The following is a 54656-nucleotide window of genomic DNA, read 5'->3' on the forward strand; positions in this document are numbered from 1 at the left end:
ATTAGATTCTACTTCTATAATTTTTTCAAATCCTAAAGATTCACGCACAGAAGGCTATATTACTGGAAGATTCGGATGATGAGGTGACGAATATGAGTACAAGAGCAAATTTTGATAATAATTTGAAACAGTTAAAAGAATTACTTTTAAAAATGGCTGATAAATCGGAGCATGCAATTAAAGAAGCAATGATTGCTCTAATTAATCAGGACATCGAGAAGGCAAAGCTTGTAATTAATGGTGATAATGAAATCGATGATTTGGAACACGAAATAAATGATAAAGCATTATTACTAATTGCTAGAGAGTCTCCTGTCGCATCAGACCTAAGGAAAATTAATGTTGCATTGAAAGTATCGTCTGAAGTAGAGCGAATGGCAGATATGGCTGTAAATATTGCCAAATCTGCTGTGCATATTGGCGAAGAAAAGCATATTAAAGAACTTGTTGATATTCCTAATATGATGGAAATGGCTTTAGATATGGTTTCTGAGTCGATAACTGCTTATTATTCGGAAGATATTTCGATTGCTAAAAAATGTGCAGAAAAAGATGATGAAGTGGATAAAATGTTTGGAAGGTTAATCCAAGAGCTTTTGGGTTATATTCCACAAAATCCTAACTCAACGAACCAAATTATCCAATTAGCGTTTGTATGTAGATTTTTAGAAAGAATTGCCGATCACTCTACAAATATTGCTGAGAACGTCATTTATCTTGTAACAGGTGAACGTGTTGATTTGAATGCCTAAGGTGAAGCATATTGCTTCACCTTTTTTGTCGAAGTACAAGCAAAATGCGACAATTTGCGTTTATTGTCTCCTTGCCAATGAGGTGTTACGATTAAATTACTAATTAATGAATAATTTGTTTTTTTTCGCATATAATGTGTGTTTGCAGAATGGAGGAAATCATGATTAATGAAATAATAAAAAATAAACGAACCACAAAGGATGAAAACTCCTCAAATAATCATATACCACAGACTTATATTCCTCAAACAGGTGAATTAAAAGCAAAGCTTGTCACACCTCGAAAACTATTTCTATTCTGGGATGTTTCTACTGTAGCCAAAAGAGCCATTGAATTATTTTTTAACAGCAGGTTTGAGGAACATGTCACGGTTATTAGAATTTATGATGTTACAGATTTAAACTTTAATGGAAAAAACGCTCACCACTATTTTGAGATTACAGTTCCCTATCAAAATGGTCATTGGTTTGTTAAAGGTTTGGCTGCCAAGCGCCGCTATGTTGCTGAATTAGGTATTCAAATGTCGGATACAGGCTTTTTCCCACTATTCAGGTCAAACTGTCTGCAAACCCCCGTCTTTGAAATGTCAGGCGATAATGGGCTTAATTACGACCTATTACAGTTTCACCGATATGAAGAAAGTCCCCCGAAATGGATGGATTATGTAAGCACCTATAGTTATTATATGGATGCAAAAAACTTGGTGGACAATAATGACTAGACCATTATCTGGACAAGCCGACATAAACCAACAGTCATCTAAAAGCAGGCAGTTAAAGATACTTTTGCTTAGCTGGGAATTTCCGCCAAATGTTGTTGGGGGTCTATCAAGGCATGTATTCGGATTATCTACTCATTTAGCAGAATTAGGTCAAGAAGTTCATGTTTTAACGGCAGGTAATGGGGAGCTTCATATATATGAAAAGGTACAATGCGTTCATGTTCATCGTGTTAATCCTGTTAATCAGCAGGATGACAATTTCCTATCCTGGATAGGAGGACTGAATCTCGCCATGGCGTTCAAAGCCGAAAAATTATTAGAAGAAGTCAAGTTTGATTTGGTTCATGCTCATGATTGGCTGGTTGGAACTGCCGCCATTACCTTAAAGGAAGCTCTGCGAATCCCTCTTCTTGCAACCATTCATGCAACAGAGCATGGCAGAAATAATGGAATTCATACGAAAATGCAGCAGTTTATACATGATAAAGAGCAGCAATTAATTAATAATTCCGATCAACTTATCGTTTGTAGTGAATACATGAAAGATACAATGTTGTCCATTTTTCAAGCTAAATCTGGGAAGCTGGCAGTGATTCCGAATGGTGTTGAACCTCCGTCAGCCAAAAGGAAGGCGGGCGAGATCTTTCCAGATCTAACTAAAAGGAAGTACATTTTTTCAATCGGAAGAATTGTTAAAGAAAAAGGGTTTCAAACCATTCTTGATGCAGCTGCGATTGCAAAAGAGAAAGGGCAGGATTACTTTTTTATTATTGCTGGCAAGGGACCGATGCTCGAAACGTATAGGAGGCAGGTTACTGACAGAAATTTAGAAAAGCATGTTGCTTTTATTGGCTTTATTTCGGATGAAGAAAGAAATTTCCTAATCTCTGGTTGTGAATTAGCGGTTTTTCCAAGCTTGTATGAACCTTTTGGAATTGTTGCACTAGAAACAATGATTCTCGGAAAACCAACAATTGTTTCTAAAACAGGAGGAATTAAGGGCATTGTTAAACATCTGCAAACAGGAATGCTGATGGTTCCTGGAAATGCAGAGAGCTTACTCGAGCAAATTGATTTTCTTATTAGTAACCCTCAAAAAGCTGATGAAATTGGACGGAAAGGAAGGCAGGTTGTTAATAGCTTGTATGGGTGGAAAAGAATCGCTTCCGAAACAAGCAGAGTCATGGAAGATATGTTATTAAACAAACGGGTTCATGAACAAAATTAATTAGTACCACCAAATAATTTATAAAAGGTGTATGCGATATGAACTTAACTGATTCACAAAAAAATAAACCGTTTCTTGAACGTCAAGCTTCCATTGAATTTCTTCAGTTTATTCCCGGGATTTGGGTAAATGGAAAATATTATTGGCTTCATAATTGTGCAGAAAAGGTAATTTTTGATGAAGAATTGATTGTAAAAGTAAAAAATGAACCGATTCATTCAAAAATTCGTTTTTCAAGTGTATATGTAAGTAATCACAGTAATCATAAAAAAGAGATCAAAGTCTTAGCAATGCACCATTATGCAAATATCAAACAGGACAATTTAACTTTTGTGTCGCCGACGGATAATAGAATTTTTCATGTTGCAGATAATGGTGTTTTTCTGGTTAACTCTAAATTCGAGGGATATGGTATGAAAGAATATACTACCATCCCACAATGGTCAGCGTATACGGATCAAATTTGGAGTTCATTGCATAAAGGCAGCCTAAAATATCAGCCGATGGCTGGTGGACCTGCTGCTAGTATTTTCACCATTAACATGTCATTGGATCAGCATGAGACGAAAAAAATGAATACTTGGACAATTGCCGGAACGAGCAAAAATGAATTGATTTCAATGGAGCAAGGACTTTTAAAAAACACACTAGCATTTCCTTTTGAAAAATGATATTATAGAAAAGTCGTATGAACGAACTAGCTTAATCGTTTGGAGGGAAATAACATGCGTGTTAATATTACGTTAGCTTGCACTGAGTGTGGAGACCGTAACTATATTTCAACAAAAAATAAACGTAACAACCCAGATCGTCTTGAGCTTAAGAAATATTGCCCAAGAGAAAAGCGCACAACAGCACACCGTGAAACAAAATAAGCAGTAGGGCTTCCTGCTGCTTTTTTTGTTGTCTAAAAATGGAGGTCACTATTAATGAATGATAAAAACTACCTTCGTAATCAAATGAAAGAAACACTTTCAAAGCTTTCAAAACCCATTTACGAGGAATATTCTTATAAAATTGCCAGCAGGTTATTTAATGAGGACGATTGGAAGCAAGCAAACGTGATTGGAATCACTGTTTCAAAACGGCCAGAGGTCGATACATATCAAATTATTCGAAAAGCTTGGGAAGAAGGAAAAACGGTTGTAGTTCCTAAGTGTTACCCGAAGGAAAAAAGGTTATCATTTCGAACCTTAACTCAATTTTCGCAGTTAGAATCCGTGTTTTATGGCTTATACGAACCCATTGTCGAATTAACAGCCGAGGTGAATCCTGCCGATATTGACCTTTTAATTGTTCCTGGATTGGCTTTCACAATAGAAGGGTTCCGCTTGGGCTTTGGCGGCGGCTATTATGATCGCTTTTTAACAAAGTTTCATGGTAAAACTTTATCACTTGCCTTTAATGAGCAAACGATTCACCAATTTCATGTCGAGGAGCATGATATTCCTGTTTCGAAAATTGTTACTGTCGAAGGAGTCATTCAAATAACATAATGGCGGCAATATTGATAATGGGGGTGATCCTTATTTCCGGTTCATCGGGATATTTACTTAATTCCTTAACCAAGTCAGGAGCGATTGGGGCAATTTTGACTGGACTTGCAGTTTATATTGGTTTTGGTATAAAGGGGCTGTTCCTGTTAGGGACTTTTTTTGCCACTTCAAGCCTTTGGTCAAAATATAAAAGTGCAGCTAAAGTTTCCATTGAGGAAAAATTAGCAAAAGGTGCGACGAGGGATTGGCGTCAGGTTGCAGCAAATGGAGGGGCCGCCGCCATTTTTAGTATCATTTATTTTTTCCTAAATGATAGTCTTTGGTTAATTGGTTTTTGTGTCGCTCTTGCAAGTGCTAATTCGGATACATGGGCTTCTGAGATAGGAAGTTTAAGCCGAAATAATCCAATATACATACGAACCTTTAAGCGAATTGAAAAAGGGACCTCTGGGGCAATCAGTTTATTAGGAAGTGCAGCAGCAATAAGCGGGTCACTTTTGATTGCTCTCTTTACTATGATGTTATTTCATATGCCTGTCTACGAGAGTTTGATTATATTTTTGTTTGGATATTTAGGGAATGTCATTGATACTTTAATTGGTGCCTATTATCAACAAGAATATAGATGTGTTAACTGTGGAATTCATACTGAAAAAATGGTTCACTGTGGTAAGCCATCTACCCGCATTAAAGGGGTATCCTTTGTGGATAATGATATGGTTAATTTTCTTTCCGGTTTAATAGCCGCAATCTTAGCGATTTGGGTCATCCATCTTTCTTTATAATTGTTAACAAAATTGTTAAAGAGATAACGGTTTCATTTGATTTTTACAGTAAAAAAAGATTGTAAATTGATATACAATCTAAGTGTAAACAAAATATCCGAACCGATTTGTAAGGAGGAATTTTTATGTTAAATCGTGTAAATAGAGTGGCTCTTATTGGGACAGGGTTTGTGGGCTCAAGTTACGCATTTGCTTTATTAAATCAAGGCATTACTGAAGAGCTTGTTTTAATCGACTTAAATAAAAATAAGGCAGAAGGTGATGCAATGGATTTAAATCATGGCTTACCCTTTGCACCTTCTCGAACAAAAATCTGGTACGGCGGCTATGAAGATTGCGGGCAGGCAGATCTTGTAGTCATTACTGCGGGTGCTAATCAAAAGCCAGGGGAAACCCGCCTTGACCTGGTTGAGAAAAATACAAGAATTTTTAAGGGGATTGTTGAAGAAATTATGTCTTCGGGTTTTGATGGTATTTTTCTAGTGGCAACCAATCCGGTGGATATTTTAACTTATGCTGTTTGGAAGTATTCCGGGCTTCCAAAAGAACGGGTGATTGGCTCAGGTACGATCTTAGATACAGCTCGTTTTCGCTTTTTACTTGGAGATTATTTTGACGTTGATACTAGAAATGTCCACGCTTATATTATTGGCGAGCACGGTGATACAGAACTGCCAGTTTGGAGTCACGCCGATATTGCAGGTACTTCGATCTCTGAATGGACAAAAAATAAAGAAGGATTCAATCAAGAAGAACTTGATAAAATCTTTTTAAATGTACGGGATGCAGCCTATCATATCATTGAGCGAAAAGGGGCTACCTATTATGGCATTGCCATGGGCTTAGTAAGATTGACGAAGGCAGTATTACAAAATGAAAATTCTGTTCTAACTGTTTCCGCATATTTAGATGGTGAATATGGTCAAAAGGATATATACATTGGAGTACCTGCTGTGGTAAACCGTAACGGCATTAGGCAGATTGTTCAGCTTGATTTAAATGATGATGAAAAAGAGAAATTTACACATTCTGTAAATGTATTAAAGAAAACAATGGAACCTGTTTTTAAAAATATTTAATGGTTTAGAATTGGATAAAAAAGTTATCATCTTCACAGAATAATAGCAGGAGGGATGATAATGTCTCGAATGTTAACATCAATTTTAATGATAGGGTCAATTGGTTATTTTGTATTTCGTTACCGTTATCGTTTGATTAATGTCTTGCTAGGTTCTAGCTGGATGCGGAGAATTGCGGTGGGTTCCATAATGAGTTTGCCAGGTGTGAAACGAAAAATGATGCAATCTGTATTAGGAGGAGGACCATCTGAATGGTGAAAACCACAGATGGTTTTTTTTATATTAATGTACCGTGTTCAATTCGTTTATAATGAAGAAAAAGAGGTTAATAGAAAGTTGATGAGAAATGAATTATAAAGAGGGTTACATATTCTGGGAGTTGGCCTATGCGTTAATAGCAGACCATGGCTACAGAATTATTCAATTATTTGAGAATCAAAAAGAGCTCTGGCTTGAAAAATTAGAAAATAAACATGCCCCAATTATTAGAATGCTCCTTCATGATTTAGATTGGAGCAATGCGATGCAAAGAGATATCGAGTTTACCGCAGCGAATGGGGAAAGAGTCCGGAAGCAAATTGGTCGTCATGAATTACTTGTAGTAAACATTTATGTCAGTCAATATCCACCTGTAGATGATTATCAATACCGTCTTTCAACTCCATATGTGAATTCAGAGGCCAAAAAAACGACAGTTCGTTCGATATTATTAGCAAAGGATGCATATGACTCAGGGTTCCAGCAAATTTCCGCTTTGCTGCAAAAAGACGTTCAATTTCCAATTAAAAATGAAATAACAGAAATAGAAATTGAAGCGCTTAAGAAAACAGCTTTTGGGCTTGCCGTTCAAAAGGTGAATTCAGAAAAGGCACTTTTCATGCAAGGGAAGCCATTTATTACTTATATTTTACTTATTATGCAAATTGCGGTTTTTCTCTGGCTTCAACTGCATGGTGGAAGTACAAATACTGCAACACTTATTAAATATGGAGCAAAAATGAACCAACTAATATACGAAGGGGAATGGTGGAGGTTTATTACTCCCGTATTTCTTCATATTGGATTTGTTCATTTGGCCATGAATTCTCTTGCATTGTATTTTCTTGGAACGACAGTGGAACGGATATTTGGCAATGTTCGTTTTTTATTAATTTATTTGTTTGCTGGAGTTACTGGTGTTATTGCCAGTTTTATATTCAGTTATAATTTATCAGCAGGGGCAAGTGGTGCTATTTTTGGCTGTTTTGGGGCATTGCTCTATTTCGGGGTAAACTATCCTAAATTATTCTTCCGGACCATGGGATTTAATATAATTTTTGTACTGGCAATCAATCTCATGTTTGGGTTCTCTTCCTCAGGAATTGATAATGCCGGGCATTTAGGAGGGCTGTTTGGAGGATTCCTTGCTGCAGGGATTGTACATTTACCTAAAAAATGGAAGCCGAGATTGCAAATATTCATTTTCATTATTTCAGCTATTGTTTTATGGGTGTCGTTATATTATGGATTTAGCAATTCTTCAAAGGCCATTGGTGAAAAATCAGCTATTTCGATGGCACAAGAGTATATTCATCAAGAAAAGTATAATCAGGCATATGATACATTGAAGAATTTCGAAGAGACGGCAGCCAATCCTTCTGAAAAATTATATTTAATCTTATCCTTCGTTGAATATAAGGAAAAGTTGTTTCCGTTTGCAAAAAATCATTTGCAAACGGTGTTAAAACTACAACCAAATACAGCTGCAGCCTATTATTATCTGGCATTGGTAAACTTAAATGAAGATGATATTAAGGAAGCCGAAACCAATGCAGAAAAGGCACTTAAATTAGAACCAGATAATCAAGATTTTGCAAAACTCGTCCAGTTTATCCAAGCAAATGGAGGAAAGTAAGCCTTATATTTAGGCTGTGATAAAGCCAATTATTGATTTTTAAAGATTGTTGATTGGAGCGGAAGGCGCGAAGACTCCTGCGGGAGTACGGGGCAGGGGAGACCCAGCAGGCGCCAAAGCGCCGAGGAGGCTCCCCGGCACGCCCGAACCGCACGCGCCTGGAGCGCAAATCAACACCTTAGTTTAACACAGCCTTTAAAATAACCATTGTTCAAAATATATTTCCTTGAGGAGAAATGTAGCATACGGTATACTTTTTCTATAATATTATTTCCTCCATTTAATAAACTAAGGGGATCCTAGATGAAAACCGTTTATGAAATTCAACAATTTTTAAAGAGCTTTGGTACGATTATTTATATCGGGGATAGAGTCGCTGACCTAGAACTCATGGAAGCGGAATTAACTGAGTTGTTTCAAGCCCAATTAATCGAGCAAAGGGAATATCAAACAGCCCTATTAATTTTAAGACAAGAAATACAATTTCAAAAAGAAAAAAGTCAATCATAAAGATAGGTGAGATAAATGTCAGGTCAGTGGATCGCAGGTGTTGATTTGGGTGGAACAACGACTAAAATTGCTTTTATATCAATGGATGGAGTTATCGTACATAAATGGGAAATTCCAACAGATAATTCGAACGAAGGTCAAAACATTACTTCCAATATTGCAAAATCAATCATTGAAAAACTAAATGAGCTTGATACCAACCTAGAACAATTAGTTGGAATTGGAATGGGAGCACCAGGTCCAGTAGATTATGAAGCTGGAATCATTTTAAATGTTGTCAACCTGGGCTGGAAGGATAACTACCCACTTAAAGAAAGCTTAGAGGCAGCAACTTCCTTGCCAGCAGTAATTGAAAATGATGCAAACTGTGCGGCATTAGGAGAAATGTGGCAGGGTGCAGGTAATGGAGCGAATGACCTGGTTTGTGTCACCTTAGGAACAGGTGTTGGCGGTGGTGTCATTGCAAACGGAAATATTGTTCAAGGGGTTAACGGTGCTGCGGGAGAAATTGGCCATATCACCGCTATTCCATTTGGCGGGGCTCCTTGTAATTGTGGAAAAACAGGCTGTTTGGAGACTGTTGCCTCAGCAACTGGCATCGTTCGCATGGCCAATGAAGCACTTTTAAAAGGCGGATCAAATGGGGAGTTAGCTGAAAAGCATGCAGCAAATGGAAATATTACGGCAAAAGATGTTTTTGATTCTGCCCGAAATGGAGATTTATTGGCTAAAAAGGTATTAGAAGATGTTTCATTCCATTTAGGATTTGTTTTGGCCAATATAGCAAACACCCTTAATCCTGAAAAAATTGTTCTCGGCGGCGGTGTATCAAAAGCCGGTGATATTTTATTAAAGTCTGTCAGAGAAAACTTTGAAAAATATGCTTTCTCATCTGTAAAAGATTCTACTAAGCTAGCGGTTGCTACATTGGGAAATGATGCTGGAGTTCTTGGAGCGGCATGGCTTATAAAAAATAAATTAAACCTATAAGATAATTTGGATAATGCCTGCATATTTTGCAGGTTTTTTCTTTTGAAATCATTTTTTCTAATCTCTTTCATATGTTCATATAAAATGGAGGGAGATATTATGGAGATAATTGTACGCTCCGGAGATACCTTGTCATATTTGAGTAATTTGTTTATGGTACCGCTCGATCTCATAATCGATTCTAACCCGGATGTCGACCCAGTTCATTTAAAAGTCTCTGAAAAAATACTTTTGCCGGGATTTATTTCTGTACCATATTCCATTAAAAAAGAGGATACCTTTTGGAAAATAGCGCAATCTAAAAATTTAGCCGTTGATGCCGTTCATTTATTAAATCAAAACCTGAATTCAAAACAGTTAATATTGGGTGAAACGATTTACTTGCCTGAAAGGATTACTAAACCCAATATAACAGCAAAAGCTGGCTGCGATTATAAGAGTTTAGTTAAGATTATTAATCATTTTCAAAAGGTATACCCATTTATAAAAGTTTCTGCAATAGGAAGCAGTGTACTTGGAAATTCGATTCAGGAAATTCGGATTGGAAAAGGTACTAAAATAGTACATATGAATGCCTCTTTCCATGCGAATGAATGGATTACAACTATAGTGCTGATGCATCTGTTAAATCAGTTTCTCCTCTCATTAACAAATGGAAGCTTAATGGGAGGGAGGAATGCTCTTGAACTATACCAAAATGTAGAATTATCTATCGTTCCAATGGTTAATCCTGATGGCGTGGATTTGGTTTTAAACGGACCTCCTATTAGTTTAAGGGATGAAGTCATCAGCATTAATGAAGGTAGTGATGATTTTATTCATTGGAAAGCCAATATTCGAGGAATTGATTTAAATAATCAATTTCCGGCTAACTGGGATATTTGTAAACAAAACAAGCGGCCCAAATCACCAGCGCCAAGGGACTATCCAGGCAATTTGCCGTTAACGGAACCAGAGGCCATTGCCATGGCTGATTTGGCAAAAAATAACCTATTTAATCGTGTATTAGCGTTCCATACCCAAGGGGAGGAATTTTATTGGGGCTATGAGGGCTTTGAACCTGCTGAATCAGAGACGATTGCTAAAGAATTTGAAAAAGTCAGTGGATACGAGGCGATTCGCTATGTAAATAGCCATGCAGGATATAAGGACTGGTTTATTCAGGAGTTTAAACAGCCAGGTTTTACGTTGGAGTTAGGAAAGGGAATAAACCCCCTGCCGCTATCGCAATTTCCAGAAATATTGAAACGGGCCGAAGCAATATTTTTAGCTGCCCTTTATTTATAAATTTAATAAGCTCAATACTTGTATTGTCCGTTTATTCTCATTAAAATTAATAACATTAATAAATAAGCCGAAGAGAGATACAAGGAGGGGAAGATGATTCAGTTAAATCGAATCAAGTCCTATCAAAACCATACTTTGTTCATTATATTGATTGTTATGACCCTCCTTGTTAGTGCCTGCACGAATAAGGGCCCGCAGAAATCAAAAACTTCAGCAAAACCTAATAAGAGCCAAACTCCTACTACTGAACAAAGAACAGAATGGAAGTTACCAGTATCACCACCAGAAGGTGAATTTTACAAGTTTGCCGGATGGTTCTCAGATACCGAAGTCCTCTATATAACAAACGTCGAGCAGACTTCCAATGTGTACCGATATCATTTATTAACAGGAAAAAGTGATTTAATTTATAAAAGTGAGCATCCAATTGTTACAGTTGAAATAAGTCCATCAAAAAATTATATATTGATTCATTCCGCTCCATCTTCGTATGAGGGCTTAGTAACAATCATCGATGCTAAGGGTACACAAAAACTAAATGAATCATTTTCATCCCATGAGTTAGAGTTTGATTGGAATCCATATAACGAATCACAAATACTCGTTACCAAATTTGCTGAAGATTGGACTTTCTCAGTTTCATTACTAGACTTTGAAAATTCAAAAACAAAAGAGCTGTCCATACCACAGCCATTTATAAAATGGATGAATGAGAAGGAGATTGTTTTCTTAAATTGGGATGAAAATAATCCTGCTTTATTTGCTCCACTAATCAGGATGAACCTGGATAATGAAAGTGAGAAACCTATATTTCCATCAGCCATTCATTTTTCAACATTTCGCAATTTACTTATGACCATCACGGTGAATAAGCAGGATCAATCGAGGGCTGTCTATTCCTTCTATGACCAAAGGAATAAAGAAATATATTCATTCTCAATTCCGCAATTGACTAAGTTTTCTGATTGGCTAGTTCCTTTTTATGATTACAATGAGAGGAAGGGACAATTTATTACTCTCCAACCGCTGAGCAGTGGTGAAATTGATTCTTATAGAAGTGGTTTTCAATTAGCATTATATGATGTTAAAAAGGGGAGCAAAAAAGTAAAGATGAAGGGTTTAGAAAACGAGCCCATCACTATTTCCCCATCCGGCGACGCCTTGTTATTTGGAAACAGTTTTGAAAATATTATCGATTTAAAAGCAAAGAAAATATATAAGATGATAAAAGAATGACAAAAAAAAGACTGTCGAATGACAGTCTTTTTTAATGTGTTCCAGTTGGGAAACCGTGTTCAACAATAGTCATAACGGTAAACCAGCCGAAAACAAGAAAGGATGCAACACCCCAAAATGCAGCTAGCATGTTTTTATCCTTTAGTGACCTTAATCCTCCAAATGCAGCGATCACGGTAACAAGAGCAAAAATGATAACCAAACCCATGAGAAATCCCCCTTTATAAGTAATAAGCAGGCATGAAGCCTAAGTTTGAAAGAAAATTATGTAACAATATTATATACATTCGATTCCTATTTTATATTTTTTTCTTTCATTTGTCGAGGGCAAAAGTGACAACAATCTGATATGCCCTGGCAATTTTCTGAATCAGTTCAATATTGTGCTTCTCAATAAAGAATAAGGCTGAACCATTTTCCGTTGTTTCAAACACCAAATGCTCCTCAAATTGATACATCGCCATTTGAATGTCATTTTGATTTCCCTCGGTGATAAAGAAGGGAATGATGTCAGACGCAAATAGACCGCAATGGTCTTTGTCTAATTCAAGTGCATAATCCTCAAAAGTTGTGCTCTTCTTACCATTTGCCACAACGAGTATCGGGTGGATATGTTCAAAAAGACCAGCCACGTCTAGTAATTCTTTAGCAAGGTCCGCCTCCTCATCTTTAAGGTAAATAAAAAAGTTTCGAACATACCAATCAATGTTGGTCTCTTGAAATAACAAATCACGAAATTCTGGGAAATCGGCAATTTCAGAGTTAGCTTCGACTGCCAAAGCTCTTATCATTTAAGTATCCCCCTTTTTAAGGCAATTCTTCCGCCTTCCTAATTAATAGTGTAAAATAATTGTATCTCAATTCCAATTTGGAGGAACAATGAAAATGAAATGGCAGCAAATACCCTTAGGCAGTATTCAGACCAATTGTTATATTGTTGAAAATTCGGATCGTACTTGTTTAATTTTCGACCCAGGCGGTGAAGAGAAAAAACTGATCAATGTATTAACAAAGAGAGGCTTAAAGCCTGCTGCAATTCTGCTTACCCATGCGCACTTTGACCATATTGGCGCAGTAAATGAATTAAGAGATTTTTATAACATTCCCGTCTATGTCCACAAACAAGAAGAAAAATGGCTCGGAGACCCTGGGCTAAATGGATCAGCTTTCTTTAGGCTAATTGAAGAAATTCGGGTAAATCCCGCCGATCATCTTATAAAAAATGAAGGTGTAATGAAAATCGATAATTTTGAGTTTACTGTTTTTCATACACCAGGTCATTCACCAGGAAGTGTTTCTTATTATTTTGAAAAAGACGGATTTGTCATCTCAGGCGATGCTTTGTTTCAAGGCAGTATCGGTCGCACAGATCTTCCAGGGGGAAATCAGGACCAACTGCTAAAAAGTATTCATGACAAGCTTTTATCATTACCCGAAGAAACCTATGTATTATCCGGACATGGGCCAGCAACAACGATTGTTGATGAAATGGACGGTAATCCGTTTTTGAATGGCTTCTAAATAGAAAGACCCTTCTCCTTAGGAGAAGGGTCTTTCTGGGGGATGTTCTATTCATATTAATGGGAGGGGATATTGTTAAGCTACTAACTTTACAATATAATAAAGTTTTCACTATGTCAATAGTGTTAATTAAAGGAGCAATGATGGATACATATTTAAAGCATCTAATTTCTAATTCACCAAGTCGTCTTATATCCTATGCTGACTATATAGGTGCAGTCCTTTACCATCCGCAATTCGGATATTATATGAAAGATAAACAAAAAATTGGGCGACAAGGCGACTTTATTACCACGAGTAATATCTCAGATGTATATGGCAGACTAATCGCTAAATGGTTTTCTAGACTATGCAATACAGCGAACATCGAACCTATATTTTGCGAAATTGGGGCAGGTAATGGTCGATTTGCTCATTCTTTCCTGCAGGAATGGCATGACACAATCAATACACCCTTACAATACATAATTGTGGAAACAAGTCCCTTCCACCGAAACTTGCAAAAGGAATTATTAAAAAATTATCCCTCTGTGATCCAAATAGAGACCTTGATGGAGCTCCAAGCCTTTGATGGGGTGATTTTTTCCAATGAACTCTTTGATGCACTACCGGTTCACGTCATTGAAAAAAGGCAAGGCCAGTTATTCGAAGTTATGGTCGGATATCAAAGTGAGGGTCTTGTAGAGCAAAAGATACCTTTAGAAAATGAAGATATTCTCCGCTTTTTACAAGAAAGCGATTTGGTGCTCAGAGACAATCAACGGATGGAGATTCCCATAGCGATGGAAAAAATGTTGCAGAATATCTCTAATGTAATTACCAAAGGATTTGTTGTGACGGCGGATTATGGTTATACAAATGAAGAATGGATGAATCCCCGAAGGGCTGAGGGAAGCTTGAGAGGATATCATCAACATAGGCTGATAGATAATGTCCTAGAAAATCCAGGTGAAATGGATATTACCACGCATATCCATTTTGATTATCTTATCCAAAAAGGGGAACAAGTAAGTTTACAATTGTTAACAAAACTTAGGCAGGATGAATTTTTACTTAAAACTGGTATTCTTAAGGAACTAGAAGACCATTATGACCCCAATCCTTTTTCAGAGGTTAGCAAAAGGAATAGAGCTATACGCAGTTTGATCATGCCATCGGGGATAAGTTCTTACTTTCATGTTATTATTCAACAAAAAGGTCTTCATATAAGTGAAAGTGATCTATTCTCCTTATAAAAAATAAAAACGCCGGTTTTAACGGCGTTTTTATTTTTTCTTATTCTCCTCCACCTAGTGGCATCATGAACGTTGTCCAATATGTAAAGCCAGCGAAGAAAATAGTTAAATATGCTCCGAAAACATACAAATACATACGCTCGGAAAGTTTAAGATAACTTAACAGAACGAAGAATCCTGTTTGGGCTAAGAAAAGCAAAGCTGTCTTATCCAAATCACCAAGATATAACATAACGGTGAAAATGCCCGTCCAGAAACCACAAACTCTGAACATGCGATCCATATGTATCCCTCCTTTTACCCTACGATACCATCATTACAATATTATAAAGAAAAGGAGGTGCAATGTAAATAATGGTTTCGAATTAGTTTGTGACAAATGCCTGATAAGAACAGGTTTCACAACCGGAAATCATATTTTCCCTTTCAATTAACTCTACCGATTCAAAAAGAGCTCCAAACATTCCTTTTAAAAATTCATGGTGCATACTGCAAACTGTTTCCGTATGCTCTTCAGCCACTTCTTTAAAAGGACAATTGAAAATTTGGAAGTATATTTTTGTTTTTTCGCCATTTGCTTCAAATTCCGGATAGAAACCTGCAAGTGTTGCTGCACTCTTTAATATATTTAGCTTTTGCTCGAATTCTAATTCTTCACCAAGTGATCTTTTTGTCATTTCCTGCTCAATAATTTCTGCACCAAAGCGTTTTCCTGTTAAGAAAAGGGCTTCTCTGCCAGCTTCCCCAAGGGAAATCATCGTTTGAATCGCCACCTTCGAAAGGAGCATATAGTCCCGGTATGGAAAATGCAGCTGAATGACATCATCAGATAAGCGATATAATCTGCTTGGTCTGCCGCCTTTGCCCGTTTTTTTGGTTTCAGATGCCAACATGTTAACATCTTCAAGCTTTGATAAATGCAGCCTTGCCACATTTGGATGAATATTAAAATTATCCGCTACTTCTTGAACAGTTACTTCTTGATGGCGTTTCGTAATGTATTGATAAATGTAGTACCGCGTTGGATCTGACAAAACGTTTGTAATCTTTAAAGTTTGTTCCATCTCTTGTTCACCTCGGACCCCCATAATTTATTCCATTATAATACAGCAATAATAAAGAAGGAATGAGGTTAACAAGGTAAACACTATATGTTTAGAAAATGTTCACAATTATAGACTTTATATTGTAACAAAATAGAAATTTGGGTTGGAATTGAAGGCGAGGGTGTAAAGTCAATGTGATTTTATTGGAATGTTTGGTAAAAAAGAGAAGCTGTCATTAACGACCGCTTCTTACATTTTCCTTCTTTTCTTAACTTCGGAGTATAGGATATAAGGGAGTATTCCAAACCATCGATACCAAAAGGAAGCTCTTCCGTCCTTACGCTCTTGACGTATACGTTTCCTTTCCTCTTTTGGCTGGTCTGCATATTTAACAATGGTTTGTGTCATATATTTTACATAATCATTCGTTTTCATGGACACACCTGCCTTTTTGTACACATATAAGTATGTCCAAGATTTATTGTTTCAAACAAATTAATTCATTTCTACCCATTTTATTAACTTTTTTGTTCTTGTATCAAAATAACCTATCCCATATGCCGTTTCTCCAGAGTACTGGGTAAGCGTAAAATTGACCTTTTGAACATACCCTGAAGGCGCTTCCGCCTGATATCCCATATTGCCCTTTTGATAAACGAGCGTTCCTTTTAAAGGAATCATTCCGACAGATTGAAACAAATTCTCAATTTTTTTCACAGCTGAAAGGAAATAATATTCTTCCTGCAGGATTGTGGCCGTTTCATGAACCATTTTTCTTTCGGTTAGTAATTGTTCAACATGGATTGAGAAAAACATAAGAAAAAGGATGAGCAGGCAAAGTGTTAAAGGATATGTAAATCCACTTTGACTATTTTTCATGGAGCGGCATTCCAATTTACTAAGGAATAAGCAATTACCGAGTAATCTTTTCCTGAAAGATCCTTAACCGTTACTTTTACTGAATTGTTTTGGATGGTAAAGGAATACTGAGATACATTTTGCAAAAGAATTTCATGTCCGGTGGAATTGACCCTCCTGCGCAGATTGGAGCCATATTTCTCATACTGAATCGTATCCGCGTCCTTTGTCAGGATTAATCGGCCAGAAATTACTTGGGCCTTAGTGGACAATCGGATTTCTTTTTTTATTTGACTGCAAAAAACTTCCCACTCCATTGTTTGTAATTCTGCTTTCAAATCGTTACTGTTAAGCAAAATTTGAAAAATAGGCATCATAAAAAAAGCAAGGACAGAAAAAATGGAAAGGGCAATGAGCACTTCGATGAGCGTAAAAGCTTTATCATTCAAGTTGGCTGCATATTTCTGTTTGTTTATGGAGTGAACTGTCATCAACTCTTACGCACACCTCCTTGGACTTGCTGTTTTCAGTCCAACTGATTTGGTACTCAATGCTATTGTGATTAATTGAATAATTTACAAAATCGGGATTATTAACTAATTTTGCTTGTAGTTCCTCAAACATGATCTGCCTGGCCTTTTTTTCAATTTCCAGTGCTCTAGATTGAGCTCTTATATCAATGAATAACGGTATAAAATACAGACAAATCATTAAAAGGGCTGAAAGCGATAATAATAGTTCCAGCAAAAAAAATCCATTATTGTTCCGTAACATAAAACCGTCCCTTTCCAATCAAAACGGTCATGACATAATCATTTTTTTGAGTGTGAATCACGAAGGAACCAAATTTATTCACATTTCCGTCTGGAAGGAATTTGAAATAAAAAGGGAGAGTGCCTTTCGTAAGGTAAATGTTGGTTGAATATGTTCTCTCAACTATGGACGGGATCTCGGTCCGCAAAAACATATAATACTTATACTCACTTGGGATAAAAACTACCGAAACTTCATGTTGATGGGAGATGGCATAGTTCTGAGCATAATATAAGTCTGCCTTCAATTGGGTAAAAAACGCCGCCTCTTCTAATACAGCCTGCTGTGGTTTTAAAGAAATGGTTGTAACTAAGGAAAGGATCATAAAAATGGAGAGAACTACCAAGGACTCAGCTAATGTAAATCCTCTTTGGTTGTTCATCATGATGAGGCAACTGAAACATTTCCTTCTGCATCGATGACAACATTCTTGCCGTTAGGACAGCCTTGAACTTCTTTTAAATATCCTGCTGTTTCCAGTTTAGTAAGGGTAGGAACCTCGTTATGTTCTATTTCGTATGCCTGAACCTGGGCTTGGACCATTTTTACATAAGCTTCACAGCCTTTGTTATTGATATTCGAATTATGTTTTGTGACATTCGGAATCGTAATCATTAATATTACTGATATGACGAGCATAACAATCATCATTTCGATTAAGGTGAATCCTTTTTCGTTTTTCATTTTTTTAATGATCATTTTTATAACCTCCATTTGTTAAATTCCATCCATTAGATGAAACATTGGTAATAAAATTGACAGATACATCGACACAACAAGTAGTCCAATAAATAAGTAAAGAATTGGTTGAATGGTTTTTAAGCTTTTTTCAATTATTTCCTCCATATTTGACACGCAATGCTTGCTGAAAAAAAGCAATTCCTGCTCTAATTTTCCATTTTCTTGGCCATGTTTCACAATCATTGGAAATTCTTTTTCAAAAAACGAAAAAGAGGCAATAATCGTCTCTAATTTTTCTCCGGTAACAAGCTTTGATTTAATCGTCTTACCGAGCTCGCTATAAAAGGGCTGTTTTTCATTTTGTTCAAAAAGTACAAGAGCTTCTGAAACTGAGATTCCGCCGGATAAAAGGAAACTTAATTGAATGGAAAAGTAGTGGGTAAACAGCAATTTGAGGATTCTGCCAGCAATAGGTATCCGAACAAGAAGTTTCCGTTGTTTAAGAATAGAGTATTTTCGGAAGATGAAGAAGAAGTAGATTGCTGTTAGGAATAATAGGGCGAGCAATGTCTCAATAAAGACAGGAAAATTATGGTCAAAGGCGTAGATGACCTTTGTAAAGAAATTCTCTTCAAGGCCAAGTGATGTAAACAGGGTTGTAAATCTTGGAAGCAGGGTATTCTCTACAAACACAAAGAGAAACCCAGTGATCAAGATTAAGATAAAAGGATATTGAAGTAGTTTTAACAACTTATGTAAATCCTTGTTCTTTAATTGTGCAAGACTGCTTCCTTCAAGCAGAGCTTCCGCAAAGCTGCCGTGCTGTTCAGCAAAATAAACATAACCAATTAATTCTTTGTGAAACCCGAGTATGTCCAGTGCCTCATGAAAAGGTAAGCCTTTTTTTAACTCTACTAAACAATCATTTAATTCCTCCTTTCTAGATTTTGATAAATGCAATGATATGGACTCAATTGCAGCTGCAATTGGATACCCCCTGGCTAAAAGTTCACCAATTCTCTTTAAAAAGGCAGCTTGTTCGTTAACAGACCATTTACGTTTTTTCATGATCGTATACCAGCCGGTCGTATTCAGATTCTTGAATATATCCAAGGGCAATGCCCTTTTTTATCACGTCTTTTATTGTCCGATAATGCGTTTCTATGTTCTCACCTTTCGCCGCTTTCATAGTATTGCTTAAATTTCTTCCTGATAACAGCTCAAAGACACTGGCTCTTTTCCATCTTCCATCTGAATAACATAATGGCGAACAATCTCCCTCACAATAGGGGCAAGTAAGCTCAACTAACCTTTGCCCGGTTATGGCAATTAATGTTTGCTCTACCTCTAACCAATTGACACCGAATTCACGGAGGCGGTAAACTGCACCTTTTGCATCCCTCGTATGCATCGTCGAAAGCACTAAATGCCCTGTGAGAGCTGCCCTAACGGCAATTTTAGCTGTTTCAGCATCCCTGATTTCCCCAACCATTATAATATCAGGGTCATGACGAAGAATGGCCTTTAAACCGGCTGCATAAGTGACGCCTGCTTTTTCATTGACCTGTACCTGCAGAACAGAGTCGTAGTTTTTTTCTATTGGGTCTTCAAGGGTTATGACATTGCGATGGAATAAATGGGCAGTTTCATTCAAAAGGGAGTAAAGTGTGGTCGTCTTGCCGCTGCCAGTTGGACCTGTGAAAATAATTAATCCATGAGCGTGTTTGAGAAGTGCTAGCAATTTTCTAGTCATAGAAGGGAATAGTGAGAGCTGATGAAAAGGAATTTGTTCCTGCTGAGGTAATAGCCTGATCACAAGACTTTCTCTGTTGTTAGATGGAAGAGTGGAAAGTCTAAGGCCCATTAATTGTCCGTTGACCTCGCAAAAAATAGCTCCGCTTTGCGGGCGTCTTCTTTCTCCGATATCCATATTGGCTGTAAATTTAAAGTGTGAAATTAGTCTGTCGCATTCTTCTTTTGGAAGTGATAGTCGGGGAATGAGCTTGTTAGTTAAACGAATCTGGACAAGAGTGTCTTTCTTCCGTGGAATAATATGTATATCTGTCGCCTGGTTTCGGGCTGCATCTGTGATGATCCTGTTTGCTAAAATTTCAATTGAGCTAACAATGGGTAACACCACCTTATTATTTTGTCTTTGCATATATTTCGACATGGTTCTCTCTTTTCCTTCTAAAATTTTAAAAAAAATAAACTTTTTTGTAAAAATATTTGAAGAGGGTGTCAGGCACCATGTGAAATTTTCACATGGTGCCTGACACCCTAGGATTAAATTGCTTTTTCAGTTAAGTAGAAAAGCCCCCCGTTGATGAAGGAAATGTTTATTTTTGGTTCGTATTGCTCCTTTAATGCCTGTTTTTCTGTTTCGTAGCTTTCATTTTCTTCTTCGGCATCTTCATAGAAATGTTCTAAAAGACGTAAATCCTGTTCCCAGCGCTTTCTCGCGTCATCCGCCCAGGAATGGTCATCATCCTCAATCATCGCTTTAAGGTAATTTTCGATTCTTGACATCCCGCTTTTCGGCTTTACTAATGGTGATAGGGTAAAGGAGTAATCCGGTATTTTAGGGGTCAGCGGTATTTTCTGCAGCCTGTCATGGAAATCCTCCACCATCTGCCCGTTGATCAGCTGCAAACCAATAGACTTAAAAATATCTCGTTTCCGATCACATTGATAAGAAATTTTAACATTCATACAGAGCCAAGGCATCAAAGGTGTTTGGCTGCTGCCGTGTTGATGGTTTTCATAAAGCCGAATATAGCTGGCCAAATTTTTCGTCGATTCAAATATTTGATGGAGCCGAGGGGAGCCGAAATGAATAATCTCCCCTCTCATATTCTCAGGGGCCGCTTTTTGATTAGTAATAAACGTCAGCTTCATCGGATTTGGAATTCCGCCTGTTTTTTCTAAATAATGCCAGTAAAAAGGGCGGTTCATTAAAGCTTTATCAAGTTCGATTGTAAGCTGAACAGTTATATACCCTGGCTTATTCTCTACAATCGGACAATCATTTGCTTTAAAATAGTTCAAAAGAAAGCTATGAATTTCCTGCTGCTGCATGTGAATCTCCTTTCTTCATACTTTCTGCAAATTCAATCATCGATGATAAATTTTCCATTTTGATGCGCATTTCACCTTCTGATGCGGACTGTCCAAAAATATCAATTAAATGATCCTCAATATTGCCGAATTCCAGTTTTGTGAGAATATCATCGAGCTCGCCGATGACCTTCTCAAACAAATGAATTTTTTCATACAAAAGCTTGAGAATATGCTCTTCAACCGTGTTCTTTATCGCAAAATTATAGATCATAACATCCTTTTCCTGCCCAAGGCGATGAATCCGTCCAATCCGCTGCTCTAGTCTCATCGGGTTCCAAGGCAAATCAAAGTTAATGATATGATTGCAGAATTGCAGATTAATTCCTTCGCCGCCTGCTTCTGTTGCAATTAACACCTGGGCGTGCTTTTGAAACAATTCGCGCATCCAGTCTTTTTTACCGCGTTTAAACCCGCCGCGAAAAGGGACTGAGGAGATTCCATGCTGCTTTAAATACCATTGCAAATACAACTGGGTTGCACGGTATTCCGTAAAAATAATGACTTTGTCATTCGCTTTTTGAATTAACTCAAGTGCTTTTTCTGCCTTCGAATTTTGCTGAACAGCTTCCACCTTTTTAATTAAATACTGGATTTGTTCTTCAAAAGCCTGAGAAGGATTTTCCTTTTTCTGCAGCATGTTTTTAAGCGTATAAAAAACAGCTTCTCTGCTGCTGCAAGCTTCCCGCTGCAGGGTCATGACCGAGAAAGCACTTGTCTGGACCCAGTCACCATCGCTTTTTAGGTCTGTAATCGACATATACAGCTCTTTTTCCGGTTGTGTAAATTCGATGGGAATGGTTTCAACATGCCGCTTCGTCCATTCAATTCCCGTATCGGCACGGCGGTTCCGAATCATAACTTTATTGACCAGTTCTTTTAAATGCTCATCATCATTTAAGGAACGGGAATCGCGTTTGTATTTTTCGTAGAATGCAGTTTCGCTGCCTAAATGACCTGGCTTAAGGAGTGAAACAAGGTTAAAAATTTCCTCGATTCTATTCTGAATCGGAGTGGCGGTCAACAATAAACAAAATTTCTTTTTTAGATTCTGAACAAATTCATAGTTTTTTGTTTTATTATTTTTCAATTTATGGGCTTCATCGATAATGATAAGGTCATAATCCTGCTGGTAAATAATGTCCCGATGCGGATTTCGCTTCGCTGTATCAATCGAGGAAACCACCACATCGCACTGTTCCCATACATAGCTTTTCCTTTGGGTGATGGCAGGAATAAAAAACTTGCTATTCAGTTCAATAGCCCATTGGGTAACTAATGAGGCGGGAACAAGGATCAATACTTTTTTTACCAGTCCTCGAATCATGTATTCTTTTAAAATCAACCCTGCCTCAATCGTTTTCCCAAGTCCGACTTCATCGGCAAGTATTGCTTTTCCATTCATGTTTTCAATAACTTGCTTAGCGGTTTCAAGCTGGTGTGGCAATGGTGTTAAATTAGCCAGATGATTCGGTGCCTGAAGGCCCTCGAATTCAGGAATGACAAGGTGTTTTTCAACCCCTATCGCCAGTTTAAAAAGCTCCCAATTTCCCCAAGGACCATCGTTGTCAATTCTTTGCAAAAAATCATCCTGCCATGAGGAATCAAATTCAATTTCGACAGACATCGTTTCAGCTCCTGTTCCTGCAAAAGTTCCTTACAAAAGTTATTGCTCAATGTAATGTTTTAATGGTAGGATGATAATAGCTTTGAAAGTTTTAAATATTTTAATAAGGTAATTTATTTTAGAAGTATAATTAGTATGACCAAATTGGAAAATATTATAAATGCGGATGATAACAAGGGGAGAGACTACCTATGTAGCGCCGAAGGAGCAAGCAGTCCATGTGAATCTCTCAGGCAAAAGAACTCTTGTTTGACGCGGCTCTGGAGAGTGCTGTATAAATTGGGCAGCCACCAAAGGGGAAAGCCATTCCAGGTTAAACTTTCAGGTGCAAGGACAGAGACCTTCTTTCGTTTTAAGGGAGGTTTCTGTCCTTTTTTATGTTTTCCTTTGTCAAAATACTTTTTTAAATGCGAAATCAGAATAATATTTTTCCTGATTTTGTTAATGGGTTAATCTCTGTTAAAGAGTCAATTTTTACGAATAATGAACATGTAAAAGATTGAAGGGGGATTTAAGATGACTGAATTGAAACGTACTCCACTGTTTGACGTTTATAAGGAATACGGCGGGAAAACGATTGATTTCGGAGGCTGGGAGCTGCCTGTCCAGTTTTCAAGCATTAAGGATGAGCATGAAGCTGTAAGAACAAGGGCTGGATTATTCGATGTTTCCCATATGGGGGAAGTAGAAGTAAAAGGTGCTGACAGCTTAAATTATTTACAAAAGATGATGACAAATGATATTTCAAAAATAAAAAACGGCGGCGCCCAGTACACAGCAATGTGCTATGAAAACGGCGGTACTGTTGATGATCTGCTCGTTTATAAGATTGAAGATAATCACTATTTATTGGTTGTGAATGCATCCAATATTGAAAAGGATTATAAATGGCTTGTAGATCATTTAGACGGCGATGTCAGCCTTGAAAACCTTTCTGAAAGAACGGCACAGCTCGCCGTTCAGGGACCTCTAGCTGAAAAGGTACTTCAAAAGCTTACGGATACTGATTTAAGTGGAATTGGCTTTTTCAAATTTCAGCAGGAAGTGCTCATAAATGGAAAAAAGGCACTAGTATCTAGAACCGGATATACCGGGGAGGATGGCTTTGAAGTATATTGTGATTCTGCAGAAGCCGCACTGCTTTGGAAAGAAATTTTAAAAGCAGGAGAAGAAGAAAGGATTCTCCCATGCGGATTAGGCGCACGCGATACTCTTCGTTTCGAAGCGGTATTAGCACTCTATGGCCAAGAGTTATCAGCGGAAATTTCTCCACTGGAAGCCGGTATTGGGTTTGCGGTGAAATTAAATAAAGAAGCAGATTTCATTGGGAAAGAAGCTTTAAAGCAGCAAAAAGAAAACGGCCTCCCACGAAAATTGGTTGGTATCGAAATGATAGACCGAGGAATTCCTCGTCACGGCTATCCTGTCTATAAAGGTGAAGAATTAATCGGAGAGGTTACGACTGGAACTCAGTCTCCAACCTTAAAGAAGAATATCGGACTTGCGCTAATTAAGACAGAATTTTCTGGTCTTGATTCAGAGGTAGAAGTGGAAATTCGCGGTAAACGCCTGAAAGCAACAGTAGTTCCAACACCTTTTTATAAAAAAGAAAAGAAATAACAGAAGGGAGCTAGTTTTATGAAACATCGTTATTTACCAATGACTGAACAAGATAAGAAGGCTATGCTTGAAACGATTGGTGTTTCCTCTATTGATGAGCTATTTAGTGATATCCCTGAAAAAGTGAGATTTCAAGGTGAATATAATATTAAAGAAGCAAAATCAGAAACAGCATTAATGAAAGAACTTTTTAACATGGCAAGCCGTAATGCAGACCTAAAAAGAAATGTTTCTTTCTTAGGTGCCGGCGTTTATGACCATTACATGCCAGTAATTGTAGACCATGTCATTTCTAGGTCAGAATTCTATACAGCCTATACACCATATCAGCCAGAGATTTCACAGGGTGAACTTCAAGCCATTTTTGAATTCCAAACGATGATTTGTGAATTAACTGGAATGGATGTTGCTAACTCTTCGATGTATGATGGTGGAACTGCTCTTGCAGAAGCAGCGATGCTAAGTGCGGGTCATACAAAGCGCAAGACGATTGTTGTATCAAGTGCGGTACATCCAGAGTCCCGCGAAGTATTAAAGACTTACGCAAAGGGTCAATATCTTGACGTTGTAGAAGTTCCTTTAAAAGACGGTGTCACGGATGTTGAGGCTTTAAAAGGATTAGTGAATTCCGATGTTGCTGCTGTTATCGTTCAATATCCGAACTTTTTCGGAAGAATCGAGCCTTTGAAAGAACTGGAAGAAATCATTCATGAACATAAAGCGTTGTTTGTTGTTTCAAGCAATCCATTATCACTTGGGGTATTAACACCTCCTGGGAAATTCGGTGCGGATATCGTGATTGGTGATGCACAGCCGTTCGGAATTCCAACTGCCTTTGGTGGACCACACTGCGGATTTTTTGCTGTAACCACTAAATTAATGCGTAAAGTACCTGGACGTCTTGTTGGACAGACAACCGATGACCAAGGCCGCCGCGGTTTTGTATTAACCCTTCAGGCACGTGAACAGCATATCCGTCGTGATAAAGCGACTTCCAACATTTGTTCGAACCAAGCGCTAAATGCACTTGCTGCGTCAGTTGCCATGACGGCTCTTGGTAAAAAAGGCGTTGGAGAAATGGCTGCAGCCAATTTACAGAAGGCACATTATGCGAAAAATGCCTTTAAAGAAGCAGGGCTTGAAGTTATTTATGATGGCCATTCATTTAACGAATTTGTGGTCAAATTAAATAATCCTGTTAAAGAAGTTAATCAACAGCTCTTACAAAAAGGAATCATTGGCGGTTATGATTTAGGCCGTGATTATCCTGGGTTATCTAACCATATGCTTATTGCGGTTACGGAGCAAAGAACGAAGGAAGAAATTGATACACTAGTGAAAGAATTGGGGGATTTGCATGCATAATCAAGATCAAGCGCTCATTTTTGAACTAAGCACACCTGGCCGAATTGGATACAGCCTGCCGGAAATGGATGTTCCGGAAGCAGATCTAAATGGTCTTCTCCCAGAAGGATATTTACGTGTTGATGAACCGGAGCTTCCTGAAGTATCTGAGCTTGATATCATGCGCCATTATACTGCCTTATCAAGAAGAAATCACGGGGTAGATTCCGGCTTTTATCCGCTTGGTTCATGTACTATGAAATACAATCCAAAAATCAATGAAAATGTTGCCCGCTTTAATGGTTTTGCCCATGTGCATCCATTGCAGGACGAAAGCTCTGTCCAAGGTGCTCTAGAGCTTTTATATGACTTGCAGGAGCATTTAATTGAAATTACTGGAATGGACGAAGTAACGCTTCAGCCGGCTGCAGGTGCCCATGGTGAATGGACAGGATTAATGATGATCCGTGCTTACCATGAAGCAAATGGCGATGTGAAGCGAACCAAAGTAATCGTTCCTGACTCAGCGCACGGTACGAATCCAGCGTCTGCAACAGTTGCAGGCCTTGAAACCATTACAGTAAAATCGAATGATAATGGTCTTGTTGACCTTGAGGATTTAAGAAGAGTAGTTGGTGAAGATACGGCTGCTTTAATGTTGACCAACCCAAATACACTAGGTTTATTTGAAGAAAATATCCTTGAAATGGCTGAGATTGTGCATGAAGCTGGTGGTAAGCTTTATTATGACGGTGCCAACTTAAATGCCGTTTTATCTAAGGCTAGACCTGGAGATATGGGCTTTGACGTCGTTCACTTAAATCTTCATAAGACCTTTACCGGCCCTCATGGAGGCGGCGGCCCAGGTTCTGGTCCTGTTGGGGTTAAGTCCGACTTAATTCCGTTCCTGCCAAAACCTGTAATTGCAAAACGCGGTGATGAGTATGTTTTAGATTATGACCGTCCACAGTCAATTGGACGTGTAAAGCCATATTATGGAAACTTCGGCATCAACGTTCGTGCTTATACTTATATACGTTCCATGGGCCCAGACGGCTTAAAGGCGGTAACAGAATTTGCTGTTCTGAATGCGAACTATATGATGAGAAGACTTGCTGAATATTATGATCTTCCGTTTGATAGACATTGTAAACATGAATTTGTCTTAAGCGGCCGTCGTCAGAAAAAATTAGGCGTGCGTACCCTTGATATCGCGAAACGCCTGCTTGATTTCGGCTACCATCCGCCAACCATTTACTTCCCGTTAAATGTGGAAGAGTGTATTATGATTGAGCCAACAGAAACCGAATCAAAGGAAACCTTGGATTCATTCATTGATATCATGATCCAAATTGCCAAAGAGGCAGAAGAAAATCCTGAGGTTGTTCAAGAGGCACCACATACGACTGTGGTCGGCCGTATGGACGAAACTACTGCAGCGCGTAAACCAATATTGAAATATCAAAAGGCATAATAAGCTTAGGGATGATTCGTTTGAGAATCATCCTTTTTTGTTGGAAAAAAATGTTTGAATGTCCAAAGTCCACTAATAAATGTCCAAAGCGGTCTTGAATTTGTCCAAACACCACTTAAAAATGTCCAATGAGGTTTGAAAAATATCCAATACCCATAAAAAATTGTCCAATCCACCAACTTACATAAAAAAGGCTCCGGAAACTTCTTCCGGAACCTCAAACTTATTTCTTCGCTTTTACTTTACCAGACCACTTTTTAAATCCGCCTTGGAGCTGAGATAAATCTTTATAGCCTTTCCGGTGTAAAAATTGGGCTGCACGGGCGCTGCGCATGCCGCTTTGGCAATAAAGATAAACAGGCATGTCAGAGCGAATTTCTTTCATGCGCATTCTCATTTGTGACATGGGAATATTACGTGCACCTAGAATATGACCGCCTTCGAACTCGTTCGGTTCACGAACATCTATTAGCTGTGCCTTCCGATACCCTGCACGAAAATCTTCTTCAGTTATCGTTTTGACAATCCTTTTTTGGTAGAAATACGTGAAAGCGGTGTAAATAATAACTGCTGCGATAACGATTAATAAGAAATAAAGTGAATTCAATTCCTTTTTGCTCCTTTCAAGCTTTGCTGCACTAGTATTTATTATATAAGCCAAACTCGGAAAGATAAAGATGAATGGAAAAAAATCTTTAAAGAGTACCTAAAAATATTATAGCAGAATCATCTCATTTTGAATTCCTATCAGATTTTGGTAGACTTAACATCGAAATAATCTTACAAAAATGAGGTTTTTGAATGGAAAAAGAAGTTTGGCGTTTTATTGATACGGGAAATAGTTCACCATCCTTTAATATGGCATTAGATGAGGCACTTCTTGACTGGCACAGCGAAGGGAAAATTCCGCCGGTCATTCGCTTCTATGGCTGGAACCCTCCAACGTTATCTGTTGGTTATTTTCAAAAAGTAGATAAAGAAATCGATATGGAAGCAGTGAAAGCACATCAGCTAGGCTTTGTCAGAAGACCAACCGGCGGACGCGGCGTCCTTCATGATCATGAGCTTACATATAGTGTAATCGTATCAGAAGACCATCCAGAGATGCCAAAAACAGTCACAGAGGCTTACCGAGTGATTTCAGAAGGCATTTTAAAAGGGTTTCATCATTTAGGGTTAGAAGCCTATTTTGCTGTTCCTAAAACAGCAGAAGAACGGGATGCTTTGAAAAATCCCCGCTCTGCAGTCTGCTTTGACGCCCCGAGCTGGTACGAGCTTGTGGTTGAAGGCCGGAAGGTTGCTGGCAGTGCGCAAACTAGACAAAAGGGAGTCATTCTCCAGCACGGCTCGATATTATTAGATTTAGATGAAGATAAGCTGTTTAGCTTGTTCAAGTATCCGAATGACCGTGTAAAGGAACGGATGAAGAAGGCCTTCAAAGATAAGGCCGTCGCGATTAATGCAATTAGTCCAAGAAGAATTACGCTAGAAGAGGCCAAGGAGGCGTTTTATAGGGGCTTTGCCGAAGGACTGAATATTGAGCTTGAACCATATCAGTTGACAGAAGAAGAGCTTGCATATGTTGAAAAAATTGCAAAAGAACGTTATGAGAATGATGAGTGGAATTTTAAACGATAAAAAAATACCTATTGAGATTGCCACAAAAATAAAGGCGAACCCAGTTTTAATTTGGTTCGCCTTTACATTTATTAATGAGTAATTTTCTCAATTGCCTTTGAATATTTTTCATACCATTTCTGCCACTCATCTTTTCGAGATTCAATTGTCCGTCCATCGAGCAAGGCATTGATGACATCCAAGCATACATGCCATCCGGCAAGGTCCCGAGGTGTATGGTCAGTAATCTTAGTTAATTTTTCGATTAAGACTAACTTACAGCCCTCATTCTCAGGATAAAGTTCAAACCGAACCAGATCCTCTGCCCAAGTATATTCCAATATGGATTGAATTTTTAGCTCTGTAATCTTCATATCAATAAAAGTGCCATCGCCGATATTAAATTTAATGACTCCGCCCTCACGAAGCTCATCTACTCGAAGCTCTGGGAACCATTTTGGAAGTTTGTCATTGTCGGTTAAATATGACCATACATCTTCTACCGAATGGTTTAAATGACGTTTAAAATGTGCTATATAGCCGTTTCCGTCCTTTTTTATTTCAGCAAGCATATTTGTTCCTCCCAAAAATCTATTACTTTATAATATCATTTTGGACCATGCTAATAAATTTGTATGCCTGTATTCGGAAAAAAATAATTCTCAAACCGCAAAATATGTTAAAAAATGCTGTTTTTTGCCGAAAAACCTAAGAAATCTTTATTTTGCTTAAAAATCTAGTGTATTTTAAGTTTGACAAAATTATTGTTTTTTGTCTAATCTACAATATGTAGTAGTGTCGAAAATATTTTCGGTACCATATATTGAGTTTTAGTTGATTTGTTCTGCAATTCTATGTTAACTTATGTTTATTAAGACAACTAGATATAGCATAGCTTACTAGAATCTAACACAATATACAGAATTTTATAAATTGAAGGAGTTGTTTTCATGTCTATAGTTTTTAGACAAAAAATGAATATCGATTTTGAGAGGTTGAATGAGGACATCCGCTTGTTTCCCCAGGTGCACCCAGTAACCCCAGATATGAAAATAACCCACAAGGGCGTTTCGCGATTGGTCATGCTAGACCGCTACACCTTTAAAGATACTGCAAAAATTACCCTGACGAATGGTGACTTTGTTGTTTTGACGATTAAAGAGGATCCGAAATTTCCAGCTAGAGGGCTTGGTACAATAAAGGAAATTGATTGGGAAAAGAAAAAGGCAAAGGTTTTGGTGGAAGAGGAATTCAGAGGCGTTCTAGATGATCAACAGGAATCTGAAACAGGAATGATCTGGCGTTCTCTCGATGTAATCGAGAAGCCGCTGGAGCTTTTTTATGAGCAGATTGCTAAAAGGAATGCTACGGGTCTTGCTTCTGTTGAAGAAACGGAAGAGAAGCGAATTGAGTGGACAGAGAAGTTTTATCAAGAGCTTGTGAACATGAACTTTATTCCAGCCGGACGTGTTCTTTACGGGGCAGGATCAGGAACTGAGGTAACATTCTTTAATTGTTACGTAATGCCTTTTGTAGCAGACTCCCGTGAAGGTATTTCTGACCACCGGAAACAGGTCATGGAGATCATGAGTCGAGGCGGCGGTGTTGGAACAAATGGTTCGACATTAAGACCACGAAACACCCTTGCAAGAGGTGTAAATGGAAAATCATCTGGTTCGGTTTCGTGGCTGGATGATATTGCGAAGTTGACTCATTTAGTCGAACAAGGAGGCAGCCGCAGAGGTGCGCAGATGATCATGCTGGCGGATTGGCATCCGGACATCATTGAATTCATTATTTCAAAAATGCAAAACCCTAGAATTCTACGATTCTTAATTGAAAATACAAACGATGAAACGATAAAAAAGCATGCTAAAGATAAGCTAAAGTTCACACCATTGACTCTGCAGGAAACAGCGATGTACCAAGGAATTGTCAATTATAAAAACATCCCTGGACTCGGCGGTTTCAGTGATTCCATAATTGCTGAGGCAGAGGAAAAACTTGCAACCGGCGGTAATTTTACAGTTCATAATTCTGAATTCTTAACGGGTGCAAACATCTCAGTGTGTTTAACAAAAGAATTTATGGAAGCTGTTGAAAACGATGGTGAATATGAACTCCGTTTCCCATATGTTGAACACTATAATGAAGAGGAAATGAAATTCTACAACGAAGAATGGCATAAAGTCGGAGATGTTCGTGAGTGGGAAAAGCTCGGTTATAAAGTGCGAGTTTATAAAAAGATCAAAGCAAAAGAGCTATGGAATCTAATTAATATTTGCGCGACCTACTCAGCGGAACCGGGTATTTTCTTCATCGATAATGCTAATGACATGACAAATGCGAAAGCATATGGACAACAAGTTGTTGCAACAAATCCATGTGGTGAACAACCCCTTGCACCATTTTCTGTATGTAACTTGGCAGCTGTAAATCTTGCTGAAATGGCTGATAAGGAAACAAAAACAGTTGACTTTGAAAAATTAAAGAGTAGCGTAGCTGTTGGTGTCCGCATGCAGGACAACGTCATCAATGCTACTCCATATTTCTTGGAAGAAAACAAAAAGCAAGCTCTAGGTGAACGTCGTGTTGGTCTTGGAGTTATGGGTTTACATGATCTACTTATCTACTGTGAAACAGAGTATGGTTCACCAGAAGGTAACAAACTAGTTGATGAGGTTTTTGAAACAATAGCAACTACTGCATATAGAACATCAGTTGAATTAGCGAAAGAAAAAGGAAGCTTCCCATTCTTAAACGGTGAAACATATGAAGAAACAAATCGTTTACGACACGCCTTCATTGAAACTGGATATATGAAAAAAATGCCTGAAGACATCCGCGAATCTATTTTAGAAAGCGGAATTAGAAATTCTCATTTGCTAACGGTTGCTCCTACAGGATCAACTGGAACAATGGTTGGGGTTTCAACTGGATTAGAGCCTTATTTCTCATTCTCATACTACCGAAGCGGACGTCTAGGTAAATTTATAGAAGTAAATGCGGATATTGTTCAAGAATATCTCGAGAAGCATCCTGAAGCAGATCCAAACAATCTGCCAAAATGGTTTGTTACAGCAATGGAGCTTGCTCCTGAAGCCCATGCTGATGTTCAATGTGTCATCCAGCGCTGGATTGACAGTTCTATCAGTAAAACAGTTAACGCGCCAAAAGGCTACAGTGTGGAACAAGTGGAAAAGGTATATGAGCGTCTATACCGCGGCGGTGCAAAAGGCGGTACTGTCTATGTAGACGGTTCACGTGATTCTCAGGTACTTACACTGAAAGCAGAAGAGAACACTAATGAGCAGTTATCCATGTTTGATGAAAAACCAAAGCAGCATGTCGTTCTAGTTGATACAATCAGCGATCTTCGTTCAACGGACGTGACTATCGGTTCTGAAGTCGGGAACACATGCCCAGTCTGCCGAAAAGGAAAGGTAAAAGAAATCGGCGGCTGTAATACTTGTACAAATTGTAATGCCCAATTAAAGTGTGGATTATAGAATTTTTCAAAGCGGATGGATATGATTTTTCCATTCGCTTTTTTTGCACAAAATTATTCCAAAATAATTTTTGTAACACGATTGTAATCTAGCTGTGACCTCGCTGTTACTCTTTCCTTGTATAGTATGAGTATCAAGTCACTCCAAGGGGGACTAACAAATGTTGAAGAAACTTATCGCAGCTTTAGTAATTACAGCTACAATAACAACTTCTTTGTTTGCCACTGCGGGTGATAAAGCAGAAGCGGCATATTATCATACAAAAGCAATTTCGGTAGCAAAAGCCAATCTCGGCGTTCCATATCGATATGGCGGCATTACACCAAGAGGCTTCGACTGTTCAGGTCTAGTTAAATATTCGTTCGGACAAGCAGGTAAAGTATTGCCAAGAACAGCGGCTGACATGTATTACACAAAAGGATACCGCGTTAGTTCATTACAAGTTGGGGACCTAATGTTCTTTGCACCAACAAAAGTAAGCAGACCAGATCACGTTGCGATTTATATCGGAGCAGGGAAAATGATTATGGCATCATCCTCTAAAGGTGTAATCGTTACCTATACAAGCAACAGCTATTGGAAGCCAAGGTACATTGGATCAAAACGAATCTAATTAAACAAAGAAGAACATCGTCCATGGCGATGTTCTTTTTTATGACCTAAATGACATTCCATTTTCCTTTAAAGCAGACCTAAGTTTAGGAATAGATGATGGCCCCATTCCATGAAATTGCAAAATTTCTTTTTCACTATATTTTGATAATGTCTGTAACGAAGTTATCCCATTGTTTTCCAATGCCCTCCTTGCTGGAGCTGAGAGCAATGAAAGAAATCCACTGTCAGGTTTACGTTCTTGCTCACAAGTCGGGCAGGTAGGACAATCGCTGCTTTTATAATATTTGTGTCCTTGGCTGCAAGTCCGTAAATTCTTTTCCGAGGATGCCATTTAAAAACCCCTTTCTTTAAAAACTATTCTACACCCTTCACAAAAAATTTTCTCTTTGTCCTCCGTACTATTTTGCTAACAAGCCGATTAAAAATGTAACAATGACTTCATCTTGGGAGTGGCTGCCATGAAAATAGACGGCGTTTTTTCTGGGGGAGGAATGAAAGGCTTTGCACTTGTGGGAGCCTGCGAAGAAATTGAAAGCAGAGGAATACAGTTTGTCAGGGTGGCAGGAACCAGTGCAGGTTCAATTGTGGCAGCACTAATTGCTGCCGGCTACACAAGCAAAGAAATTTATCAAATGATAGATGAGATGGATATATCAAAAATGCTCGATGCCCGCAAAACATTCATTCCAATACCATTTATAAAATGGCTATCTGTATATTGGAATCTCGGTCTTTATAAAGGGAAAAAGTTTGAAAACTGGATGAAAAATAAGCTGGAAGCTAAAGGAATACGTACCTTTTCCGATTTACCTCCCCAATCTTTAAGAGTAATCGCTTCAGACTTATCAAATGGTCAAATGGTCGTTTTGCCAGATGATTTAGTAAAATACGGAATTGACCCTGGTTCCTTTTCAGTCGCAAAAGCAATTAGAATGAGCTGCAGCATTCCATATTTTTTTGAACCTGTTAAAATGCGTTCAAACATTTTAGTAGATGGCGGTGTCCTGAGTAATTTCCCGATGTGGCTTTTTGATAAGGAAAATATTCAAAAAGTAAGGCCTGTCCTGGGAATCAAGCTAAGTCCAAATGAATACGAACATAAAAATCACAAAATAAACAATGGCATTCAATTAATGGGAGCCTTGTTCGAGACCATGAAGGATGCCCATGATACAAGGTACATTTCCAAAAAACATGCAAAAAATATTATCTTTATTCCTACTGACGGTTTTTTCTCATTGGAGTTCCATTTAACAGATGAGAAGAAACAAAAACTATTTGAGTTAGGAAAAGAGCAGGCTAATCAGTTTTTAAAAACATGGTGTTATTAAAAAATCGAGCATCTAAAAAGATGCTCGATTTTTCTTTTTATTCTTTTTCCCATCAATGACGGTGAGGTGAGCAGGAGATTTCTTTTTCGACTTGCTACTTTTCTTTAATGAGGTTAAAGTTCCATGGGCAGAGCCTTTAACAGAGGCATCTCCACCCTTCTGCTGCAATCGTTTCTTCGATTGTTTTGCTGCTTTAAGAAATGCCCGCTGCTCTCTTTTCTGGGGGCTCGAATTTGAAAATTTCCGCACAACGAAATATATGATTAAACCGATCAATGCGATGACAGCTATTCTCTGAATGAAACCGGCAGGATTAGCTGTAAAAGAGCCATAAATACCTAATAAAGCAAGAATGATAAGACCGCCAACAATAAACACGGATGTCCGATTTTTCAAGAAAGCCACCTCCCTAAGAGCATCATAAGCATTTTTTTTACCTTTTAAACCCGTTAAAGCAAAGATTAAACAATTTCTTCCTTTTCAAGAGAGATCTCAGATTCCTTTTCTCTTCTTAACAATTCATTAAAGGAAAGGATTGCTACTTCCACCTGATCATTATTTGGTTCTTTCGTCGTTAAAAGCTGTAACCAAAGTCCCGGAAGACCTAGGTATTTCAGTACTGGAATATCTCTGAGTTTGTTTGTAATTTGCAAGACTTCAAAAGCAATTCCTAACACGACTGGTATTAAAAGAAGTCGGTCGACAATGCGTAACCAAAGCGGCGATGTTGGTACAAGTAAATAGACAAAAACGCCGACAATGACTGTAAATAGGATGAAACTGCTGCCACATCGATAATGAAGGCGTGAGTGTGCCTGAACATTTTCAATTGTCAATTCGACCCCAGCTTCGAAGGTATTTATTACTTTATGCTCAGCCCCATGATATTGAAACACCCTTTTAATAAGAGGAGTAAGTGATACGAAATATATATAGGAAAGGAGCAGTAGAAGCTTAAACAACCCTTCCACTAATACTTGAGCAACATCTGATGGGAAGATGGGTTTAGTTAGTTCTGCTAAGAAAACCGGAATTAGGGTGAAAGCGAATTTACCAAATAAAAATGAAATGACTCCTATCACAGCAACTCCAAGATACATCGTTAATTTGGAGACTTCTTTTTCTTTTATTTTCGCATCTTCTTTTGGGTCTAAATCAAATCTTTCCGTGGAAAAGTTTAAGTGTTTGGAGCCATTCGCACTTGCCTCAATTATGGCAATAATCCCTCTAATAAACGGTATTTTTTTCAAAAATGAAAAATAAGGGTTGCTTTTTCGGGGCAAATGGAAAAATTCTACAGAATGATCTTTTCTGCGAACCGCGGTCACATAATGATGTTTTCCGCCAAACATGACTCCTTCTACAACGGCTTGACCGCCATAAACGGGTTTTTGAGTATGGGACATAAGTGAACACCAACCTATTACAAAAGTTGCACAATAGCAGAAATGATAAATCTGTATGTACTTAAATGTATTCTACTAGAAAAATGAAAAAACCTCTAGGAATGACATAATTTTTCCATCTAAATTCAGTAATTTTTTTTTTGCATGCAAGGGAATGAAACCCTAGGGACATAATAAGGTGGAATTTATTCAAGTGCATACATGTTTTGGAAAGGCTCTTTTCGTAAACATTGTTGCTTTTGGAACTTAATAAGGTACATTTACTAAGTTTCTGGGCAATTTTCGCAAATGTTCTTACGAAAAGATGCCCCGAAGCTTCAAGTTATTCGGGTTAATAAACTTATACGAAAAACAACAATTTATGCAAAAATAGTCCTTGTAAAAAAAGCTTTTGTTTGAAAGTTAAAATTGGAGGTTTATGGTAATGGCTAATATACTTAAGACAGATGATTATCCAAAACCAATGTCTTTTCCTGTAATGGTCTTTTGGACTGGTTTATTTGGTGGTGTATTTTGGGGGTATATTGGATATCTCGCGAATTATTTAAGTTTTACGGAAATTCATCCTAATGTAATCCTAGAGCCTTGGGCTTTTGGGGATTGGAAGACACAATGGCAGGGAACGGTAATTTCTATTTTATTACTAGGGATTATTTCAGTCGTGGCAGCATTTATATACTATTTCGTTTTAAGGAAACTGAAAGGATTTTGGTTTGGCATCATTTACGGGCTTATTTTGTACCTATTGGTATTCTTTGTCTTAAATCCACTTTTTCCTGGGATAAAACCATTTGTTGATTTAAGCAGAGATACCATTATTACGTCTATTTGTATTTATATCGTATATGGAATCTTTATTGGATATTCGATAAATTACGAGTACCAAAATAATATAGCACAAGAGAATGAGGCATCATCTTAATTTGTAATTAGTCGGATTCCGCTGGTTGTGATAAAATATTTGTGTCTTCGTTTGGATTTGAAAAGGAGAGTGGGAACGATGGAGAAATTAGAAAAATTACGATCAAGCTTTGGTGCATATGGTATTGATGGAATCTTAATTACAAGCTCGTATAATCGCCGGTACATATCAAATTTCACAGGTTCTGCAGGGGTTGTTTTAATCAGTGCAGATAAAGCTCTTTTTATCACTGATTTTCGCTATATTGAGCAGGCTTCGAAACAATGCGATGGTTTTGAAATTATTAAGTTTTCTGGTTCCATTCCTGAGGAAGTGGCCCAGCAAGCAAGAAATTTGGGCATTCAAAAGCTTGGAATTGAAGAGGATTATTTAACTTACTCTTCCTTTAAAGTATATGACAAAGAAGTTAAAGCTGAACTTGTTCCAGTTTCAGGGGTAGTGGAAAAATTACGCTTGATTAAGACAGGTGCAGAGATTAAGATATTAAAGGAAGCAGCGGATATTGCTGATGCTGCATTTAAACATATTTTAGATTTTATTCGTCCAGGGAAAACTGAACTGGAAGTATCGAATGAGTTAGAATTCTTTATGAGAAAAGCTGGAGCAACTTCATCTTCTTTTGATACCATTGTTGCGTCTGGACATCGCTCTGCACTTCCTCATGGTGTAGCAAGTGACAAAGTAATCGAAAAAGGTGACATGGTAACACTTGATTACGGTGCGTATTACAAGGGATATGTTTCCGATATCACAAGAACAGTTGCTGTTGGTGAGCCTGATGCAAAGCTGAAGGAAATTTATAATATCGTTCTTGAGTCCCAATTACGTGGTATGGATGGTATTAAACCTGGGATTACTGGAAAGCAAGCAGATGCTTTAACGAGAGACTACATTACCGAAAAAGGTTATGGAGAATATTTCGGGCATTCAACAGGTCATGGAATTGGTTTAGAGGTCCATGAAGGACCTGGTCTATCCAGCAAATCTGATCTCGTTTTAGAACCAGGAATGGTCGTTACTTGTGAACCTGGTATATACATTCCAGGACTTGGCGGGGTTCGGATTGAAGATGATACCTTAATTACAAAAGATCATAACGAAGCACTTACTCATTCAACGAAAGATCTAATTATTTTGTAACGAACATAGGAGGATTTATACATGATTTCTGTAAACGATTTTCGTACAGGATTAACTATTGAAGTAGATGGCGGCCTTTGGCGCGTCATTGATTTCCAACACGTGAAGCCGGGGAAGGGAGCGGCGTTTGTTCGTTCCAAGCTGCGTAACCTTCGCAATGGAGCTATTCAAGAAAAAACATTCCGTGCGGGTGAAAAGGTTGAAAAAGCACAAATCGATAACCGCAAAATGCAATATCTTTATGCAAGCGGTGACCAACATGTGTTTATGGATATGGATTCCTACGAACAAGTGGAACTCCCTGCTAATAATATTGAATATGAATTAAAGTTTTTAAAAGAAAACATGGAAATTCATATTATGATGTTTAATCATGAAACACTCGGCGTAGAATTGCCAAACACTGTTGAACTAGAGGTAACGGAAACAGAACCAGGAATTAAAGGTGACACTGCTTCCGGCGGTACGAAGCCTGCAACACTCGAAACTGGTTTAATTGTTCAAGTACCTTTCTTCGTTAACCAAGGCGACCGATTAATTATCAATACATCTGAAGCTTCATACGTATCAAGAGCATAATAAAAGAGAAATAAAGCCCTAGACCGCAAAAAACGGTTCTAAGGCTTTTTTATTTTTGGCTCTGTTAAACTTTGTTGTTGATTCGCGCTCCAGGCGCTTCGCTTTCCGCGGGCGTGCCGGGGAGCCTCCTCGGCGCTTTTGCGCCTGCGGGGTCTCCCCTGTCCCGTACTCCCGCAGGAGTCTTCGCGCCTTCCGCTCCATTCGACAGTTTTAAAAATTAACAATGCCCTTTAACAGAGACTTATTTTTAACAAATTCTCCAAAGTTTCTCCAAAGTTTCTGCACACTTTTTCTTTAGATTAAGAAAGTACTTTTAAAACTTCACGAAATAGTAAGAATTAATAACATTTCAGCCATTTTCTATTTGCTAAAATGAATTTGAAAAAATAAATGAAAGGGAAGGGGGTATACAGAACATGAAACGAATAACATCTCTTTTATTTCTAGCCATTGTAATGGCTATCATCGCGGCTGGCTGCAGTTCAAAAATAGAAGATTTAAAGCTTGATAAAAAACATAAGCCGCTCCCTGATTATGTGTTAAATTCTTCAGAGAAAATTCAAGAGACTTATATAATGGCAGCAAGCTATCCAGAGGTGGTAGCGCAAGTTCCGTGCTATTGCGGCTGTGTGAGCGATGGACATAAGAGCAATCTAGATTGCTTTGTTGGACAAATGGGTGGAGAAAATGCCGTGGAAGAATGGGATTCGCATGGTATAGCATGAGACACTTGTGTCAATATCGCCCGGGAGGCGGTAGAAATGCATCTTGACGGAAAAAGTCCAAGTAAAATATATGATTTAATCACAAGAAAATACGAAGATTTTGGGGAGCCAACTCCAACACCGGAACCAAAGTAAGGGAGTAACCCATGAAAAAAATACTAATCGGAAGTTACATTTTGATTATTATTGGAATTATTTTTTGTATCGAGAATAGCGATTTTTTTTATGCCAAGAACTCTAAGACAATTGCTACTCCAAAAACGATTTCTGGTAATCCGGAAAAAGGCAAGGAAAAATATAATCTGTATTGTTTAACTTGTCATGGAGAAACTGGTTCTGGGAAGCAAAGAATGGGAACTGCATTGTCTAATCCAATGTATTTGAAGTATACAACGGATAAACAAATTTGGATTGATATTGCCTACGGCCGTGAAGAAACACGCATGGGTCCCTCTTTAAAGGGTCTTGACGGTGCACGACAGCTTAAAGAAAAAGATATTTCCGATATCGTTTCCTATATTCGATCTTGGGAGAAAAAATGATGAAAGCGAAACCTTAAATCTACTTGGTAGATTTAAGGTTTTTTTCTTTTTTTTTCAAATGTGTCTAATTTGTGGTTGTTTTTTGACGAAAACGCAACGTTTTTTGTCCTTTAACAAAATGTTCAAGAGTGGTTCAACAAAGAGGATTCTCTAACGATTATATTTGTTTCAAAGAGGACTATAGTAAAAATACTCAGCTCTTCAAAGGTCAAGGAGGATTAATATGCTTAAAAAGAGGTTGTTGGCATTATTCGTAATTGGAGCATTTTTTACGAACTTTATCATTCCAAAGGCTAGTGCCGAAACAGTGTTTCAAGCGGAAAAATTTCCTTTTAAGGAAATGCAGATACAGGTAATGCCAGAATTTGATTACCCAGAGGATTGGGGATCCCGGGATATTCCTTCATTACTAGTAGGCCAATACGGCACGATCACAAACAAAAGCGGCCAAGACTATGATGGGAAAATTGAAATACCAGTTCCCACTATGGAAAAAGGTTTCGAAGCCTATTTAGTTGCAGAATTTCCAGAAGAAAATAAGCCAGAGGTCCAGCGGCCCTATGATGTTGATAAAGAAAATGGGCTCATCACCTGGAAACCAGCGAAACCGATAAAGAGTAACGAAACATATAAATTTGTGATCGAATTTTATACCAAAACTGTTGACGTAAAGGACAACCAAAGCTTTACATACGAACTTCAAAAAAATGCTGACATTGAGCTGCTGGACGTTATCTTTTATGCTCCCATGAATGCTAAAGATATCAAGCTCGAACCGAAGCCACAAAATAATTCAAAAAGTGAATATGGAGAAGAACTATATTACTACCAATACAAAAATGTAAAAGCATCTGATAGTTTAATATACTCCTTCACATATAAAAAAGATGGAACAGAATCAACGATGGAAGCGATAAACAAGCAGCAGCCCCCAAATGATGAAAACCATTCAGGTGTTAATGGAACAGCAACAGATCAAGTGAAAAAAGGTGGAAGTAATAATTCTAATCAGCCAATTATCGGAGTTGGTGGAGCATCAATCATTGGGATTGCAATTATAATTGCCGGTGCCTTTGTTTTCTTAGGACTAAAAGGGAACTCACAAAGACCAAAAATGATGACCAAACATAATAAACAACAACCGAAAAAACCAACAAATGGAAAAAGAAAGAGTAAAGCTGCAAATGAGGAAGAGAAAAAGGAACTTCGTAAAAAGCTTTTAACCGGAAAGATTGATCAGGAAATGTACGAAGAAGAAATGAAAAAATTAATTTAATGAGGTGAGAAGGATGAAAAAGAACACACTTGTATTGCTCGGAGGCTTTATTATTGCGGGAGCCATTGTTTTTCTCTTAATGGCAGCTACCCCAGGTTCAAGTGGGATCGAATTGACCATGAAAGAGCTTCTTGCAACCCAAGATCAACATAAAGACGATTTTGTTACGGTAGAAGGGCTATTAATTGAGGACTCTATCAAATGGAATCCTGACAAAATTGAATTGAATTTTGATGTAAAGGACAACGACGGGAATATCATGCACGTGACTCACAAAGGGCCAAAACCGGATAACTTCTCAGAGGGGGTCATCACCATTCTTCAAGGTGCTCCAACAAAGAAAGACACATTCGCCGCAGAAACGGTCAAAACGAGATGTCCTTCTAAATATGAAGGAAAAGATATGAAGAACTATGATCCAGAAACCCATATGGATAAGCTTAATCAACCACCGAAAGAAAAATAACAGGCAAACATAAGAAGGTGACGAAATGTATTTATTTGCAAATGCAACAATTTATATAGGATTAGCTGTTGCCATATACTCACTGCTTATTATTACTTTGGGAATTAGTACGAAAAATCAAAGACTGGTTAACAGTGGTAAAGGCGGAATGATTGCATTATTTGTCTGTGCTTTAATGGCGATGCTTTCCCTTTTCTACCTTTTAGCAACATCACAATTCCAATATGAATATGTAACTGATTATACGAGCAGTGAGCTTCCAATCATCTATAAACTGACTGCACTTTGGGCAGGTAATGCTGGTTCTCTGTTACTGTGGACATTCTTCCTTACCCTTTACTCCATTATGATCTCTTTTTCAAGGAAAATGAAGGCTAACCCTATGGTTCCATATATCTCAGCTATTCTTTTAGCAAATGCGGTTTTCTTCTTTTTCATCCTAGGATTTGTCGCAAAACCATTCGTCCTGTTAGATACAATTCCGATTGAAGGTAAAGGCTTAAACCCTATGCTTCAAAATCCAGGAATGATCATCCATCCAGTTACTCTCTACCTTGGTTATGTGGGTCTTTCTGTACCCTTTGCGTTTGCTATGTCTGCGTTAATCCTCAAAAATGTTGATGATTTCTGGATTAAAATGACTAGGCGCTGGACGATTATTGCTTGGTTATTTTTAAGTCTCGGAAATATTTTTGGCGGTCAATGGGCATATGTTGAGCTTGGCTGGGGCGGATATTGGGCATGGGATCCGGTTGAAAATGCTTCGTTTATGCCATGGCTCACAGCTACTGCATTTCTGCACTCCGTCATGATTCAAGAACGAAAAAACATGTTGAAAATATGGAATATTAGCTTAATCATTGTTTCATATGCTCTTACATTATTTGGAACCTTCCTCGTCCGAAGTGGTGTTCTGACATCTGTCCATGCTTTTGCCAATTCGAATTTAGGATTATATTTCTTACTATTTATGGGCGTTGCTGTAATTCTTGCATTATACGTTTTAATGAGCCGTTACAATATGTTGAAGCGCAGTGCCGGGGAATTCCAATCCTTTGTTTCAAAAGAAAGCAGTTTCTTAATAAATAACCTATTGCTAGTAGGTGCAGCCTTTGCTGTTTTCTGGGGGACGATTTTCCCGCTGGTATCAGAAGCGGTTCGCGGTACGAAAGTAACTGTCGGACTTCCATTTTTTAATAAAGTAGAAGCACCGATCCTATTATCGATGATGTTTGTTATGGCTGTTTGTCCAATGCTTGCTTGGCAAAGATCAACAATAAAAAATCTAAGGAAAAATTTCTTAATACCTTCAATCCTTGCCGTAGCCGGCATGGGATTAATGATTGTACTTGGAATTCAAAAAGCTTGGGCTGTTATTGGCTATGGAGTTATTATTCTACTTTTAATCACTCACTTCCTAGAGTTTTATCGAGGAGTTAAAGCAAGAAGAAAGATGACAAAAGAAGCCCCACTTACGGCGTTATACCGTTTAATGATCCGCAATCGCCGCAGATACGGGGGATATATCGTCCATCTTGGAATTGCCTTTATTACAATGGGGATTATCGGCTCACAAAACTATGATTTAGAAACAATGAAAACAGTGGCTCTAGGCCAATCGATTGAATTAAAGGATTACCGGATTAATTACGATCGCCTTGATCAGAAAAAAGAAGGCATAAACGATATCGTTTATGCAGACGTGACTGTATTTAGAAATGGAAAAAAACTTGGTACTTTCCAGCCGGAAAAAGTTTTTTATGGAAACTGGGAACAGCCATCATCAGAAGTAGCCATTATTTCATCGATTAAAGAAGACTTATATATTGTGTTGAGTGCTTGGGAAGATGATGGCAAGGCAACGTTCGTTGTTAAGGTTAATCCAATGATGAATTGGTTATGGTTTGGTTCCTTTATGATAGTAATTGGCGCTCTATTCGCCGTATGGAACGGAAAATATGGCAATGTCACTCCAAGGTACACTGGAATTCGCAAAGAGGTGTCTTAATATGAAAAATAAAATTTATCTTGGGCTCCTAATTATAGCGTTTATTTTTCAAGGATCATTCTTTCGTGTAGAAGCAAAAGAGTTCGACTATAAATCGGCTGAATTTAAAGCAGTGGCCTCTCAATTCGCCTGTACTTGCGGCTGCGGCCAAGATCATTATGAATGTGATCCAAATACCTGCAATCTAACTACTGAATTTAAAAAGGATTTAGTTGGCATGATGAAAAAAGGCTGGGATAAAGATAAGATCCGTGAGTACTATGTCAATATTTATGGAGAAGAAATCTTAACTGCTCCGGAGAAAAGCGGTTTTAGCTTAGCTGCTTGGGCAATCCCTTTTGCGGTATTAGGCTTTGCAGCGATTGCATTATATTTTATCATTCGTAAATGGGTGAAGCGAAAAGGAAAAGTGGAACTAATCACTGAATATCAGGACACTGAAGATGAAGTTGAAGGAGAAATCCTTTCTTCCATGATCGATGAAGAACGCAAAAAGTATCTTTAGGATGTGAACATAATGCACGATATCTCAATTATTTCGATGATCTTTACGGTCGTATTAGTGCTTACTTGCCTATTTTTAATATTATCACCGTATTTTAAGTGGGATACTTATTTAAACGTTGGTGGCAAAGGTCTAGATTTAGTTTCCACAAAGGAAGCACTACTAACTACCTTGAATGAATTAGAGTTTGAATACAAAATGGATAAAATCTCTCACTCCGATTATAAAAGTTTAAAGAAACAATATGAAGCAGAAGTAGCGGGAATCATGAAAGAAGAAGAACTGACAATCGCAGCACAAATTGATAAAGATATAATGGCTGAAGTGGAAAAAGAAATTGAGGCTCAAATGAAAAACTATCAAGAGAAAAAGGGGGAAGGAAAGTGATTAAAAAAATCACCATTCTCCTCCTTGGACTAATGCTGCTCATTCCAATAAACAGTTTAGCAGCATCTGAATCAAAGGTTTCAATTGATATGCATTACATAGTTGTCAGCTCAGCTGAAGATGGGTCAACGAATATGATGAATATGGTAAATTTCACGAATACATCATCAAAAGAATTTAAAGGTGAAGGTTCAGATGAAGCCGTTTTAAAGGTAACTCTGCCTAAAGGAGCAAAAGATCTAAATTTTTTAGATAATAAAATTGCCTTTAAACAGGTAGAAGAAGGCTTTGTTACGACAACTCCTGTCCCTGCTAATCAAACACAGGTGCTCCCATACAGCTATCGAATGGAAAAAGGCAAGGAGATTTCACTAACGGTAGATTATCAAGTTCAAATGATGCAAATTCTTGTTCCTGAAGGAATGGGAAGCATTGAAACGAAAGGCGTGCAAGCTACAAGTCAAGGACTATTTAAATTTGATGATCAAAACTATTTTGGCTATAGCATTGAAGGTCTAAATGCTGGTCAAACCTTTTCGCTAGTATATAAACAAGATGTACAGCCAGCAGCGGATGAGACAAAGCAAGCTCAAACAACGAATGACAGTTCAAAAAATAGCGCTGTAACCCATACTGCACCGGCATTTCATAATCCAGGCCATCTTAGAATGTGGGCACAATCGCCTTTACACCGCTTTAATCCGCATGTGTTCTTAATCATTTTAGGAGCCATTATTATCGCCGGAATCTCCTATTTTGCCTATTTTAAAAGAAAAGCAAGATTAGAAGAGGAAAAACTTGGTACGGATAAGGAAGAAAAAGCTTTCAAACTATTAATGGCTAAACAGAAAGCCATTATGGATAAAATTATTGAACTCGAAGAGACCTTTGGGGATGGAATGCTTTCAGAGAGTGAATATCATTCCAAGCTGGACGCGTACAAACAGCATTTAGTTCAAGTGAAAATAAATTTACGTCATTTCATAGAGTAGCAGCTGGCAGGGGGAGGGAACTCGAATGATAGATATAAAGAATCTGACGAAGCAAGCTGATAATAAGCTAATCTTACGAGGTGTAGACCTCCAGGTAAAAGAAGGGGAAACGGTAGCCATCCTTGGACCAAATGGTGCTGGTAAAAGTACCTTACTAAAGGTGATGGCAACTCTAATTAAACCGACGTCAGGTACTGTCAGAATAAATGGTTTAGATCTTAAAAAGAACCATATTGAAATTAAAAGGTTAATAGGATATTTACCCCATTCCAGTTTGCTATATGATCATTACTCTCCATTAGAAAATCTTGTATTCTTCGGAAATGTATATCGGATGAAGGATGTAGAACAAAGAGCGATGAAACTTGTGAAGGACGTTGGGCTATCCTTTTTCTTAAATGAACCGGTTAAGAACTTTTCTCGGGGAATGATCCAAAGAATTGCCATTGCAAGGGCAATTGTCCATGACCCTGAGATTCTCCTTTTGGATGAGCCCCATACCGGTTTGGATCAAGTCGCTATATCAATCTTAAATAATGTTATTCTTTCGATGAAAGAAAATGGCGCGACCACATTAATGGTTACTCACGATTTCAAACAGGCAGCTGAAATTTGTGACCGAATTGTCATTGTGAGAAACGGAAAAATTGTCGATGATTTTAAAATCGAGAATCGTAATATAGACCTTATTTCAGAAAAATATGAAATGCAGGTGGAGGGAGTATCATGAATTTATTTCGAACAGCTCTCCTTCTTGCCAAAAAGGATTTATATTCAGAACTTAAAACAAAACAAATTTTAGTTACCCAAATTATCTTTGCAGGACTTGTTATTGTTGTATTCAGTTTTGCTTTTGATCCTGCAAATAACACAACTAAAGCAGTTATTCCAGGAGTCATCTGGGTCATTATTGTGTTTGCAGGAATATTAGGACTAAATCGGTCATTTATAGCGGAACAGCGAAATGATACCATGCAGGGTTTATTGGTTGCACCAATGGAGGCTGCGAGTATTTATTTGGGGAAATTCCTCGCAAATTTCTCTATGATTCTTGTAGTCGAACTTGTTGCTATACCGTTTTTATTCTTATTATTTGATTTTAAGTTTTTTGGCAGCCTTCCGTATTTTATTTTAGTCATTTTCTTAGGGAGTTTTGGGTTTATCGCCATTGGGACGTTTTTAGCAGCTCTCGCTGCCAATTCAAAAAGCAGTGAAATGCTGCTGCCTTTATTGTTATTTCCCATTACAACTCCAATCTTAATTGGTGTTGTTCAGGCAACGAAAATTATTTTAACTAATATGGAAAAACTCCCTAGTGCAATAGCATGGATTCAATTGGTATCTGCTTACGATGTGATTTTCTTTGTAGTTTGTTTCTTATTAATCGATTATGTGCTGGAGGTTTAAGTGATGAGTATAAATCTCGAACGAGAAAAAGCGGTGCTTCCTGATTCCCGCCTGACTGACACTAGAGGAGAAAATCTAACGAAAGTTTTGTTTGGCGCATCCGTCATTTCTATGCTAGTTTCCCTTTATTTTATCTTTATTTTTGCAGCCGAAGAAACAACCATGCGTGCTGCACAAAAAATATTTTATTTCCATGTGAGTTCTGCATGGCTTGCATTTCTAGCCTTTTTTGTAACCTTTGTGTTTAGTATTTTGTTTTTAATCAAACGGAAAAGAATATTTGATACGTATGCGTATGTTTCTGCAGAAATTGGTGTAGTCTTCACCATCATCGTATTAACAACAGGTCCGATCTGGGCTAGGTCCGCCTGGAATACTTGGTGGGTATGGGAACCACGCTTGATTACGACGTTAATTCTTTTCTTTATTTACGTTGCCTATATTATGATTCGTCAAATGGATGGTGTTTGGGATAAGAAGGCTCGTCTTGCTTCGGTTTTTGGCATCATTGGGTTTGCTGACGTTCCAATTGTGTTCTTCGCAATTCGCTGGTGGCAGACAAAATTCCATCCAATTGTGTTTGGTGAAGGGCCGTCTCAAAAGGGCGGCGGTATTGAGGATACGATGTTAGTCGCACTGCTTGTTACCATCACGGCCTTTACGATTCTTTATTCTTATCTTCTTCATAAAGGTGTTTCGTTTGAAAATATGAAAACTAAAGTGGATCAGTATAAAGAAAAATTAAGAGAAACATTAGATAAATAGGAGGAATGAATCATGAATTATGAATATATGTTAGGTGCGTATTCCGTTGCTTGGGTGGTCATTTTTAGTTATATGTTTATCATTGGAAAAAGGCATGACAAGCTTAAGAAGGAAATCGAATTCTTAAAGCAGCTTGATAAATAAATGTTGAACTGCGTCAGGAGGAAGTCCGATGAACAAGCAAGTTGGCAAATTGCTCGTAATGATTCTTATCGTAGGAATGTTTGGCTTTTTTGGTTATAGTTTAGTAACGAAGGGCAAACATACAGATGTTGGAGATAAGGCTTATAATTTCGAACTGCCAAATTTGGACGGCAGCAAAACGAAACTTACAGATTATAAGGGCGAAGTGGTTATATTGAATTATTTTGCCAGCTGGTGTGCACCTTGTAAGGAAGAATTCCCAGAGCTGGCGGCCTTTCAAAAAGATTATGGCAATAAGTATCCGTTAATCATGATAAACCGCGGAGAAACAATGGATAGAATCAATAAGGTTACCAAAAAAAATCAAGAGGGAATGACCTATTTATTTGATTATAATGCTAAAGTTTCCAAATTATATAATGTTACGGGGCAGCCTGAAACATTTGTTATTGATAAACAGGGAATTATTAGAGAACATTATAATGGTCCGGTAACCGAAATGCAGTTATATAATTGGGTTAAGAAATATGACAAATAATAAAAAAGGATTGAACCATTTAGCCATGGCTCAATCCTTTTTTAATGGAAAGTATAAATTTCGAATTCGAGAACTGTCCAGCTTCAGCGCCTAGCCCCTCGAGGTTGCTTGTCGGGGCTGACCAAGGCGCTTACGCTTTTCTTATGTGTAATGAAATTCGGCCAATATATTGGCCTTTACAATAATTTGTCCCGGTTCAATTTGAGTAGAAGCAATGCCTTTAACCATTGTTTCAGGCTGATAGGAAAAAGGTTGGACTGAGGTTCCTCCCTCAACGACTAAGCTTGGAGTTTGTATTAATGTCACATTTAATGAACTGGCAATTGTACTCGCTTTTTGATGAGCATTGGCCAGAGCTAGCTTAAGGGCTTGCTGGTAGTAAGCATCTTTGTTTTTTACCTTAAATTGAACATTAGAGACATAATTAACACCGTTTTGGACAGCTGTATCCACTGTATTCCCTATTTTCGATAAATCGTCTATCTTCACTTGGAGGATATGAGTGATTTTATATCCGCGGAATATTTGTTTTCCCTGTTCGTAATCATAATCTGATTCTATACGGTAATCGAAGGTTTGGATCTGATTTTTGTTGATACCTTGTGATACTAAAGCATTGATTACCTTTGTAGATTTTTGAGAATTTAGCTGCTGAGCGGTTAGTAGTTCCTTTCCTTCCGTTATAACACCTAAGTTTACCGAAGCTGAGTCCGGTTGTACCGCTAATTCTCCTTCCCCATTCACTTTGATTAAAGATTTCCTAACTCTTGGAAATCCGTTACGAATCGATGGCTGGTAATGGTACACATATCTCCCCTCCCAAGTGCTTTTCTCTTTCCTATAAAATACGACACCCTTTAATAAATGTTCCACTTAGCAATAGACTCAAAACATATTTTGACAGATTTGAAAGTCATAATGTGCCTTAGCAGGCATACATTTTAAATAATGAGACAGGCATTGAAGAGGAGGAAGCTTTTTGTGGAAACGATCCTAAACTTTTTACCTAAAAATATCGCCGGCCTAATCAAACAAATCCCCTCTGATCAAAAAGAAGAATTGGAAGAAATACGGATTCGCATCAATCGGCCGATTGAAATAACGATGAAGGGTGCACCAAAATTCCTTTCATATATCATTCAGCCTGATGATGCCTTCCATCTAATGAATAAAATTAGTCAATTCTCCATCTATACGCTTGAAGAGGAACTTAAACGAGGGTATATAACCGTTTCCGGCGGCCACAGAATAGGTCTTGCCGGCAAAGTTATTCTCGAAGACGGAAAGGTTAAGGCCATCAGAGATATTGCTTCTTTTAACATTCGGATCGCTAGAGAAAAGATTGGGATTGCAGACCCAATGATTCCGTATCTGTTTAACGGAAGCTGGATGCACACCATGATTATCGGTCCACCTCAAACGGGAAAAACCACCTTGCTTCGTGATATTGCAAGAATAATCTCTGCAGGGCATAGAGCTAAATGCATCGAGGCAAAGAAGGCAGGTATAGTGGATGAACGCAGTGAAATTGCCGGATGTGTGAATGGAGTGCCTCAACTGACCTTTGGCAACCGGGTAGACGTATTAGATGCTTGTCCAAAGGCAGAAGGGATGATGATGATGATTCGCTCGATGAGTCCGGAAGTCCTCATTGTGGATGAAATTGGCAGGAAAGAAGATGCTGAAGCCATACAGGAGGCTGTTCATGCGGGAATAAAACTCATAATGACCACGCATGGGACGAGCTTGGAGGAATTAAGGAGCAGACCTTCCCTAAGGGAAATTCTTGATCAAAAAATTTTCGAGCGGTTTGTTGTTCTCAGTCGAAAAAGTGGTCCTGGTACCATTACCCATATATTAGATGAAACAGGAAAAGACATGAAACAAAAAGTGAGTGTGACATAAATGGTTAAGCTTATTGGAGCCATCTTTATAATCGTTGCGACCACTGTCATTGGATTTGAGGCGGCCAGGCATTTTAGTGAAAGGCCCAAGCAGCTTCGTGCCTTAAGGTCTGCTCTTCAATCTCTTGAGGCTGAAATTATGTACAGCCATACACCATTACATGAAGCAGCAAGAAGATTAGCCGTTCAGCTATCAAAGCCACTGTCTTCTTTCTTTGATAGCTTTGCCAAGAAATTAACGGATACCGAAACAACGGTAAAAGAGGCTTGGGAAACTAGCTTAATAGAGATATGGAAGTCAACCGCTTTAAAGCAGGGAGAATTTGAAATTATGAAGCAATTTGGGGAAACCCTCGGCCGTCATGATCGCTTTTCCCAACAGAAGCATATATTGCTGACTCTTTCCCATTTGGAAAGAGAAGAAGCTGACGCGATTCAAGCACAAGCCAAATACGAAAAAATGGTAAAGAGTCTCGGGTTCTTATCGGGATTATTACTGATCATTTTATTATTTTAGGGGGAAAAGCAATGGGCTTAGAAGTGGATATTATTTTTAAAATAGCCGGTGTGGGGATAGTCGTTGCATTTTTGCATACAGTTCTTGATCAGGTTGGAAAAAAGGAATATGCACAATGGGTTACCCTGTTTGGGTTTATTTACATTTTATTTCAGGTCGCTTCGATAGTCGATGATCTCTTCCAGAAAATAAAATCAGTATTTTTGTTTCAATAGAAAGGGGGGCTCTGCCATTGAAATCATAAAAATTATCGGCGTAGCTCTTGTTGCAACCTTTCTAGCTTTAATTGTAAAGGAACAGAAACCTAATTTTGCCTTCCTTTTAATCGTCTTTGTCGGTTGTACCATTTTTCTTTTTTTAGTAGATAAAATTTATGAAATTATTCATATGCTTGAAAAATTGGCCGTCAATGCAAAGGTAAATTTGGTATATGTAGAAACCATATTAAAAATAATTGGCATTGCCTATATTGCTGAATTTGCTACGCAAATCACCAAGGATGCTGGACAAGGAGCGCTGGCATCGAAGATTGAATTAGCAGGAAAAATTATCATACTTGCCATGGCGATACCGATTCTGACGGTGCTCATCGAAACCATAATCAAACTAATTCCGAGCTAATGAGGTGTAAAAATTGAAGGCTAGGCTGCAGATTATTCCCATTATCATTCTCTTATTCTTCTTTTTATTTATTCCAAGTGTCCAAGCTGCCGAAGAATCTAAAGACCCAGCTGCCCCAATATCACCTCAGACATTGGTTGACGAACAGCTAAAATCCTTGGATTTAACAGAGCTTAAACAATATTGGGAGGATATTTCCAATAAATATGGCGGATTCCTGCCAGAAAGCCAAAAGGGAAGCTTGTATGATTTTGTAAGTGGTGAAAAAAAGTTCTCTTTTAAACAATGGGGGCAGGGAGTACTAAAGTTTGCCTTTCATGAATTTGTTGCAAACGGTAAATTACTTGGATCCTTAATCATGCTGACCATTTTTAGCATGTTTCTTCAATCCATGCAAAATGCGTTTGAACAAAGTGCCATAAGCAAGGTTGCTTACTCTATCGTTTATATGGTGCTGGTCATACTCGCCTTAAACAGCTTTCATATTGCCATTAATTACACAAATGAAGCGATCGGGACAATGATTTCCTTTATACTAGCGCTCGTCCCATTGCTGCTTGCATTAATTGCTACGTCTGGCGGACTTGTTTCAGCGGCCTTTTTCCATCCAGTTATTCTTTTCTTAATGAATATGAGCGGAGTATTCATGCAATATATTATTCTGCCGCTCCTTTTTTTAGCCACCTTGCTCAGCATCGTCAGTACAATGTCGGAACAATATAAGGTGTCACAATTGGCGGCCTTATTAAGAAACTGGAGCATCGGGTTAATGGGGCTGTTTTTAACCGTATTTCTTGGCGTCATCTCTGTACAAGGTGCATCAGCAGCAGTAACGGATGGAGTAACAATAAGAACGGCTAAATTCGTAACAGGGAATTTTATTCCTGTTATCGGCAGAATGTTCACGGACGCAACAGATACGGTCGTTAGTGCGTCCGTACTGTTAAAAAATACGGTTGGCATTGCGGGTGTAGCCATCCTATTAATCATTGTTGCCTTTCCGGCTATTAAAATCTTAATGATTGCCTTTATATATAAGTTTGCTGCCGCAATCCTGCAGCCATTAGGGGGAGGGCCGGTCATAAAATGTCTGGATATTATCAGCAGAAGCGTGATATACGTCTTCGCCGCCCTTGGCATTGTATCCCTTATGTTCTTTTTAAGTATTACTGTCATTGTCGCGGCCGGAAATTTAACGATGATGATGAGATAGGAGGGAATCCCAGCAATGGACTTTTTAAAAGAATGGGTAACAAATATTATTCTTTTTATCCTTTTAGCAACAGTAATCGATTTGCTCCTTCCAAATTCAAGTATGCAAAAATATACGAAGATGGTAACCGGATTGCTGTTAATCGCCATTATTTTAACCCCAATCTTCAAATTAATCTCTAAGGACTTCGAATCAGCTCTTGGTTCTCTCCCTTCATATCAAGCCCCTGGAGAAAAAAATATGAAAAATTTAATAGATTTAAAGAAAAAAGAAATACAAGCCTCCCAACATGCATATATTTTAGAAGAAATGGCTGTCCGACTGAAAAAGGACGTTAAGGAGGAGTTGATGGAACAATACGGATTGGAGATAGCAAATATCGATATCGCCATAAACGAAGAAAGTGATCTAGCATTCCCTGAAAACCTCCAAAAGGTTATGGTTCTTCTGAAACAGCCAGAAACAAAAGTGAAGACAGTCGAAGCGATTAAACAAATAGAAATTAATACAGAAACACCTCTTCCATCAAAAAAATCAACAGAAGAAACAGAGCAAATAGCCGCATTTCTATCGCAAAAATGGAATGTAAAAGAAAAAACAGTTGAAGTTTCGATTGAAGGGGGGATCAATAAAAAGAATGGATAATAATAAAGGACCATTATCAACCTTGAAAAAATGGCTCAAACTTGATGGAAAATCCGAAAAAAAACCGGGGAAATATCAATATATGCTTCTTGTCCTTTGTATTGGTGCAGCCTTTATGCTTGTAGGCAATGTCATCTTTAAAACGGACTCCAATTCTTCTGCTGTACCTGCTACAACGAATGATAAGGGCCAATCAAATGATGTTCCTGCATTTGGAATCAAAAAGAGCTCTGGTAATAAAGCGATAGCTGAATATGAAGAAAAATACGAAAATCAGCTAAAGAAAGCACTTCAGGAAATGTTAGGCGTTGACGATGTCACCGTTGTTGTAAATATTGATTCAACAGATAAAAAGGTGCTAGAAAAAAATAATGTTTCAAAAACACAAACCACCGACGAAACAGATCGTGATGGCGGCCAGCGAAAAGTTCAGGAAACCTCCTCAGATGAACAGCTCGTGATTATCAGGAACGGAGATAAAGAGGTTCCGATTGTTGTAGAAACAAAGAAACCTGACATTCGGGGAGTCTTGGTGGTTGCAAAGGGGGCAGATAATATTCAAGTGAAAAAATGGATTGTCGAGGCAGTAACGCGTGTCTTAGGAGTTCCGAGCCATAGAGTTGCTGTTATGCCTAAAAAATAAAAGGGGGATTTTAATAATGCTATTGAAAAAACAAACGGTTTGGTTATTAACAATGTTAAGCTTAGTAGTCGTTCTATCGGTGTATTACATTACTTCACCAGAACAAAAGGGCAATGACCTCGCGGCAGTGCAACAAAATCCTAAAGACCAAATGGACCAAAAACAGTCAAAAACTAAAACCCAGGCTAAGGATGGAAAAACAGTTGTTTCTTCCTTTGCAGGGGATGCGGCCTTTGAAGAATTGCGTATGAAGCTTGAAGATGCACGAAGTGAGGAGAAAGAAAAGTTAACAGCAACCCTTGCATCTACTGACCTAACTCCTGACGAACGGAGTAAAGCAAAGGATCAAATGGATAAATTGACGCAAACAGCGCAACAAGAAGAAATTCTTGAAACCCTAATTAAAGCAATGGGCTATGATGATGTCCTTGTCAGAGCTAATGGTGAAAAAGTAAACGTAACCGTTAAATCCAAGAAGAAACATAGTGCTTCTGAGGCCAATAAAATTATTAAAGAAGTGAAAAAAGAAATTGGTGATACTAATTTCGTAGCTGTAACCTTCCAGCCAGCTAAATAGCTTGCAAAAAAAACTTTCCTCAGGCTGTCGAATAACTCTCGGCAGCCTCTTATTTTATTTGTTTAAACAGGCCCATTCGCAGGGACAATCAATGACTTTCCTTTTTAAATGGTTTAATTTAGCTTTTTTAGGAGAAAATAATATTTTGAATTGAATCAATCTCTTAATAATTCGCCTGTCATCAGGTATAGATTATTGAACTTTTATGAGGTATTATCGTATAGTATTAGTAGTAAGTCCTAATTAATGGAGTACAAGGGGTGTTACATAATGTTAAAAGTACAAGAAATTCGGGAATTGATTAAATTAGTTGACCAGTCCAGCATTGATGAATTTGTATATGAACT

68 protein-coding genes and 1 riboswitch (1 of these 69 only partly in view) are annotated in these 54656 nt (G+C 38.0%); of the genes, 48 read left to right on the forward strand and 20 right to left on the reverse strand.

Annotation, left to right across the window (positions count from 1 at the left end; genetic code table 11):
• The first annotated feature begins 92 nt into the window (after window positions 1-92).
• The 14 genes from phoU to AC59HZ_RS02125 all read left to right on the forward strand — a co-directional run bounded on the left by phoU (window position 93) and on the right by AC59HZ_RS02125 (window position 11979).
• Window positions 93-752, forward strand: a complete 660-nt coding sequence (gene phoU, locus AC59HZ_RS02060) for a phosphate signaling complex protein PhoU (RefSeq protein ID WP_496544238.1) — start codon at window positions 93-95, stop codon at window positions 750-752.
• Window positions 753-913: 161 nt separating this feature from the next.
• A complete protein-coding gene (locus tag AC59HZ_RS02065) occupies window positions 914-1474 on the forward strand; it encodes a DUF4912 domain-containing protein (protein WP_496544239.1) in 561 nt (186 codons plus the stop codon).
• Window positions 1467-2702 carry a glycosyltransferase family 4 protein gene (locus AC59HZ_RS02070; protein ID WP_496544240.1) on the forward strand — a complete coding sequence of 412 codons (1236 nt, stop codon included), beginning with the start codon at window positions 1467-1469 and terminating at the stop codon, window positions 2700-2702. Before AC59HZ_RS02065 ends, AC59HZ_RS02070 begins: the two co-directional genes overlap by 8 nt.
• Before the next feature lie 38 nt (window positions 2703-2740).
• Window positions 2741-3373, forward strand: coding sequence for a hypothetical protein (locus tag AC59HZ_RS02075; RefSeq protein WP_496544241.1), 633 nt, complete (start codon window positions 2741-2743; stop codon window positions 3371-3373).
• A gap of 54 nt (window positions 3374-3427) precedes the next feature.
• Window positions 3428-3577, forward strand: a complete 150-nt coding sequence (rpmG, locus tag AC59HZ_RS02080) for a 50S ribosomal protein L33 (RefSeq protein WP_015594975.1) — start codon at window positions 3428-3430, stop codon at window positions 3575-3577.
• 54 nt (window positions 3578-3631) lie between these two features.
• Window positions 3632-4198 carry a 5-formyltetrahydrofolate cyclo-ligase gene (locus tag AC59HZ_RS02085; protein ID WP_496544242.1) on the forward strand — a complete coding sequence of 189 codons (567 nt, stop codon included), beginning with the start codon at window positions 3632-3634 and terminating at the stop codon, window positions 4196-4198.
• On the forward strand, window positions 4198-4983 hold the full coding sequence (locus tag AC59HZ_RS02090) for a DUF92 domain-containing protein (protein WP_496544243.1): 786 nt from the start codon (window positions 4198-4200) through the stop codon (window positions 4981-4983). Before AC59HZ_RS02085 ends, AC59HZ_RS02090 begins: the two co-directional genes overlap by 1 nt.
• 125 nt (window positions 4984-5108) lie before the next feature.
• Window positions 5109-6062 (forward strand): L-lactate dehydrogenase, encoded by a 954-nt coding sequence (locus tag AC59HZ_RS02095; RefSeq protein WP_496544244.1) that lies wholly within the window; start codon window positions 5109-5111, stop codon window positions 6060-6062.
• A gap of 60 nt (window positions 6063-6122) precedes the next feature.
• On the forward strand, window positions 6123-6320 hold the full coding sequence (yqgO, locus tag AC59HZ_RS02100) for a protein YqgO (protein ID WP_430066499.1): 198 nt from the start codon (window positions 6123-6125) through the stop codon (window positions 6318-6320).
• Between the two features lie 88 nt (window positions 6321-6408).
• Window positions 6409-7956 (forward strand): rhomboid family intramembrane serine protease, encoded by a 1548-nt coding sequence (locus tag AC59HZ_RS02105; protein WP_496544245.1) that lies wholly within the window; start codon window positions 6409-6411, stop codon window positions 7954-7956.
• Between the two features lie 303 nt (window positions 7957-8259).
• Window positions 8260-8466, forward strand: coding sequence for a YqgQ family protein (locus AC59HZ_RS02110; RefSeq protein WP_496544246.1), 207 nt, complete (start codon window positions 8260-8262; stop codon window positions 8464-8466).
• Between the two features lie 15 nt (window positions 8467-8481).
• Window positions 8482-9456 carry an ROK family glucokinase gene (locus tag AC59HZ_RS02115; protein WP_496544247.1) on the forward strand — a complete coding sequence of 325 codons (975 nt, stop codon included), beginning with the start codon at window positions 8482-8484 and terminating at the stop codon, window positions 9454-9456.
• Window positions 9457-9555: 99 nt separating this feature from the next.
• The gene (locus tag AC59HZ_RS02120) at window positions 9556-10743 is read left to right on the forward strand and encodes a M14 family metallopeptidase (protein WP_496544248.1); all 1188 of its coding nucleotides are present in this window, start codon (window positions 9556-9558) and stop codon (window positions 10741-10743) included.
• A 93-nt stretch (window positions 10744-10836) separates the two neighbouring features.
• Window positions 10837-11979: a YqgU-like beta propeller domain-containing protein gene (locus AC59HZ_RS02125; RefSeq protein WP_496544249.1), complete on the forward strand. Its 1143-nt coding sequence runs from the start codon at window positions 10837-10839 to the stop codon at window positions 11977-11979.
• 31 nt (window positions 11980-12010) lie between these two features.
• Here the strand turns inward: AC59HZ_RS02125 and AC59HZ_RS02130 are convergent, their stop codons facing one another.
• Both AC59HZ_RS02130 and AC59HZ_RS02135 read right to left on the reverse strand, forming a co-directional pair.
• Window positions 12011-12187, reverse strand: coding sequence for a DUF2759 domain-containing protein (locus tag AC59HZ_RS02130; protein ID WP_496544250.1), 177 nt, complete (start codon window positions 12185-12187; stop codon window positions 12011-12013).
• A gap of 106 nt (window positions 12188-12293) precedes the next feature.
• Window positions 12294-12770 (reverse strand): hypothetical protein, encoded by a 477-nt coding sequence (locus AC59HZ_RS02135; protein ID WP_496544251.1) that lies wholly within the window; start codon window positions 12768-12770, stop codon window positions 12294-12296.
• Window positions 12771-12864: 94 nt separating this feature from the next.
• Between AC59HZ_RS02135 and AC59HZ_RS02140 the strand changes: the two genes are divergently transcribed.
• Both AC59HZ_RS02140 and AC59HZ_RS02145 read left to right on the forward strand, forming a co-directional pair.
• Window positions 12865-13500, forward strand: coding sequence for an MBL fold metallo-hydrolase (locus AC59HZ_RS02140; RefSeq protein ID WP_496544642.1), 636 nt, complete (start codon window positions 12865-12867; stop codon window positions 13498-13500).
• 113 nt (window positions 13501-13613) lie between these two features.
• Entirely contained in the window at window positions 13614-14735 is a 1122-nt protein-coding gene (locus tag AC59HZ_RS02145; protein ID WP_496544252.1) for a class I SAM-dependent methyltransferase, read from the forward strand.
• A gap of 40 nt (window positions 14736-14775) precedes the next feature.
• Here AC59HZ_RS02145 and AC59HZ_RS02150 read toward each other — a convergent pair whose 3' ends face one another.
• From AC59HZ_RS02150 to AC59HZ_RS02205, 12 genes are all read right to left on the reverse strand, one after another.
• The gene (locus tag AC59HZ_RS02150; protein ID WP_430071726.1) at window positions 14776-15018 is read right to left on the reverse strand and encodes a DUF2626 domain-containing protein; all 243 of its coding nucleotides are present in this window, start codon (window positions 15016-15018) and stop codon (window positions 14776-14778) included.
• Window positions 15019-15100: 82 nt separating this feature from the next.
• Window positions 15101-15799, reverse strand: coding sequence for a helix-turn-helix transcriptional regulator (locus AC59HZ_RS02155; protein ID WP_496544253.1), 699 nt, complete (start codon window positions 15797-15799; stop codon window positions 15101-15103).
• Between the two features lie 231 nt (window positions 15800-16030).
• Window positions 16031-16216 (reverse strand): YqzE family protein, encoded by a 186-nt coding sequence (locus AC59HZ_RS02160; protein WP_496544254.1) that lies wholly within the window; start codon window positions 16214-16216, stop codon window positions 16031-16033.
• 60 nt (window positions 16217-16276) lie between these two features.
• Window positions 16277-16660, reverse strand: coding sequence for a competence type IV pilus minor pilin ComGG (comGG, locus tag AC59HZ_RS02165; protein WP_496544255.1), 384 nt, complete (start codon window positions 16658-16660; stop codon window positions 16277-16279).
• Window positions 16657-17130 (reverse strand): competence type IV pilus minor pilin ComGF, encoded by a 474-nt coding sequence (gene comGF, locus AC59HZ_RS02170; RefSeq protein ID WP_496544643.1) that lies wholly within the window; start codon window positions 17128-17130, stop codon window positions 16657-16659. The genes comGG and comGF overlap by 4 nt, the downstream gene beginning before the upstream one ends.
• Window positions 17081-17413, reverse strand: a complete 333-nt coding sequence (gene comGE, locus AC59HZ_RS02175) for a competence type IV pilus minor pilin ComGE (protein ID WP_496544256.1) — start codon at window positions 17411-17413, stop codon at window positions 17081-17083. Before comGE ends, comGF begins: the two co-directional genes overlap by 50 nt.
• Window positions 17397-17837 (reverse strand): competence type IV pilus minor pilin ComGD, encoded by a 441-nt coding sequence (gene comGD, locus AC59HZ_RS02180; protein ID WP_496544257.1) that lies wholly within the window; start codon window positions 17835-17837, stop codon window positions 17397-17399. The genes comGE and comGD overlap by 17 nt, the downstream gene beginning before the upstream one ends.
• Window positions 17834-18136, reverse strand: a complete 303-nt coding sequence (comGC, locus tag AC59HZ_RS02185; RefSeq protein ID WP_496544644.1) for a competence type IV pilus major pilin ComGC — start codon at window positions 18134-18136, stop codon at window positions 17834-17836. Before comGC ends, comGD begins: the two co-directional genes overlap by 4 nt.
• A 33-nt stretch (window positions 18137-18169) precedes the next feature.
• Window positions 18170-19201: a competence type IV pilus assembly protein ComGB gene (comGB, locus tag AC59HZ_RS02190; RefSeq protein ID WP_496544258.1), complete on the reverse strand. Its 1032-nt coding sequence runs from the start codon at window positions 19199-19201 to the stop codon at window positions 18170-18172.
• A complete protein-coding gene (gene comGA / locus AC59HZ_RS02195; RefSeq protein ID WP_496544259.1) occupies window positions 19188-20294 on the reverse strand; it encodes a competence type IV pilus ATPase ComGA in 1107 nt (368 codons plus the stop codon). The genes comGB and comGA overlap by 14 nt, the downstream gene beginning before the upstream one ends.
• A 125-nt stretch (window positions 20295-20419) precedes the next feature.
• A complete protein-coding gene (locus AC59HZ_RS02200; RefSeq protein ID WP_496544260.1) occupies window positions 20420-21211 on the reverse strand; it encodes a YqhG family protein in 792 nt (263 codons plus the stop codon).
• The gene (locus AC59HZ_RS02205) at window positions 21189-22877 is read right to left on the reverse strand and encodes a DEAD/DEAH box helicase (RefSeq protein WP_496544261.1); all 1689 of its coding nucleotides are present in this window, start codon (window positions 22875-22877) and stop codon (window positions 21189-21191) included. The genes AC59HZ_RS02200 and AC59HZ_RS02205 overlap by 23 nt, the downstream gene beginning before the upstream one ends.
• A 166-nt stretch (window positions 22878-23043) precedes the next feature.
• Window positions 23044-23132, forward strand: a riboswitch (glycine riboswitch).
• 261 nt (window positions 23133-23393) lie between these two features.
• Here AC59HZ_RS02205 and gcvT point away from each other — a divergent pair.
• The 3 genes from gcvT to gcvPB are packed head-to-tail and all read left to right on the forward strand — an operon-like array spanning window position 23394 to window position 27315.
• Complete coding sequence (gene gcvT, locus AC59HZ_RS02210) at window positions 23394-24497, forward strand: glycine cleavage system aminomethyltransferase GcvT (protein ID WP_496544262.1); 1104 nt, start codon at window positions 23394-23396, stop codon at window positions 24495-24497.
• Between the two features lie 18 nt (window positions 24498-24515).
• Window positions 24516-25862, forward strand: coding sequence for an aminomethyl-transferring glycine dehydrogenase subunit GcvPA (gene gcvPA / locus AC59HZ_RS02215; protein ID WP_496544263.1), 1347 nt, complete (start codon window positions 24516-24518; stop codon window positions 25860-25862).
• Window positions 25855-27315 carry an aminomethyl-transferring glycine dehydrogenase subunit GcvPB gene (gene gcvPB, locus AC59HZ_RS02220; protein WP_496544264.1) on the forward strand — a complete coding sequence of 487 codons (1461 nt, stop codon included), beginning with the start codon at window positions 25855-25857 and terminating at the stop codon, window positions 27313-27315. The genes gcvPA and gcvPB overlap by 8 nt, the downstream gene beginning before the upstream one ends.
• 223 nt (window positions 27316-27538) lie before the next feature.
• On the opposite strand, the gene AC59HZ_RS02225 is transcribed toward gcvPB, so the two are convergent.
• Complete coding sequence (locus AC59HZ_RS02225; RefSeq protein ID WP_496544265.1) at window positions 27539-27922, reverse strand: rhodanese-like domain-containing protein; 384 nt, start codon at window positions 27920-27922, stop codon at window positions 27539-27541.
• Window positions 27923-28116: 194 nt separating this feature from the next.
• Here AC59HZ_RS02225 and AC59HZ_RS02230 point away from each other — a divergent pair, with 194 nt between their 5' ends.
• Entirely contained in the window at window positions 28117-28953 is an 837-nt protein-coding gene (locus AC59HZ_RS02230) for a lipoate--protein ligase family protein (protein ID WP_496544266.1), read from the forward strand.
• 71 nt (window positions 28954-29024) lie between these two features.
• Here the strand turns inward: AC59HZ_RS02230 and AC59HZ_RS02235 are convergent, their stop codons facing one another.
• Window positions 29025-29504, reverse strand: a complete 480-nt coding sequence (locus AC59HZ_RS02235; RefSeq protein WP_496544267.1) for an SRPBCC family protein — start codon at window positions 29502-29504, stop codon at window positions 29025-29027.
• A 378-nt stretch (window positions 29505-29882) separates the two neighbouring features.
• Here AC59HZ_RS02235 and AC59HZ_RS02240 point away from each other — a divergent pair, with 378 nt between their 5' ends.
• Both AC59HZ_RS02240 and AC59HZ_RS02245 read left to right on the forward strand, forming a co-directional pair.
• Window positions 29883-32441 (forward strand): vitamin B12-dependent ribonucleotide reductase, encoded by a 2559-nt coding sequence (locus AC59HZ_RS02240; RefSeq protein WP_496544268.1) that lies wholly within the window; start codon window positions 29883-29885, stop codon window positions 32439-32441.
• A 160-nt stretch (window positions 32442-32601) separates the two neighbouring features.
• Window positions 32602-33054 carry a C40 family peptidase gene (locus AC59HZ_RS02245; RefSeq protein WP_496544269.1) on the forward strand — a complete coding sequence of 151 codons (453 nt, stop codon included), beginning with the start codon at window positions 32602-32604 and terminating at the stop codon, window positions 33052-33054.
• Between the two features lie 39 nt (window positions 33055-33093).
• Here AC59HZ_RS02245 and AC59HZ_RS02250 read toward each other — a convergent pair whose 3' ends face one another.
• The gene (locus AC59HZ_RS02250) at window positions 33094-33387 is read right to left on the reverse strand and encodes an RNA polymerase alpha subunit C-terminal domain-containing protein (RefSeq protein WP_496544270.1); all 294 of its coding nucleotides are present in this window, start codon (window positions 33385-33387) and stop codon (window positions 33094-33096) included.
• A 127-nt stretch (window positions 33388-33514) separates the two neighbouring features.
• Between AC59HZ_RS02250 and AC59HZ_RS02255 the strand changes: the two genes are divergently transcribed.
• Window positions 33515-34387 (forward strand): patatin-like phospholipase family protein, encoded by an 873-nt coding sequence (locus AC59HZ_RS02255; protein ID WP_496544271.1) that lies wholly within the window; start codon window positions 33515-33517, stop codon window positions 34385-34387.
• Between the two features lie 12 nt (window positions 34388-34399).
• On the opposite strand, the gene AC59HZ_RS02260 is transcribed toward AC59HZ_RS02255, so the two are convergent.
• Both AC59HZ_RS02260 and AC59HZ_RS02265 read right to left on the reverse strand, forming a co-directional pair.
• On the reverse strand, window positions 34400-34792 hold the full coding sequence (locus AC59HZ_RS02260) for an SA1362 family protein (RefSeq protein ID WP_496544272.1): 393 nt from the start codon (window positions 34790-34792) through the stop codon (window positions 34400-34402).
• 56 nt (window positions 34793-34848) lie between these two features.
• Entirely contained in the window at window positions 34849-35793 is a 945-nt protein-coding gene (locus tag AC59HZ_RS02265; protein WP_496544273.1) for a DUF1385 domain-containing protein, read from the reverse strand.
• A 424-nt stretch (window positions 35794-36217) separates the two neighbouring features.
• Here AC59HZ_RS02265 and AC59HZ_RS02270 point away from each other — a divergent pair, with 424 nt between their 5' ends.
• From AC59HZ_RS02270 to AC59HZ_RS02345, 16 genes are all read left to right on the forward strand, one after another.
• Window positions 36218-36715, forward strand: a complete 498-nt coding sequence (locus tag AC59HZ_RS02270) for a YqhR family membrane protein (RefSeq protein ID WP_496544274.1) — start codon at window positions 36218-36220, stop codon at window positions 36713-36715.
• Between the two features lie 78 nt (window positions 36716-36793).
• The gene (locus AC59HZ_RS02275) at window positions 36794-37855 is read left to right on the forward strand and encodes a M24 family metallopeptidase (RefSeq protein ID WP_496544275.1); all 1062 of its coding nucleotides are present in this window, start codon (window positions 36794-36796) and stop codon (window positions 37853-37855) included.
• A gap of 21 nt (window positions 37856-37876) precedes the next feature.
• Window positions 37877-38434 (forward strand): elongation factor P, encoded by a 558-nt coding sequence (gene efp / locus AC59HZ_RS02280; protein WP_496544276.1) that lies wholly within the window; start codon window positions 37877-37879, stop codon window positions 38432-38434.
• A gap of 416 nt (window positions 38435-38850) precedes the next feature.
• Window positions 38851-39294 (forward strand): PCYCGC motif-containing (lipo)protein, encoded by a 444-nt coding sequence (locus tag AC59HZ_RS02285; protein WP_496544277.1) that lies wholly within the window; start codon window positions 38851-38853, stop codon window positions 39292-39294.
• An 11-nt stretch (window positions 39295-39305) separates the two neighbouring features.
• Window positions 39306-39701 carry a c-type cytochrome gene (locus AC59HZ_RS02290; RefSeq protein ID WP_496544278.1) on the forward strand — a complete coding sequence of 132 codons (396 nt, stop codon included), beginning with the start codon at window positions 39306-39308 and terminating at the stop codon, window positions 39699-39701.
• A 223-nt stretch (window positions 39702-39924) separates the two neighbouring features.
• Window positions 39925-40977 carry a hypothetical protein gene (locus AC59HZ_RS02295; protein ID WP_496544279.1) on the forward strand — a complete coding sequence of 351 codons (1053 nt, stop codon included), beginning with the start codon at window positions 39925-39927 and terminating at the stop codon, window positions 40975-40977.
• Between the two features lie 13 nt (window positions 40978-40990).
• Window positions 40991-41443: a cytochrome c maturation protein CcmE gene (locus AC59HZ_RS02300; protein WP_496544280.1), complete on the forward strand. Its 453-nt coding sequence runs from the start codon at window positions 40991-40993 to the stop codon at window positions 41441-41443.
• Window positions 41444-41468: 25 nt separating this feature from the next.
• Entirely contained in the window at window positions 41469-43451 is a 1983-nt protein-coding gene (locus AC59HZ_RS02305) for a heme lyase CcmF/NrfE family subunit (protein ID WP_496544281.1), read from the forward strand.
• Between the two features lies 1 nt (window position 43452).
• Window positions 43453-43956, forward strand: a complete 504-nt coding sequence (locus AC59HZ_RS02310; RefSeq protein WP_496544282.1) for a cytochrome c-type biogenesis protein — start codon at window positions 43453-43455, stop codon at window positions 43954-43956.
• Window positions 43957-43968: 12 nt separating this feature from the next.
• Window positions 43969-44343 (forward strand): hypothetical protein, encoded by a 375-nt coding sequence (locus AC59HZ_RS02315; protein WP_496544283.1) that lies wholly within the window; start codon window positions 43969-43971, stop codon window positions 44341-44343.
• On the forward strand, window positions 44340-45335 hold the full coding sequence (locus AC59HZ_RS02320; protein ID WP_496544284.1) for a hypothetical protein: 996 nt from the start codon (window positions 44340-44342) through the stop codon (window positions 45333-45335). The genes AC59HZ_RS02315 and AC59HZ_RS02320 overlap by 4 nt, the downstream gene beginning before the upstream one ends.
• Before the next feature lie 25 nt (window positions 45336-45360).
• Entirely contained in the window at window positions 45361-46065 is a 705-nt protein-coding gene (gene ccmA, locus AC59HZ_RS02325) for a heme ABC exporter ATP-binding protein CcmA (RefSeq protein WP_496544285.1), read from the forward strand.
• Window positions 46062-46742, forward strand: coding sequence for a heme exporter protein CcmB (locus tag AC59HZ_RS02330; RefSeq protein ID WP_496544286.1), 681 nt, complete (start codon window positions 46062-46064; stop codon window positions 46740-46742). Before ccmA ends, AC59HZ_RS02330 begins: the two co-directional genes overlap by 4 nt.
• A gap of 3 nt (window positions 46743-46745) precedes the next feature.
• Window positions 46746-47507: a cytochrome c biogenesis protein gene (locus AC59HZ_RS02335; RefSeq protein ID WP_496544287.1), complete on the forward strand. Its 762-nt coding sequence runs from the start codon at window positions 46746-46748 to the stop codon at window positions 47505-47507.
• 12 nt (window positions 47508-47519) lie between these two features.
• Window positions 47520-47651: a CcmD family protein gene (locus AC59HZ_RS02340; RefSeq protein ID WP_430071824.1), complete on the forward strand. Its 132-nt coding sequence runs from the start codon at window positions 47520-47522 to the stop codon at window positions 47649-47651.
• 28 nt (window positions 47652-47679) lie between these two features.
• The gene (locus AC59HZ_RS02345; protein ID WP_496544288.1) at window positions 47680-48189 is read left to right on the forward strand and encodes a TlpA family protein disulfide reductase; all 510 of its coding nucleotides are present in this window, start codon (window positions 47680-47682) and stop codon (window positions 48187-48189) included.
• Between the two features lie 141 nt (window positions 48190-48330).
• Here AC59HZ_RS02345 and AC59HZ_RS02350 read toward each other — a convergent pair whose 3' ends face one another.
• Window positions 48331-48996: an SIMPL domain-containing protein gene (locus AC59HZ_RS02350; protein WP_496544289.1), complete on the reverse strand. Its 666-nt coding sequence runs from the start codon at window positions 48994-48996 to the stop codon at window positions 48331-48333.
• Between the two features lie 174 nt (window positions 48997-49170).
• On the opposite strand from AC59HZ_RS02350, the gene spoIIIAA reads away from it, so the two are divergent.
• From spoIIIAA to accB, 9 genes are all read left to right on the forward strand, one after another.
• A complete protein-coding gene (spoIIIAA, locus tag AC59HZ_RS02355) occupies window positions 49171-50094 on the forward strand; it encodes a stage III sporulation protein AA (RefSeq protein WP_496544290.1) in 924 nt (307 codons plus the stop codon).
• On the forward strand, window positions 50095-50610 hold the full coding sequence (gene spoIIIAB / locus AC59HZ_RS02360; protein WP_430072356.1) for a stage III sporulation protein SpoIIIAB: 516 nt from the start codon (window positions 50095-50097) through the stop codon (window positions 50608-50610). It begins immediately after the preceding gene.
• Between the two features lie 11 nt (window positions 50611-50621).
• A complete protein-coding gene (spoIIIAC, locus tag AC59HZ_RS02365; protein ID WP_007084610.1) occupies window positions 50622-50825 on the forward strand; it encodes a stage III sporulation protein AC in 204 nt (67 codons plus the stop codon).
• 16 nt (window positions 50826-50841) lie between these two features.
• Window positions 50842-51231, forward strand: coding sequence for a stage III sporulation protein AD (spoIIIAD, locus tag AC59HZ_RS02370; protein WP_289985496.1), 390 nt, complete (start codon window positions 50842-50844; stop codon window positions 51229-51231).
• A gap of 13 nt (window positions 51232-51244) precedes the next feature.
• Entirely contained in the window at window positions 51245-52444 is a 1200-nt protein-coding gene (spoIIIAE, locus tag AC59HZ_RS02375) for a stage III sporulation protein AE (protein WP_496544291.1), read from the forward strand.
• Window positions 52445-52459: 15 nt separating this feature from the next.
• Window positions 52460-53089: a stage III sporulation protein AF gene (gene spoIIIAF, locus AC59HZ_RS02380; protein ID WP_496544292.1), complete on the forward strand. Its 630-nt coding sequence runs from the start codon at window positions 52460-52462 to the stop codon at window positions 53087-53089.
• On the forward strand, window positions 53082-53732 hold the full coding sequence (gene spoIIIAG, locus AC59HZ_RS02385; protein WP_496544293.1) for a stage III sporulation protein AG: 651 nt from the start codon (window positions 53082-53084) through the stop codon (window positions 53730-53732). The genes spoIIIAF and spoIIIAG overlap by 8 nt, the downstream gene beginning before the upstream one ends.
• Window positions 53733-53748: 16 nt before the next feature.
• Window positions 53749-54309, forward strand: a complete 561-nt coding sequence (locus AC59HZ_RS02390; RefSeq protein ID WP_496544294.1) for a SpoIIIAH-like family protein — start codon at window positions 53749-53751, stop codon at window positions 54307-54309.
• Window positions 54310-54579: 270 nt separating this feature from the next.
• Window positions 54580-54656, forward strand: the start of a protein-coding gene (gene accB / locus AC59HZ_RS02395; protein WP_496544295.1) for an acetyl-CoA carboxylase biotin carboxyl carrier protein. It continues 433 nt past the right edge of the window; the window shows 77 of its 510 coding nt (coding positions 1-77); its start codon is at window positions 54580-54582; its stop codon lies off the right edge, out of view.

It is taken from the genome of Neobacillus sp. DZ-9, from assembly GCF_059587065.1.

What these genes read in the sequence shown, in the direction of transcription:
- phoU (WP_496544238.1), top strand. Translation starts at nt 93, where the DNA reads ATGAGTACAAGAGCAAATTTTGATAATAATTTGAAACAGTTAAAAGAA.
- AC59HZ_RS02065 (WP_496544239.1), top strand. Translation starts at nt 914, where the DNA reads ATGATTAATGAAATAATAAAAAATAAACGAACCACAAAGGATGAAAAC.
- AC59HZ_RS02070 (WP_496544240.1), top strand. Translation starts at nt 1,467, where the DNA reads ATGACTAGACCATTATCTGGACAAGCCGACATAAACCAACAGTCATCT.
- AC59HZ_RS02075 (WP_496544241.1), top strand. Translation starts at nt 2,741, where the DNA reads ATGAACTTAACTGATTCACAAAAAAATAAACCGTTTCTTGAACGTCAA.
- rpmG (WP_015594975.1), top strand. Translation starts at nt 3,428, where the DNA reads ATGCGTGTTAATATTACGTTAGCTTGCACTGAGTGTGGAGACCGTAAC.
- AC59HZ_RS02085 (WP_496544242.1), top strand. Translation starts at nt 3,632, where the DNA reads ATGAATGATAAAAACTACCTTCGTAATCAAATGAAAGAAACACTTTCA.
- AC59HZ_RS02090 (WP_496544243.1), top strand. Translation starts at nt 4,198, where the DNA reads ATGGCGGCAATATTGATAATGGGGGTGATCCTTATTTCCGGTTCATCG.
- AC59HZ_RS02095 (WP_496544244.1), top strand. Translation starts at nt 5,109, where the DNA reads ATGTTAAATCGTGTAAATAGAGTGGCTCTTATTGGGACAGGGTTTGTG.
- yqgO (WP_430066499.1), top strand. Translation starts at nt 6,123, where the DNA reads ATGTCTCGAATGTTAACATCAATTTTAATGATAGGGTCAATTGGTTAT.
- AC59HZ_RS02105 (WP_496544245.1), top strand. Translation starts at nt 6,409, where the DNA reads ATGAATTATAAAGAGGGTTACATATTCTGGGAGTTGGCCTATGCGTTA.
- AC59HZ_RS02110 (WP_496544246.1), top strand. Translation starts at nt 8,260, where the DNA reads ATGAAAACCGTTTATGAAATTCAACAATTTTTAAAGAGCTTTGGTACG.
- AC59HZ_RS02115 (WP_496544247.1), top strand. Translation starts at nt 8,482, where the DNA reads ATGTCAGGTCAGTGGATCGCAGGTGTTGATTTGGGTGGAACAACGACT.
- AC59HZ_RS02120 (WP_496544248.1), top strand. Translation starts at nt 9,556, where the DNA reads ATGGAGATAATTGTACGCTCCGGAGATACCTTGTCATATTTGAGTAAT.
- AC59HZ_RS02125 (WP_496544249.1), top strand. Translation starts at nt 10,837, where the DNA reads ATGATTCAGTTAAATCGAATCAAGTCCTATCAAAACCATACTTTGTTC.
- AC59HZ_RS02130 (WP_496544250.1), bottom strand. Translation starts at nt 12,187, where the DNA reads ATGGGTTTGGTTATCATTTTTGCTCTTGTTACCGTGATCGCTGCATTT.
- AC59HZ_RS02135 (WP_496544251.1), bottom strand. Translation starts at nt 12,770, where the DNA reads ATGATAAGAGCTTTGGCAGTCGAAGCTAACTCTGAAATTGCCGATTTC.
- AC59HZ_RS02140 (WP_496544642.1), top strand. Translation starts at nt 12,865, where the DNA reads ATGAAATGGCAGCAAATACCCTTAGGCAGTATTCAGACCAATTGTTAT.
- AC59HZ_RS02145 (WP_496544252.1), top strand. Translation starts at nt 13,614, where the DNA reads ATGTCAATAGTGTTAATTAAAGGAGCAATGATGGATACATATTTAAAG.
- AC59HZ_RS02150 (WP_430071726.1), bottom strand. Translation starts at nt 15,018, where the DNA reads ATGGATCGCATGTTCAGAGTTTGTGGTTTCTGGACGGGCATTTTCACC.
- AC59HZ_RS02155 (WP_496544253.1), bottom strand. Translation starts at nt 15,799, where the DNA reads ATGGAACAAACTTTAAAGATTACAAACGTTTTGTCAGATCCAACGCGG.
- AC59HZ_RS02160 (WP_496544254.1), bottom strand. Translation starts at nt 16,216, where the DNA reads ATGAAAACGAATGATTATGTAAAATATATGACACAAACCATTGTTAAA.
- comGG (WP_496544255.1), bottom strand. Translation starts at nt 16,660, where the DNA reads ATGAAAAATAGTCAAAGTGGATTTACATATCCTTTAACACTTTGCCTG.
- comGF (WP_496544643.1), bottom strand. Translation starts at nt 17,130, where the DNA reads ATGACAGTTCACTCCATAAACAAACAGAAATATGCAGCCAACTTGAAT.
- comGE (WP_496544256.1), bottom strand. Translation starts at nt 17,413, where the DNA reads ATGTTACGGAACAATAATGGATTTTTTTTGCTGGAACTATTATTATCG.
- comGD (WP_496544257.1), bottom strand. Translation starts at nt 17,837, where the DNA reads ATGATGAACAACCAAAGAGGATTTACATTAGCTGAGTCCTTGGTAGTT.
- comGC (WP_496544644.1), bottom strand. Translation starts at nt 18,136, where the DNA reads ATGAAAAACGAAAAAGGATTCACCTTAATCGAAATGATGATTGTTATG.
- comGB (WP_496544258.1), bottom strand. Translation starts at nt 19,201, where the DNA reads ATGAAAAAACGTAAATGGTCTGTTAACGAACAAGCTGCCTTTTTAAAG.
- comGA (WP_496544259.1), bottom strand. Translation starts at nt 20,294, where the DNA reads ATGCAAAGACAAAATAATAAGGTGGTGTTACCCATTGTTAGCTCAATT.
- AC59HZ_RS02200 (WP_496544260.1), bottom strand. Translation starts at nt 21,211, where the DNA reads ATGCAGCAGCAGGAAATTCATAGCTTTCTTTTGAACTATTTTAAAGCA.
- AC59HZ_RS02205 (WP_496544261.1), bottom strand. Translation starts at nt 22,877, where the DNA reads ATGTCTGTCGAAATTGAATTTGATTCCTCATGGCAGGATGATTTTTTG.
- gcvT (WP_496544262.1), top strand. Translation starts at nt 23,394, where the DNA reads ATGACTGAATTGAAACGTACTCCACTGTTTGACGTTTATAAGGAATAC.
- gcvPA (WP_496544263.1), top strand. Translation starts at nt 24,516, where the DNA reads ATGAAACATCGTTATTTACCAATGACTGAACAAGATAAGAAGGCTATG.
- gcvPB (WP_496544264.1), top strand. Translation starts at nt 25,855, where the DNA reads ATGCATAATCAAGATCAAGCGCTCATTTTTGAACTAAGCACACCTGGC.
- AC59HZ_RS02230 (WP_496544266.1), top strand. Translation starts at nt 28,117, where the DNA reads ATGGAAAAAGAAGTTTGGCGTTTTATTGATACGGGAAATAGTTCACCA.
- AC59HZ_RS02235 (WP_496544267.1), bottom strand. Translation starts at nt 29,504, where the DNA reads ATGCTTGCTGAAATAAAAAAGGACGGAAACGGCTATATAGCACATTTT.
- AC59HZ_RS02240 (WP_496544268.1), top strand. Translation starts at nt 29,883, where the DNA reads ATGTCTATAGTTTTTAGACAAAAAATGAATATCGATTTTGAGAGGTTG.
- AC59HZ_RS02245 (WP_496544269.1), top strand. Translation starts at nt 32,602, where the DNA reads ATGTTGAAGAAACTTATCGCAGCTTTAGTAATTACAGCTACAATAACA.
- AC59HZ_RS02250 (WP_496544270.1), bottom strand. Translation starts at nt 33,387, where the DNA reads ATGGCATCCTCGGAAAAGAATTTACGGACTTGCAGCCAAGGACACAAA.
- AC59HZ_RS02255 (WP_496544271.1), top strand. Translation starts at nt 33,515, where the DNA reads ATGAAAATAGACGGCGTTTTTTCTGGGGGAGGAATGAAAGGCTTTGCA.
- AC59HZ_RS02265 (WP_496544273.1), bottom strand. Translation starts at nt 35,793, where the DNA reads ATGTCCCATACTCAAAAACCCGTTTATGGCGGTCAAGCCGTTGTAGAA.
- AC59HZ_RS02270 (WP_496544274.1), top strand. Translation starts at nt 36,218, where the DNA reads ATGGCTAATATACTTAAGACAGATGATTATCCAAAACCAATGTCTTTT.
- AC59HZ_RS02275 (WP_496544275.1), top strand. Translation starts at nt 36,794, where the DNA reads ATGGAGAAATTAGAAAAATTACGATCAAGCTTTGGTGCATATGGTATT.
- efp (WP_496544276.1), top strand. Translation starts at nt 37,877, where the DNA reads ATGATTTCTGTAAACGATTTTCGTACAGGATTAACTATTGAAGTAGAT.
- AC59HZ_RS02290 (WP_496544278.1), top strand. Translation starts at nt 39,306, where the DNA reads ATGAAAAAAATACTAATCGGAAGTTACATTTTGATTATTATTGGAATT.
- AC59HZ_RS02295 (WP_496544279.1), top strand. Translation starts at nt 39,925, where the DNA reads ATGCTTAAAAAGAGGTTGTTGGCATTATTCGTAATTGGAGCATTTTTT.
- AC59HZ_RS02300 (WP_496544280.1), top strand. Translation starts at nt 40,991, where the DNA reads ATGAAAAAGAACACACTTGTATTGCTCGGAGGCTTTATTATTGCGGGA.
- AC59HZ_RS02305 (WP_496544281.1), top strand. Translation starts at nt 41,469, where the DNA reads ATGTATTTATTTGCAAATGCAACAATTTATATAGGATTAGCTGTTGCC.
- AC59HZ_RS02310 (WP_496544282.1), top strand. Translation starts at nt 43,453, where the DNA reads ATGAAAAATAAAATTTATCTTGGGCTCCTAATTATAGCGTTTATTTTT.
- AC59HZ_RS02315 (WP_496544283.1), top strand. Translation starts at nt 43,969, where the DNA reads ATGCACGATATCTCAATTATTTCGATGATCTTTACGGTCGTATTAGTG.
- ccmA (WP_496544285.1), top strand. Translation starts at nt 45,361, where the DNA reads ATGATAGATATAAAGAATCTGACGAAGCAAGCTGATAATAAGCTAATC.
- AC59HZ_RS02330 (WP_496544286.1), top strand. Translation starts at nt 46,062, where the DNA reads ATGAATTTATTTCGAACAGCTCTCCTTCTTGCCAAAAAGGATTTATAT.
- AC59HZ_RS02335 (WP_496544287.1), top strand. Translation starts at nt 46,746, where the DNA reads ATGAGTATAAATCTCGAACGAGAAAAAGCGGTGCTTCCTGATTCCCGC.
- AC59HZ_RS02340 (WP_430071824.1), top strand. Translation starts at nt 47,520, where the DNA reads ATGAATTATGAATATATGTTAGGTGCGTATTCCGTTGCTTGGGTGGTC.
- AC59HZ_RS02345 (WP_496544288.1), top strand. Translation starts at nt 47,680, where the DNA reads ATGAACAAGCAAGTTGGCAAATTGCTCGTAATGATTCTTATCGTAGGA.
- spoIIIAB (WP_430072356.1), top strand. Translation starts at nt 50,095, where the DNA reads ATGGTTAAGCTTATTGGAGCCATCTTTATAATCGTTGCGACCACTGTC.
- spoIIIAC (WP_007084610.1), top strand. Translation starts at nt 50,622, where the DNA reads ATGGGCTTAGAAGTGGATATTATTTTTAAAATAGCCGGTGTGGGGATA.
- spoIIIAF (WP_496544292.1), top strand. Translation starts at nt 52,460, where the DNA reads ATGGACTTTTTAAAAGAATGGGTAACAAATATTATTCTTTTTATCCTT.
- spoIIIAG (WP_496544293.1), top strand. Translation starts at nt 53,082, where the DNA reads ATGGATAATAATAAAGGACCATTATCAACCTTGAAAAAATGGCTCAAA.
- AC59HZ_RS02390 (WP_496544294.1), top strand. Translation starts at nt 53,749, where the DNA reads ATGCTATTGAAAAAACAAACGGTTTGGTTATTAACAATGTTAAGCTTA.